General features: G+C 63.9%; 56 protein-coding genes (1 of these 56 running past the window's edge). 31 read left to right on the forward strand and 25 right to left on the reverse strand.

The genetic code is table 11. The annotated features are described in order from the left end of the window. The first annotated feature begins 34 nt into the window (after positions 1-34). The 11 genes from E3374_RS07670 to E3374_RS07720 all read left to right on the forward strand — a co-directional run bounded on the left by E3374_RS07670 (position 35) and on the right by E3374_RS07720 (position 10,004). Entirely contained in the window at positions 35-709 is a 675-nt protein-coding gene (locus E3374_RS07670; protein WP_136688489.1) for a glycosyltransferase family 2 protein, read from the forward strand. Between the two features lie 2 nt (positions 710-711). Further along, a complete protein-coding gene (locus E3374_RS07675; protein WP_136688490.1) occupies positions 712-1,068 on the forward strand; it encodes a DUF2304 domain-containing protein in 357 nt (118 codons plus the stop codon). After that, positions 1,061-1,966 (forward strand): polysaccharide deacetylase family protein, encoded by a 906-nt coding sequence (locus tag E3374_RS07680; protein ID WP_136688491.1) that lies wholly within the window; start codon positions 1,061-1,063, stop codon positions 1,964-1,966. Before E3374_RS07675 ends, E3374_RS07680 begins: the two co-directional genes overlap by 8 nt. 1 nt (position 1,967) lies before the next feature. Then, on the forward strand, positions 1,968-2,993 hold the full coding sequence (locus E3374_RS07685; protein ID WP_136688492.1) for a lysylphosphatidylglycerol synthase transmembrane domain-containing protein: 1,026 nt from the start codon (positions 1,968-1,970) through the stop codon (positions 2,991-2,993). 81 nt (positions 2,994-3,074) lie between these two features. Next, complete coding sequence (gene hisA / locus E3374_RS07690) at positions 3,075-3,797, forward strand: 1-(5-phosphoribosyl)-5-[(5-phosphoribosylamino)methylideneamino]imidazole-4-carboxamide isomerase (protein ID WP_136688493.1); 723 nt, start codon at positions 3,075-3,077, stop codon at positions 3,795-3,797. An 86-nt stretch (positions 3,798-3,883) separates the two neighbouring features. Next, the gene (locus E3374_RS07695; protein WP_248299415.1) at positions 3,884-5,053 is read left to right on the forward strand and encodes an MFS transporter; all 1,170 of its coding nucleotides are present in this window, start codon (positions 3,884-3,886) and stop codon (positions 5,051-5,053) included. A 60-nt stretch (positions 5,054-5,113) separates the two neighbouring features. Next, positions 5,114-7,732 carry a PAS domain S-box protein gene (locus E3374_RS07700; protein WP_136688495.1) on the forward strand — a complete coding sequence of 873 codons (2,619 nt, stop codon included), beginning with the start codon at positions 5,114-5,116 and terminating at the stop codon, positions 7,730-7,732. Between the two features lie 132 nt (positions 7,733-7,864). Further along, positions 7,865-8,452, forward strand: a complete 588-nt coding sequence (hisB, locus tag E3374_RS07705) for an imidazoleglycerol-phosphate dehydratase HisB (RefSeq protein WP_136688496.1) — start codon at positions 7,865-7,867, stop codon at positions 8,450-8,452. Beyond that, positions 8,449-8,970 (forward strand): amino acid-binding protein, encoded by a 522-nt coding sequence (locus E3374_RS07710; RefSeq protein ID WP_136688497.1) that lies wholly within the window; start codon positions 8,449-8,451, stop codon positions 8,968-8,970. Before hisB ends, E3374_RS07710 begins: the two co-directional genes overlap by 4 nt. A gap of 118 nt (positions 8,971-9,088) precedes the next feature. Beyond that, on the forward strand, positions 9,089-9,541 hold the full coding sequence (locus E3374_RS07715; RefSeq protein WP_136688498.1) for a DUF2085 domain-containing protein: 453 nt from the start codon (positions 9,089-9,091) through the stop codon (positions 9,539-9,541). Positions 9,542-9,572: 31 nt separating this feature from the next. Continuing rightward, positions 9,573-10,004 (forward strand): TM2 domain-containing protein, encoded by a 432-nt coding sequence (locus tag E3374_RS07720; protein ID WP_136688499.1) that lies wholly within the window; start codon positions 9,573-9,575, stop codon positions 10,002-10,004. Positions 10,005-10,034: 30 nt separating this feature from the next. On the opposite strand, the gene E3374_RS07725 is transcribed toward E3374_RS07720, so the two are convergent. After that, positions 10,035-10,862: an alpha/beta fold hydrolase gene (locus tag E3374_RS07725; RefSeq protein WP_136688500.1), complete on the reverse strand. Its 828-nt coding sequence runs from the start codon at positions 10,860-10,862 to the stop codon at positions 10,035-10,037. A gap of 107 nt (positions 10,863-10,969) precedes the next feature. Between E3374_RS07725 and E3374_RS07730 the strand changes: the two genes are divergently transcribed. Further along, positions 10,970-12,262: a glucose-6-phosphate isomerase gene (locus E3374_RS07730; protein ID WP_136688501.1), complete on the forward strand. Its 1,293-nt coding sequence runs from the start codon at positions 10,970-10,972 to the stop codon at positions 12,260-12,262. Positions 12,263-12,348: 86 nt separating this feature from the next. On the opposite strand, the gene E3374_RS07735 is transcribed toward E3374_RS07730, so the two are convergent. From E3374_RS07735 to E3374_RS07745, 3 genes are all read right to left on the reverse strand, one after another. Then, positions 12,349-12,879: an HXXEE domain-containing protein gene (locus tag E3374_RS07735; RefSeq protein ID WP_169051804.1), complete on the reverse strand. Its 531-nt coding sequence runs from the start codon at positions 12,877-12,879 to the stop codon at positions 12,349-12,351. A 110-nt stretch (positions 12,880-12,989) separates the two neighbouring features. Then, a complete protein-coding gene (locus E3374_RS07740; RefSeq protein WP_136688503.1) occupies positions 12,990-13,427 on the reverse strand; it encodes a type II toxin-antitoxin system VapC family toxin in 438 nt (145 codons plus the stop codon). Continuing rightward, positions 13,424-13,717 carry a hypothetical protein gene (locus tag E3374_RS07745; protein ID WP_136688504.1) on the reverse strand — a complete coding sequence of 98 codons (294 nt, stop codon included), beginning with the start codon at positions 13,715-13,717 and terminating at the stop codon, positions 13,424-13,426. Before E3374_RS07745 ends, E3374_RS07740 begins: the two co-directional genes overlap by 4 nt. A gap of 125 nt (positions 13,718-13,842) precedes the next feature. Here E3374_RS07745 and E3374_RS07750 point away from each other — a divergent pair, with 125 nt between their 5' ends. The 5 genes from E3374_RS07750 to E3374_RS07770 all read left to right on the forward strand — a co-directional run bounded on the left by E3374_RS07750 (position 13,843) and on the right by E3374_RS07770 (position 18,634). After that, on the forward strand, positions 13,843-14,754 hold the full coding sequence (locus tag E3374_RS07750) for a COG1361 family protein (RefSeq protein WP_136688505.1): 912 nt from the start codon (positions 13,843-13,845) through the stop codon (positions 14,752-14,754). 106 nt (positions 14,755-14,860) lie between these two features. Continuing rightward, complete coding sequence (proC, locus tag E3374_RS07755; protein ID WP_136688506.1) at positions 14,861-15,631, forward strand: pyrroline-5-carboxylate reductase; 771 nt, start codon at positions 14,861-14,863, stop codon at positions 15,629-15,631. Continuing rightward, entirely contained in the window at positions 15,624-16,463 is an 840-nt protein-coding gene (gene proB / locus E3374_RS07760; RefSeq protein WP_136688507.1) for a glutamate 5-kinase, read from the forward strand. Before proC ends, proB begins: the two co-directional genes overlap by 8 nt. Next, positions 16,456-17,787, forward strand: coding sequence for a glutamate-5-semialdehyde dehydrogenase (locus tag E3374_RS07765; protein WP_136688508.1), 1,332 nt, complete (start codon positions 16,456-16,458; stop codon positions 17,785-17,787). Before proB ends, E3374_RS07765 begins: the two co-directional genes overlap by 8 nt. Before the next feature lie 124 nt (positions 17,788-17,911). After that, a complete protein-coding gene (locus E3374_RS07770; RefSeq protein ID WP_345890586.1) occupies positions 17,912-18,634 on the forward strand; it encodes a hypothetical protein in 723 nt (240 codons plus the stop codon). 21 nt (positions 18,635-18,655) lie between these two features. On the opposite strand, the gene E3374_RS07775 is transcribed toward E3374_RS07770, so the two are convergent. The 3 genes from E3374_RS07775 to cofH all read right to left on the reverse strand — a co-directional run bounded on the left by E3374_RS07775 (position 18,656) and on the right by cofH (position 23,012). Further along, entirely contained in the window at positions 18,656-18,880 is a 225-nt protein-coding gene (locus E3374_RS07775) for a hypothetical protein (RefSeq protein WP_136688510.1), read from the reverse strand. An 86-nt stretch (positions 18,881-18,966) separates the two neighbouring features. After that, positions 18,967-21,414 carry a GH36-type glycosyl hydrolase domain-containing protein gene (locus E3374_RS07780; protein WP_136688511.1) on the reverse strand — a complete coding sequence of 816 codons (2,448 nt, stop codon included), beginning with the start codon at positions 21,412-21,414 and terminating at the stop codon, positions 18,967-18,969. A gap of 206 nt (positions 21,415-21,620) precedes the next feature. Beyond that, positions 21,621-23,012, reverse strand: a complete 1,392-nt coding sequence (cofH, locus tag E3374_RS07785) for a 7,8-didemethyl-8-hydroxy-5-deazariboflavin synthase subunit CofH (RefSeq protein ID WP_136688512.1) — start codon at positions 23,010-23,012, stop codon at positions 21,621-21,623. 124 nt (positions 23,013-23,136) lie between these two features. Here cofH and E3374_RS07790 point away from each other — a divergent pair, with 124 nt between their 5' ends. Continuing rightward, positions 23,137-24,726 carry an MATE family efflux transporter gene (locus tag E3374_RS07790; protein ID WP_394347453.1) on the forward strand — a complete coding sequence of 530 codons (1,590 nt, stop codon included), beginning with the start codon at positions 23,137-23,139 and terminating at the stop codon, positions 24,724-24,726. A gap of 26 nt (positions 24,727-24,752) precedes the next feature. Here E3374_RS07790 and E3374_RS07795 read toward each other — a convergent pair whose 3' ends face one another. From E3374_RS07795 to E3374_RS07810, 4 genes are all read right to left on the reverse strand, one after another. Then, positions 24,753-25,775 (reverse strand): sodium:calcium antiporter, encoded by a 1,023-nt coding sequence (locus E3374_RS07795; protein ID WP_136688514.1) that lies wholly within the window; start codon positions 25,773-25,775, stop codon positions 24,753-24,755. 87 nt (positions 25,776-25,862) lie between these two features. Beyond that, the gene (locus tag E3374_RS07800; RefSeq protein WP_136688601.1) at positions 25,863-27,704 is read right to left on the reverse strand and encodes an NAD-binding protein; all 1,842 of its coding nucleotides are present in this window, start codon (positions 27,702-27,704) and stop codon (positions 25,863-25,865) included. Positions 27,705-27,819: 115 nt separating this feature from the next. Next, positions 27,820-28,728, reverse strand: coding sequence for an MBL fold metallo-hydrolase (locus E3374_RS07805; protein WP_136688515.1), 909 nt, complete (start codon positions 28,726-28,728; stop codon positions 27,820-27,822). 79 nt (positions 28,729-28,807) lie between these two features. Beyond that, positions 28,808-28,957 (reverse strand): 50S ribosomal protein L40e, encoded by a 150-nt coding sequence (locus E3374_RS07810; protein WP_136688516.1) that lies wholly within the window; start codon positions 28,955-28,957, stop codon positions 28,808-28,810. A 198-nt stretch (positions 28,958-29,155) separates the two neighbouring features. Between E3374_RS07810 and E3374_RS07815 the strand changes: the two genes are divergently transcribed. Beyond that, positions 29,156-30,202: an enolase-like domain-containing protein gene (locus E3374_RS07815; protein ID WP_136688517.1), complete on the forward strand. Its 1,047-nt coding sequence runs from the start codon at positions 29,156-29,158 to the stop codon at positions 30,200-30,202. Between the two features lie 21 nt (positions 30,203-30,223). Here E3374_RS07815 and E3374_RS07820 read toward each other — a convergent pair whose 3' ends face one another. Then, on the reverse strand, positions 30,224-30,724 hold the full coding sequence (locus E3374_RS07820; protein ID WP_136688518.1) for a DUF367 family protein: 501 nt from the start codon (positions 30,722-30,724) through the stop codon (positions 30,224-30,226). 76 nt (positions 30,725-30,800) lie between these two features. Between E3374_RS07820 and E3374_RS07825 the strand changes: the two genes are divergently transcribed. Together E3374_RS07825 and E3374_RS07830 are read left to right on the forward strand one after the other, a co-directional pair. After that, positions 30,801-32,255, forward strand: coding sequence for a redoxin domain-containing protein (locus E3374_RS07825; protein WP_136688519.1), 1,455 nt, complete (start codon positions 30,801-30,803; stop codon positions 32,253-32,255). 81 nt (positions 32,256-32,336) lie between these two features. Then, a complete protein-coding gene (locus tag E3374_RS07830; protein WP_136688520.1) occupies positions 32,337-32,675 on the forward strand; it encodes a nuclear transport factor 2 family protein in 339 nt (112 codons plus the stop codon). Here the strand turns inward: E3374_RS07830 and E3374_RS07835 are convergent, their stop codons facing one another. The 6 genes from E3374_RS07835 to rpl18a form a co-directional block, all read right to left on the reverse strand. Continuing rightward, positions 32,676-32,951 (reverse strand): hypothetical protein, encoded by a 276-nt coding sequence (locus E3374_RS07835; RefSeq protein WP_136688521.1) that lies wholly within the window; start codon positions 32,949-32,951, stop codon positions 32,676-32,678. Between the two features lie 214 nt (positions 32,952-33,165). Then, complete coding sequence (locus E3374_RS07840; protein WP_136688522.1) at positions 33,166-34,641, reverse strand: Coenzyme F420 hydrogenase/dehydrogenase, beta subunit C-terminal domain; 1,476 nt, start codon at positions 34,639-34,641, stop codon at positions 33,166-33,168. Continuing rightward, a complete protein-coding gene (locus E3374_RS07845; protein ID WP_136688523.1) occupies positions 34,634-36,406 on the reverse strand; it encodes a nitrite/sulfite reductase in 1,773 nt (590 codons plus the stop codon). The genes E3374_RS07840 and E3374_RS07845 overlap by 8 nt, the downstream gene beginning before the upstream one ends. A 130-nt stretch (positions 36,407-36,536) precedes the next feature. Beyond that, complete coding sequence (gene ftsY / locus E3374_RS07850; protein ID WP_136688524.1) at positions 36,537-37,661, reverse strand: signal recognition particle-docking protein FtsY; 1,125 nt, start codon at positions 37,659-37,661, stop codon at positions 36,537-36,539. Positions 37,662-37,664: 3 nt separating this feature from the next. Next, positions 37,665-38,138, reverse strand: coding sequence for a prefoldin subunit alpha (gene pfdA / locus E3374_RS07855; protein ID WP_136688525.1), 474 nt, complete (start codon positions 38,136-38,138; stop codon positions 37,665-37,667). Then, positions 38,135-38,308 carry a 50S ribosomal protein L18Ae gene (rpl18a, locus tag E3374_RS07860; protein ID WP_136688526.1) on the reverse strand — a complete coding sequence of 58 codons (174 nt, stop codon included), beginning with the start codon at positions 38,306-38,308 and terminating at the stop codon, positions 38,135-38,137. The genes pfdA and rpl18a overlap by 4 nt, the downstream gene beginning before the upstream one ends. A 252-nt stretch (positions 38,309-38,560) precedes the next feature. On the opposite strand from rpl18a, the gene E3374_RS07865 reads away from it, so the two are divergent. The 8 genes from E3374_RS07865 to E3374_RS17850 all read left to right on the forward strand — a co-directional run bounded on the left by E3374_RS07865 (position 38,561) and on the right by E3374_RS17850 (position 44,928). Then, a complete protein-coding gene (locus tag E3374_RS07865) occupies positions 38,561-39,640 on the forward strand; it encodes a hypothetical protein (protein ID WP_136688527.1) in 1,080 nt (359 codons plus the stop codon). A 359-nt stretch (positions 39,641-39,999) separates the two neighbouring features. Further along, the gene (locus E3374_RS07870) at positions 40,000-40,284 is read left to right on the forward strand and encodes a HypC/HybG/HupF family hydrogenase formation chaperone (protein WP_136688528.1); all 285 of its coding nucleotides are present in this window, start codon (positions 40,000-40,002) and stop codon (positions 40,282-40,284) included. Further along, positions 40,285-41,406: a hydrogenase formation protein HypD gene (hypD, locus tag E3374_RS07875; RefSeq protein ID WP_136688529.1), complete on the forward strand. Its 1,122-nt coding sequence runs from the start codon at positions 40,285-40,287 to the stop codon at positions 41,404-41,406. 9 nt (positions 41,407-41,415) lie between these two features. After that, on the forward strand, positions 41,416-42,489 hold the full coding sequence (hypE, locus tag E3374_RS07880) for a hydrogenase expression/formation protein HypE (protein ID WP_136688530.1): 1,074 nt from the start codon (positions 41,416-41,418) through the stop codon (positions 42,487-42,489). Position 42,490: 1 nt separating this feature from the next. Then, positions 42,491-42,913 (forward strand): hydrogenase maturation nickel metallochaperone HypA/HybF, encoded by a 423-nt coding sequence (locus E3374_RS07885; RefSeq protein WP_136688531.1) that lies wholly within the window; start codon positions 42,491-42,493, stop codon positions 42,911-42,913. 6 nt (positions 42,914-42,919) lie between these two features. Continuing rightward, entirely contained in the window at positions 42,920-43,852 is a 933-nt protein-coding gene (gene hypB, locus E3374_RS07890; protein ID WP_248299416.1) for a hydrogenase nickel incorporation protein HypB, read from the forward strand. A gap of 126 nt (positions 43,853-43,978) precedes the next feature. Continuing rightward, the gene (locus E3374_RS07895) at positions 43,979-44,689 is read left to right on the forward strand and encodes a hypothetical protein (protein WP_136688532.1); all 711 of its coding nucleotides are present in this window, start codon (positions 43,979-43,981) and stop codon (positions 44,687-44,689) included. A 113-nt stretch (positions 44,690-44,802) separates the two neighbouring features. Continuing rightward, positions 44,803-44,928, forward strand: coding sequence for a hypothetical protein (locus E3374_RS17850; protein WP_282568449.1), 126 nt, complete (start codon positions 44,803-44,805; stop codon positions 44,926-44,928). Between the two features lie 71 nt (positions 44,929-44,999). On the opposite strand, the gene E3374_RS07900 is transcribed toward E3374_RS17850, so the two are convergent. The 5 genes from E3374_RS07900 to E3374_RS07920 all read right to left on the reverse strand — a co-directional run bounded on the left by E3374_RS07900 (position 45,000) and on the right by E3374_RS07920 (position 51,714). After that, positions 45,000-45,992, reverse strand: a complete 993-nt coding sequence (locus E3374_RS07900) for a ribonucleotide-diphosphate reductase subunit beta (protein WP_136688533.1) — start codon at positions 45,990-45,992, stop codon at positions 45,000-45,002. 38 nt (positions 45,993-46,030) lie between these two features. Then, on the reverse strand, positions 46,031-48,520 hold the full coding sequence (locus tag E3374_RS07905) for a ribonucleoside-diphosphate reductase subunit alpha (RefSeq protein ID WP_136688534.1): 2,490 nt from the start codon (positions 48,518-48,520) through the stop codon (positions 46,031-46,033). Further along, entirely contained in the window at positions 48,517-48,999 is a 483-nt protein-coding gene (nrdR, locus tag E3374_RS07910) for a transcriptional regulator NrdR (RefSeq protein ID WP_136688535.1), read from the reverse strand. Before nrdR ends, E3374_RS07905 begins: the two co-directional genes overlap by 4 nt. A gap of 204 nt (positions 49,000-49,203) precedes the next feature. Further along, positions 49,204-50,382, reverse strand: coding sequence for an MFS transporter (locus tag E3374_RS07915; RefSeq protein ID WP_136688536.1), 1,179 nt, complete (start codon positions 50,380-50,382; stop codon positions 49,204-49,206). Positions 50,383-50,541: 159 nt separating this feature from the next. Continuing rightward, the gene (locus E3374_RS07920; protein ID WP_248299417.1) at positions 50,542-51,714 is read right to left on the reverse strand and encodes an MFS transporter; all 1,173 of its coding nucleotides are present in this window, start codon (positions 51,712-51,714) and stop codon (positions 50,542-50,544) included. A 131-nt stretch (positions 51,715-51,845) separates the two neighbouring features. Here E3374_RS07920 and hypF point away from each other — a divergent pair, with 131 nt between their 5' ends. Then, entirely contained in the window at positions 51,846-54,143 is a 2,298-nt protein-coding gene (hypF, locus tag E3374_RS07925; RefSeq protein ID WP_136688537.1) for a carbamoyltransferase HypF, read from the forward strand. A gap of 9 nt (positions 54,144-54,152) precedes the next feature. Here hypF and E3374_RS07930 read toward each other — a convergent pair whose 3' ends face one another. Continuing rightward, on the reverse strand, positions 54,153-55,802 hold the full coding sequence (locus E3374_RS07930) for an NADH-quinone oxidoreductase subunit D (RefSeq protein ID WP_136688538.1): 1,650 nt from the start codon (positions 55,800-55,802) through the stop codon (positions 54,153-54,155). An 81-nt stretch (positions 55,803-55,883) separates the two neighbouring features. On the opposite strand from E3374_RS07930, the gene E3374_RS07935 reads away from it, so the two are divergent. Continuing rightward, positions 55,884-56,534 (forward strand): helix-turn-helix domain-containing protein, encoded by a 651-nt coding sequence (locus E3374_RS07935; RefSeq protein WP_136688539.1) that lies wholly within the window; start codon positions 55,884-55,886, stop codon positions 56,532-56,534. Here the strand turns inward: E3374_RS07935 and ilvD are convergent, their stop codons facing one another. Beyond that, positions 56,535-56,754, reverse strand: the 3' end of a protein-coding gene (gene ilvD, locus E3374_RS07940) for a dihydroxy-acid dehydratase (RefSeq protein ID WP_136688540.1). The gene runs 1,520 nt beyond the window's last position; only the last 220 of its 1,740 coding nucleotides appear in the window; the start codon falls outside the window, past its right edge; its stop codon occupies positions 56,535-56,537.

A 56,754-nucleotide genomic window follows, 5' to 3' on the forward strand; every position in this document is an offset into this window, starting at 1 on the left:
ACCTCTAAGTGACTTCCCGGCCGCCCAACGAGTAGTGCAAACCGTTGCCGTCCTGCCCGCGTACAACGAGGCCGACACGATCGGCCCGGTGATCGAGGGCACCCGTGAGCACGTCGAGGAAATCGTCGTCGTCGACGACGGCTCTAGCGACGGCACCGCCGACCTCGCACGCGAGCGCGGCGCGACGGTGATCGAACACGTCTTCAACACGGGCGTCGGCGGCGCGGTCCGGACCGGTTACCGATACGCGATCGAGAACGACTACGATTTCGTCCTCCAGATCGACGCCGACGGCCAGCACGACCCCGCGGAGATTCCCCGACTACTGGAAGCCGCTGTGGACGCCGACATGGTGATCGCCAGCCGCTACCGAAACGGCAGCCTCGCGGAGTACTCGTTCGTCCGACGGGCCGGGATCCGCTTCTTCACGGATGTCGTCAACGTACTCGGAAGTGTCGACGTGACGGACGTGACCAGCGGCTTTCGCGTCTACCGGGTCGAGGCCCTCGCCGACATCCTGCATCGTTCGGACGACCACTGGGCGGTCGAACAAACCCTGGAGGCCGCACGCCGCGACCAGCGTATCGTCGAGGTCTCGGTTGCGATGCCGACACGCGAGACCGGTGAGTCACAGTTCACGCTTGAGACGTTCGTCCGCTATCCCTTCCGGATGATGGACGTCGTCCTCCGGGTGCTGCTCTTTCGCTAACCATGGTCGAATACACGATAGTCAACCTCGTGGCCGCGCTCGTGGGCGTACTCTTTCTCGCCAATGGCTATTACCTGGTCCGGCGCGGCCGCGAGGCGATGGCGCTTTTCGTCACCTCGCTCGCGGTCGGGGCCGGTCTGCTCTTCGTCGCCGCCTTTCCCAACGTCTTCGAGGTCGTCGCGACCGTCCTCGGCCTCGAACTCAAGGCCCGGGCGATCCTGGTCATCTCGAACCTGACGCTGTTCGTGCTCGTCATCTACCTGCTGAACCGCATCGGAACGCTGTACGATCGCGTCTCGCGACTCAACGAACAGGTCAGCCTGCTGGAAACCGAACGCCGGGATCGCTCAGATGAGTGAGTACGCAGCCCTGACGATCGATGTCGAACTGTTCTCCCAGACGCCGGCCTACCGGGCCGCCTCCGGATCGACCGATCGCGCCGGGATCGGCCTGGACGGTCTGGCGTTCCTGAAGGATTCCCTCGAAGACGCGAACGCGACAACGACCTGTTTCGTCGTCTCGGAGATCGCCGAGACTCATCCCGAAACCGTCCGTTCGCTCTCCGTCGCCGGCCACGAGATCGGTTCACACACTTACACTCATCGACTGCTGACCGATCTGGAACCGGGCGAGCGCTACGAGGAATTAGTCCGTTCGAAGGAAACGCTCGAAGCGACGACCGGCACGACCGTCGAGGGGTTTCGTGCTCCCGCGTTCGACTTCGGTCCCGATCACTTCCACGCGCTGGCTGCCGCCGGCTACGGCTACGACGCCAGCGTCGTCGCCAGCCGGACGATTCCGGGTTTCTACGGCGGCGAGTATCGCCTGCAGCACCCGGCTCCCGCGACCCACATCGATCCGACTGCACCGGATTCGATCACGGCCATACCCACGAGCGTGATGCCCGGGTTCCGGCTCCCGCTGACTGGCTTCTGGCTTCGATTGTTCGGCGTTCGCTATACGATCCTCGGGATGAAACTACTCGCCCGCCGCGGGATCGCGCCCGTGCTGTATGTCCATCCCTGGGAGTTCGTCGATCTGCCGGACGTGGAGGGAGTTCCCCGGCGCGTGACGTTCCGGACGGGCGTCTGGATGCGTCGGGCGGTCGAGCGGATACTCGATCAGCCATTCGCGTTCAGGAGTCTTCGGCGGATCCTCGCGGACGCCGACATCCGGACCGGATCGATGACGCCGACGGACAGCGAGGAGACTGATCTCGACGATCGATCGACGATCCCGGACAGCGAGGCGCAGTAGCGTGGTTCGACGTTCGCCGAGAGCGATCGCGATCACGCTGGCGCAGTATGCCGTGGCCGTCGTGGCGCTGTACTGGTTGCTCACACAGGTCGAGCTGGCGGACGTGTGGTCGCTGCTGGTGCGTCTCGACCCTGGGACCGTCCTCGCACTGCTGGCCGTGACGGTCGTCGGACTGCTCGGCCGGTTTGACACCTACTACGTCTTGATCGGTCGTCTCGGGCCTGCCAGGTTCCGCGACGCCGCGGCCATCGACCTCGTCGTGAACTTCGTCAACCAGTTGCTCCCTTCGCGGCTCTCCGGGCGGGTCGCCGCGCCGTTCGTCATCCGGCACTACACGGGACTGTCCCTCCCGGACGCGACGGCCATCGCCGGACTCCACACCGCCATGTTCGCGCTCTGTTACGCCCTGGTCGCGGCGGTCGGTCTGGTCGTCGCACTCCCGGGGCTGTCCGTCGGACTCGCTCTCCTGCTCGCGGTCTCGATCGGATTGTATCTCGTTGCCGGCCTGACCGTCCTGCTCGGTGGAGCCAATCTCACGGTCCTCGACCGCCTGCTGGCTCCCCTTCGGCGGCTGTTTGCCCGCGTGCCGATCGTCGGGGACGCCGCGGCCGAGCGGCTGGACGGACTGGTCGGGTTCACGACGGAGTCGACAGCGACGTTCCGGGAACTCGTCGTCCTGCCCCGCGTCTGGGTACGGTATGCGGCCGGCTGGGCGGTCAAACACGTCCTCGCGTCGGGGGTCCGGGTATGGCTGCTGTTCGGTGCCTTCGGCGCGGGCGTCGAGCCGGCAATCGCCCTCCCGTTGTACCTCGTGGCGGCATACAGCGTCACGCTCCTGCCGGTGACGCCTGGCGGTATCGGGATCACGGAGGCGACAGCGACGGTCGTCTTCGTCGCGCTCGGGGTCCCCGGTGAGGTCGCCGCCTCGGCGATCCTCCTCGATCGGGTTCTCGGGGTCTATCTTCCCGCGCTGGCTGGCTGGTATCCTTCGCTGTCGCTGGGGCGACCCGGCTCGGCCACGTCGTAGTCGGTCGCCGTCGTCTCGCTCCCGGTTCGGACGCCCCTCCGATCGACATCCTTTATTGCGTGGCTGACCCGGATTCGACGTATGTTCCCGGAGTTCGAGGTGGTCCCGGCCGTCGATATGCAGGACGGACAGGTCGTCCAGTTGGTCGGCGGCGAGCGCGGGACGGGCAAGACCTACGGCGATCCCGTCGCGGCGGCCGAACGCTGGGTCCAAGCGGGAGCGGAGACGCTCCATCTGGTCGACCTCGACGGGGCTTTCGAGGGTGAACGCGCGAACGCTGACGCCATCGAGGCGATACTCGGGGCCGTCGACGTCGACATCCAGCTGGGCGGCGGTATCCGGACCCCCGAAGACGCCCGGCCGCTCCTGAACACGGGCGTCGATCGCGTCATCCTCGGCACTGCCGCTGTCGAGAACCCTGACGTCGTCGCCGAGATCAGCGAGACACATCCCGGGAGTGTGCTCGTCAGTCTCGACGCCAGCGACGGCGAGGTCGTCGTCTCGGGCTGGACTGAGGGGACTGGCCTCGATCCGGCCCAAGCAGCGGGCAGATACGCCGATCTCGGCGCCGCCGGCATTCTCTTCACCGACGTCGACGTCGAAGGACGGCTGGAGGGTGTCCGGACCGGGCCCCTCAAGCGCGTCGTCGACGCTGTCGAGATCCCGGTGATCGCCAGTGGGGGCGTCGCCTCGATCGACGACGTTCGCGCCGTCAGGGACGCAGGCGCGGCGGCCGTCGTCGTCGGCAGTGCGCTCTACGAAGGGACGGTTACGCTCGGCGAAGCCATGGACGCGGTGCGGTGAGCGGACACCCGTTCGGTGTCGAATCCACATCGGTGGACTGAACTCGCATCCTCACCAAGTGGGTGGTTGTGACGGACAACGGGACCATGCGGAATCGGCGGCTCTGGACGGCGACGATCCTGCTTGCGGTCGTGCTGTCGGGACTCGGATTGCAGATGCGGGGTGCAGTCATTCCCGAACTCGAAGTCGAATTCGTCGTCGAGAAGGGGCTGCTGGGTCTGGTCGGACCCGCGGGAACCCTGGGATACGTCGTCTCGATCGCGATCGTCGGCGCGATCGCCGGTCGTCTGGACGTGCTGCGCTGGTACACGATCGGGATCGCCCTCACCGCACTGACGTTCGTGGGGTTGGGACTCGCGCCGACGTTTCTGGTCTTTCTGGCCGTACTCGTCGTTCGCGGCCTGGGAGATGGGATCATCCGCGGGCTCGACCGCCCGATGCTCGGTCACCTCTTTCCGGACGCCAGGGGCCGGGCCTTCGGGATGTACGACCTGGCGTGGGCGGTCGGCTCGGCCGCCGGGCCGCTGGTGATGACCGCCGCGATCGCACTGGGTGACTGGCGGCTGGCCTACTTCGGGCTGGCCGCGGCCCTCGTTCCGGTGGTCGTCTTCGTCTGGCACCTCGAACTCCCCTTCGAGGAAGGACGGGAAGCGATCCTCGACCGCCGGGCGTTGGGGACGCTCCTTCGGACGAAGGAGATCGCCGCGATGGCCCTCGCGATGTTCTTCCATACCGGTCTGGAAGGGGGCCTGTTCCTCTGGTTGCCGACGTTCGGCATCGAGGCCGCAGGCCTCTCCCAGTCGAACGCGAACCTGCTTCTGTCGGCGTTCACGATCGCATATGTTCCCGGCCGGTTCGCCGCGACCGCCGTCGCCGAACGCTACGACTACAGCCTGCTGCTCGTCGGGATCGAACTCCTGCTGTTGCCCGTGTTCTTCGTCTCGTTTTTCGTCATCTCCGGACTGACGACGTTCCCGGCGGTGTTCGCCCTGGGGATGCTCGTCTCCGGCGTCTATCCGCTGCTGGTCGCGTTCGGGACCGACGCTGCGCCCGAATACAGCGCCCCGATCAACGCTATCGCCGCCGTGTCTTCGTCGATCAGTTTCGCGCTGGTCCCCATGGCGATGGGCTTCGTCGCGGAAGCCCAGGGCATCAGACCGGCGATGTGGATCCCGCTGGTCCTGGCACTGGGCGTGTTGCCGACGATCCTGGCCGCTCGACGGTCGATCTCGATCCGGGACGGTCGAGGGGAGTGAGCCGGCTTGAACTCTCCGAAGGATTAACTCTCGGACCCCACAAAGGGCGAGCGTGGTTGTATGAGCGAACACGGGGGACTCGAAGTACTGGTGGTGGCCGTGGACTCGACCTTCGGCGGCGCGGTCGTCGAAGCGGTCGAACGGACGGGGAAAGTGTCCACCGCGGATTACGTAGAGGGAGATGCTACCGGTTTCTCGCTGGACGAGACGGACGCAGTCGATGGTGCCGTCGTCGATGGCCGGATCGCGGAGCCAGCGACTGTCGTCGATCGGCTCACCGGCGAAGAGGGGCTCCCGGTCGTCGTCCTGATCGATCCGTCCGAGAACGCTGAAACGCTCACCCGTACGATCGAGGCAGGTGCGACAGACGTGTTCCCCAGGACGGCAACGGACGCACAGTGCGAACTGGTCGTCGAGCGGATCGCCAGCGACCACAGCGATCCGCCATCGGCGATCGATAGCCCCATTGACGATCGAGCCTACCGCGAGATATTCGAGCACGTCTCGGACGGGTTGGTGATCCACGACCCCGAGAGCGGCGAGATCCTCGACGTCAACGACCAGTACTGCGAGCTAACAGGGTACGAGCGTGAGGAATTACTCGACGAGACGGTTCGGTTGATCGTTCCCGAGGACCCGGAGTATACTTACGAGGATGCGATCACACGCATCGAGAGAGCCCGGGAGACGGGTCCACAATTGTTCGAATTCAAAAACCAGCGCAAGAACGGCGAGGAGTTCGTCGGCGAGGTTCACCTCAGCACAATCGAACTCGGTGGTTCCGAGCGGGTGCTCGCGAGCGTACGGGACGTGACCGAACGCAAGCGTCACGAACGTGAGTACGAACAGATATTCAACGGCGTCAACGACATCATCGCCGTTCGGGACCCTGAGACCGGTGATATCGTCGACGTCAATCGAGCCTACGCGGACTTGCTCGGCTACGAGCGCGAGGAGATGCGGGGCATGAGTATCGGTGATGTCGGCGTCCGCGAGGACGGATACGACACCGAACGGGGGATGGAACACATACAGACGGTGATGGACTCGGAGACGCCCGTCGAGTTCGAGTGGAAAGTCGAAGACGCCGATGGACGATCCCACCACATGAACGTTCGGGGGACGGAAGCGGTGATCAATGGCGAACGACGGTACCTGGCGATCGGCCGCGACGTGACCGAACGCAAGCGTCGCGAACGCGCGATCGAGACGCTCCAGCGGGTGACCGAACGACTCCAGACGGCCACGACTCCCGGAGCGGTCGCCTCGATCGTCGCCGAGACGACCAGCGATATGCTCGATCTCCCGCTTGCGATCTGTTGGTTTCACGACGACGATACCGACCGGCTGGAACCTGCCGCGGCGACCGATAGCGTTCACGACGCCGGTCTGCTGTCGGGAATCTCCGCCGATCGCTACGAGTACGACGTGTACGCTGAGGGACGCGTGGATACGTATCGCCCGAACGAACGGACGTCGGACAATCCGATCGAAACCGGCGTCCTGTTGCCGCTGGGAGACCACGGTCTCGTTGCTGCAGGGACACGCAGAGAGATCAATATCGATACGACTGTCCTCGACGTGGCGAAGGCACTGGCTGATCACGTCACAACGGCGTTAAATCGTGTCGAACAGGCACGGGCCGTCCGGGAGAGTGAACGCCGGTTCCGGTTGATCGCCGAGCGAATCGACGAAGTGATCTATCTCGCCGAACCGGACTTCTCGGACGTTTTGTACGTCAATCCCGCGTACGAGGATATCTGGGGACAGCCCGTAGAGGAGCTCTACGACGACGCCACAGCGTTCTTCGGGACGGTCGACGAGCGCGACCGGTCGTCGTTCAGGGCCGACTTCGAGGACATGCTCGCGGACATCGAAGCTGGGGAGGCCGACGACAGCTACGAGTTCGAGTACCGCCTACGCCGACCGGACGGTGAGGTGCGCTGGATCAATGCGACCGGTTACATCGTCGATCTGCCGGACGAACAGCGCCGGTACGTCGGCGTCGTCGACGACGTCACCGAGCGCAAGCGACGTGAACAGCGCCTGGAGGTGTTCAACAGGATCTTGCGCCACAATCTCCGCAATCAACTCGACGTGATCCGGAGCCACGCGGAGGCGATGGCCGAGTATACGTCGGGCAGTCACGCCGAGCAGCTCGTGAGTGCGGTCGACGAATTGGCCACGATCGGTGCTCGAACGCGGGAGATCGACCGAATCATGTCGACGGACGAGACGACGACCGAGATTTTCCTCTCGGAACTGCTCCGGGAGACTGTCGAGGCGATGGGGTCGGAGTACAACGACGTGAGGGTAACGACCGAGGGGCTATCGTCTGCCACCCTCCGGACGAACGAACGGGCGGTGACGATAGCGATCGAAAGTGCACTGGAAAACGCGTTCGAACACGCCGAATCGATGGTGACTGTCGCTATCGAGGAGAGTCCGGACGGCTACACCCTCACGATCGAAGACGACGGGCTCGGCATTCCCGAGGCGGAACTCACGCCGATCGAGGTCGGGATGGAGACGGACTTCCAGCACGGACGGGGGCTCGGACTGTGGCAACTCCGGTGGAGTGTCGATACACTCAACGGGGAACTATCGTTCGATACGACAGAGGGGACCACTGTCCGAATCACGATTCCCGACCGGAACGAGTCGAGTTGCGCAGATTGACCCCGGCAGCCCTCCTCACGGGGGTTCTCATTGAGTCGGATCCCGATGGAGTCCTCGGCGCAACTGCTCCTCTCTGTGGGAAACCCCTCGGAAGGCGCAATCACCAAATACGAGGGTGCGCTTGCCTGTCGTATGACCGACCGGACCGCCGCAGTCACCCGCGAGACCGGCGAGACGTCGATCGAGGTCACGCTCGACCTCGACGGCGACGGCGAGGCCACTGTCGAGACCGACGTTGGCTTCCTCGATCACATGCTCGATTCGTTCGCCACCCATGGCCTGTTCGACCTCACGGTACGATGTGACGGCGATCTGGAGGTCGACGAGCATCACACCGTCGAGGACGTCGCGATCGCTTTGGGGGAGGCCTTCGACGAGGCGCTGGGCGAGCGCCGCGGGATCGTCCGCTTTGCCGACCGTCGCGTCCCACTGGATGAGGCCGTCGCCGGGATCGTGCTGGACGTCAGCGGTCGTCCATTTTTCGCCTTCGAGGGCGAGTTCTCCCAGGCGGAGGTGGGCGAGTTGACGGCCGCGCTTGCCAGGCACTTCCTGCGATCGCTGGCGACGAACGCGGGGCTGACGCTGCACGCCGAGATCGAGGGAGTCAACGCCCACCACGAGATCGAGGCGCTGTTCAAGGGGCTCGCGCGAGCCTTAGACGACGCGACGCGGATCGACGATCGACGGGGAGCGACCCCCTCGACGAAGGGTCAACTATGACCGACGAGTCGGCCTCCTTCGAGGCGATCATGGGAAAGTTCGAGGACAGTCCCAGCCAACAGCGGGTCATCCGCCTCCTGCTGGAACGGGGCTTCTCGGTCAACGACGAGGGGCGGGTGGTCTCGGGCGGTATCGAGATCCCCAACACCGGGATCGCCCGAGAGATCGATGTCGACCGACGGGTCGTCGACGCGACGACGGATGCGATCCTGGCCGATCCCGAACTCCGGCGAATCTTTCAGAACATCTCGGCGATCCCCAGCCTGATGGACCTGGCGCCGGTGCTCGATCTGGCTGCGATGACGGTCGCCGTTCGTGAGGCCGAGGAGTCGGGGATCGTCGCCCGAGTCACGGGCATGATCGCCAACGAGGACATCTCGATCCGACAGGTCATCACCGAGGACCCGGAGTTCACCGACCAGCCGCGACTGTACGTCATCACCGACGAGCGACTGCCCGGCGAGTTACTCAACGAGATCCGGGACCTGCCGTTCGTCCACAAGATCGAGTTGCAGTGACGAGGGTGGGTGAAAGTTGCTATCGAGTCCCAAGCTATCTGAGCCGGGACCGGGATCGAGCCCCAAGTTACCTGAACCGGGGGCGGGATTGATGTCACGTCCAGGCCAACCTCCTGTAATGGGTCTAGACTGGGGAGAATTACGCCGGGGTCTCGCCAAGACCCGTCCGTACCTCCTCTCTCACCACCTCCCGGAGCGACGCCACCGGTGTTATCACCTCCGTCCGCTCGGCCACCGGATCGACGTCTGTGCGCGGTGTTCGGGCGTCTATCCCGGGATCGTGCTGGGCATTCTCGCGTTCTTTCTGGCCCCCGGTCCGTTCGCCAGTCTAGTGGTGATCGCGGTCCTCCCGCTCCCGGCACTGCTCGACTGGACCCTCACTTCCCTCGGGAACTACCGCGGGTACAATCCGGTTCGTACGGGAACTGGCGCGGCGCTGGGATACGGATACGGATTGGGACTCGGCCAGCTATTCCTCGTGGGAGACCTGGCTGTGCTCGTCGTCGGTGTCGTCTACGCCGCACTGGCGGGCGCCTTGCTCGTCCTGCAACGCCGCCGCTCGCTCGCGTAATTATTTATCCCTCCTGTGTGATATCTCCCGTATGAAATACTGTATCAACTGTGGTGAAGAGATCGCCGACCAGGCGGACATCTGCACCGAGTGCGGCGTCGATCAATCGACCAGGCTCGACGGGGCCCACGGTGACCGGGGCCGCGACGAACGGTACTGCGTTTCGTGTGGCGAACTGATATACAAACAGTCGGAGGTCTGTCCGGAGTGCGGCGTCGAGCAACCCTCAACCGGATCCACCGACAGCGAACAGGTCGCCGCGGGGATCCTCGCGATCCTGCTGGGTGGGCTGGGCGTTCACAAGTTCTACCAGGGGAACACGCGCAACGGCGTCCTGTATCTGTGTTTCTTCTGGACGACCATTCCGGCGATACTCGGTCTGGTCGAAGGGATCCTCATGCTCGTGGCTGAGGAGGACGAGTACGAGGAGAAGTACGCCGACGGCTCGATTCTCGGCCGCTAAGGCCAGGTGACGCTGTCTCGCGGTCGTCCGTTATATCGAGTCGAGGAACGCCCGCAGTTCTCGGGTCGCGACCTCTCGCTCGTCCCGGACGATGGTATGGCCAGCCCCGTCGACGTGGACGAGCCGGCCATCGGGAAGCTCTCCGGCGATCTCGCGGTCGCGTTCCCGTCCGTCTTCGTCGGTGTCCGCTTTGAGTACAAGCGTCGGGGCTTCGATTTTCGGATACGTCTCCTGAGGGTCAAGCCACCCCGCCTCGAAGACGGTCGTCATCGCGGGGTCGACGCGAAGTTGTGCCTCAGCCAGCCGTTCGGCCAGCCGTCGCTCACCCGTGTTGAGGAGCTCGATGATATCGGGATCGCGTTCGAGGAGCTCGCCTTTCGTGTGGGTGTGCCACTCGGAAATCGTCTCGCGAGCTTCGGCGGCCGGATCGCGACTGTCGTCGATGGGGAGAAGCATCGCGGCGGGGTCGATGAGGACAAGCGCCCGGACGCGATCGGCGTGGACCGCAGCCGTCGCGGCAACAGTGTCCCCGCCCATGGAGTGGCCAAGGAGCGTGACCGTGTCGATCCCCAGCGCGTCCAGCAATCCGACGAGGTCGGCGACCCGTTCGTCCATCTCATAGCCCGATTTCGGGGCCGACGAACGGCCGTGGCCGCGGGCGTCGTAGGCGAGTACGTCGTAGTCCTCGGCGAGTTCGTCGATCAACGGTTCCCGACAGAGCGCGTCGTCGTAGGCGCCGTGGGCGATCACCAGCGCCGGCCCGTCACCGCCCGTCCGGACGTAGTGGATGTCGATACCGTTGGCGCGAACGGTCTCGCTAGTCCACTCAGACGGCACGCCGAGCGTGTTCTCGATCATCGGGCGATCGTTCGCCGGACGCGAGAAAAAATTCCCGGACGTTCGGTTGTAGGGAGTTGTCGCTCGGGATCGATAAACGTAGGTGGGTGCGTTCGGATCGTTGGGACATGCGAGTAGACATCGGCAACGCACTCGAGGACGTCGCGACGCCGGGCATCCCCCGTGAAGCGCTCGATCGACTCGATGACCGTGTCGCCGTCGCTCACGAGCGCATCGAGGAGGGGCGAGCTAACAACGAACACGGGTATGAAGCGCTCAACCAGCCCGCAAACGTCGACGTGGACGCGATCCAGCGGGCCGTCGAGCCGTTCGACGATTGTGAAACACTCATCAACGTCGGCATCGGCGGCAGCGCGCTGGGCGCAGCGACGATCTCCGCCGCGCTGGATAGCGACGTGGAGGCCTACTACCTCGACAATGTCGACCCGAAGTGGGTCGCCGATCACATCGAGGCGATCGACCTCTCGAAGACGGCGCTGAACGTCGTCTCCAAATCCGGGACGACTGCCGAGACACTCTCGAACTTCCTCGTCGTCCGTGAAGCGATGGACGAGGCCGGTGTCGACTGGACCGAACGCACGTGGGTGACGACAGGACCCGAGGGCAACCTGCGAGAACTCGCCGAGAAACACGATCTGCCGGCCCTGGACGTCCCAGAGGGCGTCCCCGGCCGCTTCTCGGTGCTGTCGACGGTCGGACTCGCGGCGGCGGCCCTTCAGGGTCACGATGTCGAGGCGATCCTCCAGGGGGCACGTGATGCCGACGCCGACCTGGGATCCTCGCTGTTCGATTCGCCGGCCTACGCCTATGGTGCGGTCGCCTACGCCCTCGACCAGCGCGGGGCCGGCATCAACGTCCTGTTGCCCTACGCCGAATCCTTAGAGACCTACGCCGAGTGGTACTCCCAGCTGTGGGCCGAGAGCGTCGGCAAGGACGGCGTCGGTCAAACGCCCGTCCGTGCGCTTGGCGCGACCGACCAGCACTCCCAACTGCAACTCTACCGGGCCGGCCCCCACAACAAGATGGTGACGTTCATCCGACCGCAGGAACGGGCGGACACGGCGATCCCCGAGACCGATCTGGAAGGACTCTCTTATCTCGGCGGGTCGACGCTGGGCGAGTTGATCGATGCCGAGTTCGAGGCCACGGAGGCGAGCCTCGCCAACGCGGGGCTACCGAACGTCCGGGTCGAGATCGATCGCGTCGACGAGCGGGCGATCGGCGAGTTGCTCTACAGTATGGAGGCCGCGACGATCATGGGTGGCGAACTCTACAACGTCGACGCGTTCGTTCAGCCGGCCGTCGAGTGGGGCAAAAAGGCCACCCGCGGCTTGCTGGGCGGGGGCGACTTCGAAGAGGCAGAGGAAGTGCAGGCAAAGACCGAACTGACGATCGAATAAGTGGGTGGTAGCCGTCCGTTCTGTCGTGTCTCTTCCCGGGTAGTGAAACAATCCGTGAGATGACGACATCACGCCGGTACCACGTCCTATCCGGAAACAAATCGTCCCGAGACTCGATGAGCACCCACAGCGAGTGCTGGAAACAAAGCGATCCCGAGAAGTGCCGTCCAGAGTGCCGTTATCGGGGTGAAAAACGCTGCGGACAACAGTCGCCTGTACACGTAGGAAACACTTGGGAGGACAACGAAGACAGCAGTTACCACACCCGGCGAATATCCCTGGATCAGGAGGGACTGCAGGCAATGCGTTCCGACGTGCAACGCGTATCCACCGAGTGCGACTGCGAACACCAGTTTCGAAATCCCCTGGGGAGCGAGCGTCACTGCAGCCGTCACCCCGAAGAGAACGACACCGACGAGCGACACAGACGTGGCGAATTGTCTCGTTGTGTCTGGCGTCGACGCAAACGCCTGTTCGGCGATACGCGAGCGACTGGCCAGGCGCTGGAGTTCCGTTTCATGGGCTGCTCGCCAACGGGCCAACGTCGCCACTTCTTCGAGGTCGTGGACGACCCACGAAATCGGGACGAGCCAGAAGACTGCCAGTAGGTGATGCACCGGTACCAAGACTGCCTGGCGGAGTGGTTTTATCTATTTCGTTCGTTGACACTGGCCGGTTTGTTCCCGGCAGACAGTCCTCCTATGTTTGGCTTTTGAGATCAGGTCGGTTATTCTACGAGACGGGCCGGATCGAGGCGATCGACGATCCCGTCGAAGTCATCGTCGAACGCTAGTACGTGATCGATAGCACGGGTCTCGACGAGCGCGATCGTCGTCGCATCGGTGAAACTCAGATCGTGGTCGTCGTAGCGCTCGAACGTGTCGACGGCGCGTTCGAAGTCCGCTTGGTCGGTTACGAGGCAGTCGATGGCCGATGGAAACGCTCCACGCCCGAGAATTCTGTCCGCAACCGTTCGTGCTTCGTCGTAGGAGCCAGCTCGCGCTCGCACGAGTGTGACTGTCTCGTCGAAAACATAGTCACTTGTGAATAGTGGTCCGTATTCCGGGCCGAGGACCGTTTCGAAGGCAGCTTTCGCCATGTCGTGACGGCTCGCACACTCGTTCTGGAGTGCGTAGAACAGCCCGCTATCGAGAAACACGCTCATTCGTCCAGTGGCTCCTCCTCGTAGAGTATTCGGTCGATATCCTCTTCACTCGTTTCGACTCCCCAGTCACTCGTCCCCGAGAAGAACTGCTCGATCTCTTCCTCGGACAAACCCTCGAAGTCGTCCCGGAAGGAGTCAATCAACGCCGTTTTCGAGTCGAACTCGCGGCTGACGATCCGATCGAGCAGTTCCTGCTGTGTTACCTTTCGGCCCGTCTCGAGCTTGATCTCGGCCTGCAACTGCTCGAGCTTGTCCTTCGTGTTCGTCGCGATCTTCACAGACGTCGTCATGATTACTCGTAGTAGTTACCACTCTGTATACTTTTCTACTATTTCCTCTCCACAGTCCGCCGATGACTCAAATACCCGTTGTAGTCATCTCAAGGCCCTTTATCCGGTCTGTCAAAGTGTCGAGTATGCACCGACGCGAGCTTCTGGCACTCGGCGGACTCGGTCTCGCCGGCTGTCTGGACACCTCCGGGACCAGTGGCGACGATCCGACCGGAACGGAGCCATCGACACCGACAGACGTGGACACGACGACTCGGACTGAGACGGACATGTCGACCGAGACGGAAACGGAGACGCCGACCGAAACCACTACGATCGGCGGGGATGCCCAGCTGTCGGTTACTGTCGAGCGTCTCCAGCCGGCCGTCGTGGAGATGGGAACGCCGGATAGCCTCACAGTAACTGGCGGCGAGGGAACCCAGTACCTCTACCTCCGGATCGAGGTGACGGAAGGAAGTGCGCCGGCCCGGGGCGACCTGGAATTCCGGCTCGCGGGTGAGCGCCACGGGCTCCGGCCGGCAGAACAGACGTTCGGGCTCTGGCGGGCGTACAACCACGGTGACGAGCGCTACGACGCCGACCGCGGGTCAGGCTGGGTCCTCTTCGAACTCCCCGAGACTGACGACGCGAGCGACGCGGCCCTGGTCTGGCCCGGTGGTGAATGGCAGCCCGACGCGGAATTGCGGGACCGGCTCGCGTCGCCGGCCCCGTCGCTGTCGGTCGAATGGTCAGTCTCCGAGACGGTCACGCCGGGCGCGGAACCGACCATCGAGTTTACCGTCACGAACGAGGGCGCAATCGATGGTCTGTTCGTCGCTGCACTGAACCGGACTGGTGGAGGGAGCGCCTACATGCCGGTCGCGGGCATCCGGAAACCCATCCCGGCTGGCGAGACCGTCTCCTGGACGGTGACGGACACGTACGACGTTCGCGCACCGCCGGAGGAAGAACTCGGAGACGGCGAGCCGGACATGGAGTACAAACTCCGGCAGCTCGATGGTCGGGAGACCCGCGAGGTCGAAATCGTCATGAAGTGAGCGGAGGGCGCGAGTGTGTCCGGGGGATGGAGCGACCGGCGGATCGAGCTCACCGCTCCGAGACCGCAGTTGGTATATCCGTCAACCCCGGAGATGGACACAGAGAATGGTTCACGCGAGCGTCATCGGCTGTGGACACATGGGCGGGGCGATCGTCCGCGGACTCGCCGGCGGCGAGCACCGGGTGACGGCCTGCGACGTCGAGGCATCAGTGCTCGAAGATCTGGCAGACATCGCCGACGAGACGACGACCGATCCGGCGCGGGCTGGTGAGGCACCGATCGTCGTCCTGGCGGTCGGGCCGGACGTCGTCGGTGACGTTCTGGCCGATCTGGATCTCTCAGCCGATCAGACCGTGGTCTCGGTGGCGGCAGGTATCTCGATCGACTATCTCGATGCCCGGACTGAGGCCGCAGTCGTCCGGATGATGCCCAACCTGGCGGCCGAATACGGAGAGATGGCGGCGGCCGTCGTACCCGAGCCTGACGAGGCGGTCGCGGCACTGCTTTCGGACCTCGGGACGGTCGTCACGATCGAGGAGGAACACATGGACCTGGCGACGGCGATCAACGGTAGCGGCCCCGCGTTCGTCTTTTATTTGATCGGCGCAATGGCCGAGGCCGGCGTCGAGGGTGGACTCGAGCCCGAGGCCGCCGAGGCCCTCGCGGCCCAGACGTTCAAGGGGGCGGCCGAGACCGTCCTCCGGAGCGAGGAGAGCATCGAGGCGTTGATCGACGCCGTCGCCACGGAGGGCGGGACGACCATCGAGGGCATGGAAGTTCTGTGGGACAGCGATGTCGAAGCTGTCCTCGGCGAGACGGTGGCCGCCAGCGAGGCTCGCTCGGCCGAGATCACCGCGGAGGTCGGCGATGAGTGACAGCGAGGCGGTTCCCGACGAAGCACTAGTCCAGACTCGCGAACGCGCCGCCGGGGCCGAACGGGTCGTCGTCAAGGCCGGGACCAACTCCTTGACTGACGCGGAGTCGAATCTCGACGACGGGAAACTCGACAAACTCGTCGACGACGTGGCCGATCTGCTGGAGCGCGGCAAGGAAGTCATCCTCGTCTCCTCGGGGGCGATCGGTGCCGGGCAGGGCCGGGTCGACGCCGAGACGGGGACCGTCGAGGCCTCCCAGGCGCTGTCGACGGTCGGCCAGAGCCTGTTGATGCAGCGGTACACCGAGAGTTTCGAACGCTACGACCGGAAGATAGCCCAGATCCTGATCACGCAGACCGACCTGGACGATCCCGAACGGTTCACCAACTTCCGGAACACGGTCGAGACGCTGCTCGATTGGGGTGTCGTCCCGATCGTCAACGAGAACGACGCCGTCGCGATCGAGGAGATCCAGATCGGCGACAACGATATGCTCTCCTCGTCGATCGCGGTGGGTGTCGAGGCCGACCTGTTGGTGACGCTGACCGACGTCGACGGGGTCTACACCGGCAACCCGAAGGGCGATCCCGATGCCCGGAAGATCGAGGCCGTCGGTCGCAACTACGGCGCCGTCCAGAAGGCCGTCGAGGCGAGTTCGACCGATGGATTCGGCGGGATCGTCACCAAAGTGGAGGGTGCACGGACGGTCAACGAACACGGCGCACCGGCGGTGATCGCGGGTTCGGCAGAGCCGGACGTCCTCGAACGGATCGCCCGGGCGGAACCGGTGGGCACAATATTCTTGCCTGTCAATGGGGAGTACGATGACTGAGGACGCCACCGAACGTAAGGTCGAGGCCGCCGAACGGGCAGCCCTCGACCTCGCGAACGTCGACGACGCCGACCGGAGCGCCGCCCTCGAAGCGATCGCCGACGCTATCGACCAGCACCGGAACAGCGTCCTCGACGTCAACGACCAAGACGTCGAGGCCGCCGAGGAGTTGCTCGAAGCCGGTGAATACACCCAGGCGCTGGTCGACCGCCTCAAGCTCGACGACGCCAAGGTCGACTCCATCGTCGAGATGGTCGAGAGCCTCGCCGGGATGGACGATCCCCTCGGGAGGACCCTCCAGGCCCGCCACCTCGACGACGACCTGGACCTCTACAAGGTCGCCGTTCCGATCGGCGTGATCGGGACAGTCTTCGAATCACGGCCCGATGCCTTAGTCCAGATTGCCGCCCTCGCGCTGAAGTCGGGCAACGCCGTCATCCTCAAGGGCGGTAGCGAGGCCAGCCACTCCAACCGCGAACTGTTCGATATCATCCGCGAAGCGGCCCAGGAGATCGAGGCCATTCCCGAAGGGTGGGTCCAGTTGATCGAGGCCCGGGAGGCCGTCGACACCGTCCTGGGAATGGACGAACACATCGATCTGCTGATGCCCCGCGGGTCCTCGGCGTTCGTCAGCTACGTCCAGGACAACACCCAAATCCCCGTTCTGGGTCACACTGAGGGCGTTTGTCACGTCTTCGTCGATAGCGAGGCCGACTTAGAGGAGGCCCTGGAGGTCGCCTACGACGCGAAAGTCCAGTATCCCGCGGTCTGTAACGCCGTCGAGACGCTGCTGGTCGAGGAGAGCGTTGCCGAGGAGTTCCTGCCGGCGATGGCCGACCGCTACACCGAGGCCGGCGTCGAGATGCGCGCCGACGACCGGACGCGGGACATCCTCGCCGATTCAGCTGTCGACGTCCTCGAAGCCACCGAGGAAGACTGGCGAACGGAGTACAGCGACCTGATCCTCTCGATCAAGGTCGTCGACTCTCTGGAAGCGGCGATCGATCACGTCAACGAGAACGGCTCGAAACACACCGAATCGATCCTGACCGAGAGCGACGAGAGGGCCCGGAAATTCATGACCGGCGTGGACGCCGCCAGCGTCTTCCACAACGCCTCGACCCGTTTCGCCGACGGCTACCGCTACGGGCTGGGTGCGGAGGTCGGCATCTCGACGGGTAAGATCCACGCCCGCGGTCCCGTCGGGCTCGAAGGGTTGACGACCTACAAGTACTATCTGGAGGGCGACGGCCATCGTGTCGCGACGTATGCCGGCGAGGACGCCCTGCCGTTCACTCACGAGGCGTTCGACGGCGAGTGGTGAGCGACCACAGTCGTCGACTCCCTCGTGGAGAACCGGTCAGCACTGCAGGGACGCCTACCGTTAACAGCACGCCGTCGGATCGCCGTCCCGTATGGCAACGACGATCCGCGGGACGATCGCAGGGATGGCGCGCCAGGCGAACCCGGCTTTTGCGGTCGCGATCATCGTTCTTCCCTTCGCGGCGCTGGGTTACGCGCTGACCGTTGCATCGATCCAACAGCACACCTACGTCCACGTGATGGCTGGGGTCCTCTGGACGGGTATCGACGTGTTCATCGGTGCGGTCCTCGGGCCGGTGATCGGTGGCCTCGACGAGGAGGAGAGTGCGGCCGTGTTCCGGCGACTCACGCCCAAGACCTCGTTTCTCCTGCCGTCGCTGGCGACAGTGACGATCACCTCGGGGATCGCTCTCGCGCTGGAGTTGGGTTACCTGGCCGATGGCGAGGGCTGGCTGGCGCTGTTCACCGCGGCGAACCTGGTTCCGATCCTCCTGTTGCTCGGCTGGCGACTCGACGCCTGGCGGGACTGGCGCTGGCAAATTCCGTTCGCCCTCGCGACGATCGGCTCGCTGACCTGGGTCTCACTCACGATCGGCGACTTGCCCCCGATCGAACCGACGATCGCCGTCGCGCTGGCGATCGTCACGATCCTCTCGGTCCAGGGTTTTGGCTTTCTCATGCCGGGCGAGTTGCGGATTTACCGGGAGATGACCTCGGTCGACCCGGATAACAGCGTCATCGCCCGCATCGGGAAACAGAACGCCATGCTCGGCGGCCTCCAGGGGTTGTTCCAGCTGTTGCTCGTCCTCGATATGGTGTATCTCCGGTACGGTGGGTTCTCGATCTGAGTCGGCGAGAACAAACCCGGCTTACTCGTCCGTCGACTGGTCCGGGTCCCGGAACCCCTGACGCTCCGCCCGCTCCGCATCGAAGTGGCGGGCGGACTGCACTTGGGCGTCGACGATCGTGTTCACCTGTTCGCCCCAGTCCTCGTCCGGATGCGTTCGGACGTACTCGGCCCAGCGCTTGATCTGTTCGAGTCGCTGGGCGCGGTTGCGTTCATGTTTCACGTCAAGCTCGTTTGAGTCGGTCATAGGCGTCCCTGACGTCGAGGTCCTCGACGTATCGTTCAAGTTGCTCCGTGTGAAGGTTGCCCTCGGTCATCTCGATACTATTGTCCTCACCCCATCACGACACGTACGTCGTGGGTCGCGCCGTCCTCGAACGCGGGCACGACAGTGCCCTCGATTTTCTCGCCGTTGACCTCGACACTCACGACCCCACTTTCCACTCCATCGGGATTTTCGACGGTGATCTCGTAGGTCGCGCCCCGGAACTCCCGGTGCATCGAAAAGCCGTCCCACTCAGGTGGGATCGAGGGATCGATCACGAGGCCGTCGTGATCGGGGCGGACGCCGAGGATGTGCTGAGTGATCGCGACGTAGTTCCAGGCGGCCGTTCCGGTCAGCCAGGAGTTCTTCGCCTCGCCGGTGGTCGGCGCATCCGGACCGGCGATGGTCTGGGCGTAGACGTACGGTTCGGTGGTATGGACGTCGCTGATCTCCTCGCGGGCCGCCGGGCAGATGCGCTTGTAGTAATCGAAAGCGCGCTCGCCATTGCCCAGTTTGGCCTCGGTAATCATGATCCAGGGGTTGGTGTGACAGAAGACGCTCCCGTTCTCCTTGTAGCCCGGCGGGTAAGAGGTGATCTCGCCGTAGCGTTCGTCGTATTCGGTGAAGGCAGGCTGGTGGAGGACGATCCCGTGCTCGGTCGCCAGCCGCTCGCGTACTGAGTCCATTGCGTCCTGAACCTTCCCGTCCTCGCGACCGATTTCGGCCATCCCACACATGCCGTTGGATTCGACGAAGATCTGTCCCGCTTCGTTCTCGCTGGAGCCGATCGGATCGCTGAAGTGATCATAGGCTCGCCGGAACCACTCGCCGTCCCAGCCGGCCTCGGCGACGGCCGCGGCCATCTCCTCGGCGTCGGCCTGGTACTCGGTGGCGGACTCGGGCAACATATCGGTCTGGTCAGCCAGCTCCGCCAGTTCCTCTAGGGCGTAGACGAACTGGCCGGCGATGAACACCGACTCGGCGCGCTCCTCCTCGACATCCTGTTCGGCCGTCTGGAAGGACTCGTCGGGGTTCTCCGAGAAGCAGTTGAGGTTGAGACAGTCGTTCCAGTCGGCGTGGCCGATCAGCGGCAGGTCGTGGGGGCCCCGGCGTTCCCGAACGTACTCGACAGCGCGCTGGAGGTGCTCCGCGAGGGGCGCTTCAGTCCCGGGTTCGTTCCCATAGACGATCTCCTCCGCCAGAATGGAGGTGTCGCCGGTCTCCTTGACGTAGGCCGCAGTGGCCATCACCAGCCACATCGGATCGTCGTTGAACCCGCCGCCGATCTCGGCGTTGCCCTCGCCGGTCAGGGGCGTGTACTGGTGGTAGGCGCCGCCGTCCTTCAGCTGGATCTTCGCGAGGTCGAGGATCCGCTGGCGGACGCGATCCGGAAACTGGTGGATGACCGCCAGTTGATCCTGCAGGGAGTCACGGAACCCGATGCCCCGCGTCAGCCCGGTCTCGTACAGCGAGGCCGACCGCGCGAGGTTCATCGTGACTGTGTTCTGGTAAGCGTTCCAGACGTTGACCATCCGGTCAGTCTCCTCGTCCGGAGTCTCGACCTGCAACGTCGAGAGCTGGTCGGCCCAGAACTCGTTCAGTTCTTCGAAGGCCCCATCGAGGGCGTCGGGATCACAGTACTCCTCGATTGTGGGCTCGACGTATTCCTTGTTGAGGACGCCCGATTCCTCCCACTTCTCGTCTTCCGGATTCTCGTGGTAGCCCAGCAGGAAGACGATTTCCTCGCTTTCGCCAGGATCGAGTTCGAGGTCGACCTGGTGGGAGCCGATCGGTGCCCACCCGTGAGCGATCGAGTTCGTCGCTTCACCGTCTTCGAGTACCTGTGGCGTGTCGAAGCCTTCGTAGTTACCGAGGAAGGCGTCCCGCTGGGTGTCGAATCCGTCGATATCGGCCGAGCAGGCGAAGTACGCAAAGTGGTTGCGCCGCTCGCGGTACTCGGTCTTGTGGTAGATGGTCGATCCGTCGACCTCGACCTCGCCGGTGTTGTAGTTGCGCTGGTAGTTCGAGATGTCGTCAAAGGCGTCCCACAGACAGAACTCCACGAGGCTGAACAACTGGAGGCTGCGGACCTCGTCGCTTCCGTTCTCGACGGTGACGCGCCAGGCTTCGAAGTCCTCGCCGGGCGGGACGAAGTAAGTGACCTCGCCGGCGACGCCGCCTTTCTCGCCGCGGATCGTCGTGTACTCCAGCCCGTGGCGACACTCGTAGTCGTCGAGTTCGACGCGGGCGGGCTGCCATGTCGGCGAGAAGTACTCCCCGCTGTCGGCGTCTCGAAGGTACAGGCCACGACCACCGACGTTCCGGGGTGCGTTGTTGTAGCGATAGCGGACGAGTCGTCGATAGCGCGGATCTCGATAGAAACTGTATCCGCCACCCGTGTTGGAGATCATCCCGACGTAGTCCTGGCGTCCGATGTAGTTAATCCAGGGCCGTGGCGTCTTCGGATCGGTGATCACGTACTCGCGCGCGTCGTCGTTGAAGTACCCGTACTTCATATCTATCGGTCGTGATTCCGGAAGTGGCACAAAGAACCTTTCGACGGTTGACACGCGCCACGTTCGCCGGCCGTCAGGATACACCTGGTCGGTCCCCGCGGAACTCGCCGATAGCTGTCGTATTCCGATCGAAAACGATACTGATTCAGTGCTGTCCGAACGGTGGACCCCTCGTTCCCGACGTTTTCAGACGGTAGATTCTACTGTCATTGTTCGATCAGCGGAGTCCCGTCGGCGTTTGGCCCGAGACGCGGCCCGGGCGGATCACCGCGGATCGGCTCGCGCTGTCGGTAGTCCGTCGAGCGCTCGACCGGCGTCCGTCCGATCGAGCGGATCAACTCGTCGTAGTCCGCAAACGAACGGTACTGCCCGAAATCCCCGCCGGCACGGGCTGTGATCTCCTCAGAGAGGATCGTCCCCATGAAGTCGTCGGCGCCACACGAGAGCAGTTTCAACCCGAACTCGTCGCCGTACTTCACCCACGAGGACTGAATGTGCTCGATGTTGTCGAGAAACAGCCGCGAGACGGCGATCATCAGTTCGTCCTCGACCCGTGACGCCCCGCTGTCGACCATCCCGTTCTCGGCCAGGGGCGTGTCCGGGTGGATGAAAGACAGCGGAACGAACTCGGTGATCGCGCCTGTCCGGTCCTGGAGGTCCCGAACTCGTTTCAGGTGCAATGCCCGGTGGGCCTCGTTCTCGACGTGACCGTACATGATTGTCGAGGTGAGGTCCAGCCCAACGTCGGCGGCAGCCTCCATCGCCGCCAGCCACTCGCCGGTGTCGATCTTCGCGGGACAGATCACGTCCCGAACCTCGTCGACGAGGATCTCCGCCGCAGTGCCGGGGACGCTGTCGAGGCCGGCATCTTGCAGGCGACGATAGACCTCGCGGTAGCCCCACTCAGCTCCCCGGCGGGCGTGAGCGGCCTCTTCCGGTGTCATCGAGTGGACGTGGACGCCTCCTACGGACATCGCGTCGATCTGTTCGACGTAGGTGCCGGGATCGGTGCTGTAGTCGTCAGGCGGGCGGTAGTTCAGTGTCTCCCGATCCTCTGACTCTGTGGCTTTCAGTGTCTCCCGACCCCCTGACTCTATGGCTTCCAGCATCTCGCGGTGTTCGTCGTCCAGAGCGAAGGCCGGGTGTAGTCCCGAGACTGACGTCACCTCGTAGATCCCACGCTCGAGGGCGTCTGCGACGATTTCTCGTGACTCGGCGGGTGTCTTCGTGAATCCCGGGTGATCGTCGGGCCGATCGGCCCGGAACTGTTCGGCACTGTCCTTGAAGTTACAGAACAGACATCCGGTGTCGCAGGCGGTCGTGACGTTGTTGTTGAGGTTGGCGACGACGGTGACTTCCTCGCCGACGACCTCGGCCCGACGGCGGTCGGCGGCTTCGAGTACCGCCTCCTTCCGTTCGGGATCGATCTCCCGATCTTCGGTCCCGGTCGTCAGCAGTTCGATCGCGTCGGCGACGGTCAGGCGATCGCCGTCGCGGGCTTTCCGGAGTGCGTTCTCGAAGTGCTGATCGCTCTCCGGACGGCAATCGAAGTCGAACCTCCCTCGCGGAACGTTCACACCGGCCTTCTCGGCAGCCATCGATTAATCTCCCGTCGTCGTCGCCCTTAACGTCGGGGGTCACGTCGTCAAGCGCCGGTGTCGAGGACGGCGGTCCGGGACCGGTAACACAACGTTGATTTGGCGACCTCCCCTCGATCAGTCCGTGACTGACCCTCCAGCCGATGCCGATCCGTCGGTCCCCGAGGACCCCGACGGCGATCCGCCCCCGGACGATCCGAAACCGAGCGAAACTCCCGGTTCGGAGGACGATTCCGAGCGTGACGAACCCGCGGGCTCCATCACTGAGGGGAGTCTGGTTCGGCCGCTGATCGGACTGGCCTGGCCGATCGTCGTCATCCAGCTGTTACAGGTCACCTACAATATCGCCGATACGCTCTGGCTCGGCCGCCTCTCGGCGGACGCCGTCGGCGCGATCAGCCTTGCGTTCCCGTTGATCTTCCTGTTGATCGCCGTCGCCGGCGGCTTTACGACTGCCGGGGCGATCCTCGTCGCCCAGTACACCGGTGCGAAAGGCGATCGCTCGGCAGGCCTCGTTACCGGTCAGACAGTCAGCTTCGTCAGCCTGCTATCGGTCGTGATCGGGATTGTCGGGTATTTCTACACCCGTCCCGCGCTCGAACTCCTGCCGAGTGACCCCGAGACATCGACCTCGGTCATCCCTCTGGCTGCCGACTACATGGAAGTCATCTTCATGGGAATCCCGTTGATGTTCGGCTTCTTCGTCTTCTCGGCGCTCATGCGAGGACACGGCGACACGCGGACGCCAATGCTCGTCATGGCCGTCTCAGTCGCGCTCAACGTCTTCCTGGACCCCTTTTTCATCTTCGGCTTTGCCGGTAACCCCCTGTTCGGGTGGCTCGGTCTCGGCGGGCTAGAAGCGTCATTACACGCCACCACTGGGTTCACGGGTCTCGGGATCGGTGGTGCAGCGCTGGCGACGATTCTCTCCCGTGGCGTCGGGACGGCGATCGGTCTCTGGCTACTGTTCGAGACGGGAATCGGTCCTGCCGTCACGTTCGCCCATCTCCGGCCCGACCTCGACGTCATCGCGGACATCATCCGGCTGGGGACGCCAAGCATGGTCGAGCAATCGACCAGCGCGCTGGCGATGATTACGCTGACGGCGATGATCGTCACGTTCACACCCCCCGTTGTCGCCGCCTATGGGCTCGGCAACCGACTCATTTCCCTGGTCTTCTTGCCGGCGATGGGACTCGGCCGGGCGATCGACACCATGGTCGGACAGAACCTCGGCGCCGACCGGGCCGATCGGGCTTCGCGGGCGACCTGGCTGGCGGCCGGGACGGGCGCAGGCGTCATGGTGGTCGTCGCGGTGATCGCCGTCGTATTCACGGAGCCTATCGTCGCCGTGTTCATGGGTGATGTACCCGACGCGGCCGCGACGATCGCCAACGGCGTCGAGTACGTCCGAATCCGGTCCGTGGAGTTCGCGTTCATCGGTGTCACGCAGGTGATCCTCGGGGCGTTCCGTGGGGCGGGCAACACCCGGACGGCGATGGTAATCTCGATCCTGACGCTGTGGATCGGCCGGGTCGGGAGCGTCTACGTCCTCGTTTTCCTCCTCGAATGGGGTGCGACGGGTGTCTGGGTCGGCATGGCACTGGGCAACATCGTCGGCGCAGTCGTCGGCGTCGTATGGTTCCTCCGAGGAACCTGGAAGGAGCGGTATATCGACGAACCGGCGATCGGATCCGAGGAGACGTCGGCCTGACGCGGGGAGTGCGTCGCGGGGTCGTCTCAGGCGTTGGGCAACAGGTCGATGGCGATGTCGAGTGTTTCGAGAATTACCCAGCCGACGAACAGCGCGTAGATCCCAAGCAGACCGGCGGCCTCGCCGTCGGACAGCGAGAGGTCGGTCCGGAGCACGGTAAACAGGCCGACAGTCGCCGCGGTGAGCACGCCGAACATTGGCACGGCCATCGCGAAATCGATCGCTTCGTCGCCGACGATCATGATACCGACGGGAATCGCCACCAAGAGGTCGAAGGTATTCGACCCGAGGACGTTCGCGACGGACGCGACGCCACGATCCTGGCGTGCGGCGCGCACGCTGACGAGGGCATCCGGAAGGCTGGTTGCCCCGGCAATGATCGTCACGCCCAGCAGGAATTGATTGATGCCGAACTCGGTGCCCAACGCCGAGACAGATTCGACCAGGAAGTGAACAGCGACGATGATAGCGAGGAGACCGATACCGAGACGGACCCATTGCCGGCGCGGATCGACCCCGGTTCCCTCCTCGTCGGGCTGATGCTCCGCCGTGTCCTGATACTGGATGAAGATGTACAGCCCGTACAGCCCCAGCGGGATGAGCGCGAGCGGTCGAGTGATGGTCCCCTCCATCGGTGCCCCGGGGACTGGATAGTAGATGACGCCCAGTGCGAACGTGATCAACAGCACCGAGACGGCCAGCATGTAGAACTGGGCCTCCTTGTAGACGATAGTGCGACTGGATTCGATGTCGTCGTCGGTCACGATGCCGGCGAGAGCGGGGATCACGAGCACGTTGAAAATGGCCGACCCGACAATCCCACCGACCCCGAGCGCGAGCGAGCCGGTGAGCCCAGCGGCGACGACGGCAGCGAGTTCCGGCATGCTCGATCCGACCGCGGAGATGATCGCCCCCTGGACCACCTGCGGGAGGCCGTAGTACGCAGCCAGCCGATCGCTCGCCTCTTCGAGCCAGCCGCTGCCGAACCAGATTACGCCCGTCGTGACAACGATCACACCCACCTCAAGCAGCAGACCCACGCTACTCATGTGAGCGGACGGTCGTTTGCGGGCCTGTTAAGTGCTGGTGATACGTGGGGCCGAGCGACACGGCCACTGGATGCGGGCGGACAATCACTACTCCTGGCAGAATGCCATTCCCTCACGAACGGCTTCGTTTTCGCCGAGCAGCGTCACTTTGTCGCCCGCCTCGACGGTGTAATCGGCGCTGGGAACGAACGACTCGCCGTCCTTGCTGACCAGAGCGATCAGGCATGTGTCCGGTAGTTCCGGACCGATCTCCCGGACCGTCCGGCCGATCAGGTTGTCACTGGTCACCTCGACCTCCTGAACGTCGCCGACGCGATCGATGTCGGTCATCCAGTGTGCGATGGCCGGCCGCTCGATCTGGTTGTCGATCGCCCAGGCGACCGCCAGCGACGAGGAGATCGTCCGGACACCCAGATCTTCGAAGGCTTCGACGTTGTCTGGGTTGTTCGCCCGGGCGATCACGTCCTCGATCTCGAAGTTCGTGCTGGCCAACTGGGCGATCAGGAGGTTCGTATCGTCGTCGCCGGTCGCGGCGACGATCGTCTTCGCGTTGCCCGCGCCCGCGTCTCGCAACACGTCGGTGTCCGTTCCGTCGCCGATGATCGCGGTGAACCCGTCGTTGCGGATGGCTTCGACCTGTGTTTCGTCGTCCTCGATGATGACGACGTTCTCTCCACGTTCTTCGAGACGGTCGGCGAGCGCACGGCCGACGCGGCCGCCGCCCACGATGATGACTCGCATTGGTATCACATCTAAGTATTGTGCGACGTAGCGTGCCAGGCCACCCTCGACGACGGCCGTGGCCAGAATGACCAGGAAGACGGTCCCGATGAGAACGTTGGCCTCTGCGACCATGCCCTGTGACTGCAGTTCGATCGCGAACAGCGTCGCGACGGAAGCGGGAATGATCCCGCGTGGCCCGACGAAACTCATGAACGCCCGCTCGTTGACAGTGAACCGACCGCCCACGGTCGAGACGTATATCAGCAGCGGTCGGATCACCGCCGCGACGGCAACCGCCACGACCAGGCCGGGCAGCCAGACGTCGAACAGGACGTCCAGTTCGAGGATCGCCGCCAGGGTAATGAAGACGAACGAGAGCACGAGCAGCGTCACGTCTCCTTTGAAGGCAGTAATATCCTCCTCGTAGGGGATATCCAGATTACCCAGAACGATACCGGCCGTCGCAGCGGCGGCAACGCCAGCCTCGCCCGAGAGGTAGTTCGCACCGGCATACGAGACGATCGCGCCGGCCAGGACCAGCAGGCGGGCGTTCCGCGGGGCGTCCCCCGGCGAAAGGTCGACGTACCGCAACAGGTAGTAGACGACGGCAGCGACAATCCCGCCGACGATGACGCCCTGTCCGAGCCGCTCTGCGAACGCGCTGAGCAATTCGACGGGCGGATTGCCGCTGAGGATGATTACCTCGAAGACCACGACGGCCGTGATCGCCGCCGTCACGTCGTTGACGATGCCCTCGGTCTCTAAAGCCGCCGCGACGCGATCCCGGACCGGCACGACCTGCAGGATCGGTGCGATCACGGTCGGCCCAGTCGCCACGAGCAAGGCTCCGATCAGGAACGCCAGTCCCCAGGTGGTCGTCTCGAATGCGAGTTTGACGGCGACGGCCGTCCCGACCAGGGCGATCGCCGCCCCGAGGGTAACCAGTCTGAACGTCGCCGCCGGTGCCTCCCGCAACCGGTCGATGTGGAGATGAAAGGCCCCCTCGAAGACGATGATCGCCACGCTCAGCCCGACGATCGCCGAGAGGGGTGCCGCACCGAAGGTTTCCAACGAGAACAGCCGTTCCGGGAGCACCAGTCCCGACAACGGGCCGATCGCGAGGCCGGCGACGATATAGAAGATGATGCTGGGGAGCTGCCAGCGTGCGGCCAGCAGCTGGGCACCGACGCCTAGCGCGAAGATCATCGCGACCAGCAGGACGATCACGTCCGCGCCGCCGGCGCTCACGTAAGCCCCTCCATACTATCGACCACTTGCCCGATCGCAATAAAATGGGCGATCCCGGCGGGTTGTGGCTGTTTCAATCCGCTCGATCGAGATAAGTCAGCACACCCCGAACGTTCATGGCCGTCTCGCCGCGCCCCTTGTCTGGACCCCAGATTTCGCTCGCAGCCGTCTCACCGGCGAAATGCTCGATCACTGCCTCGTCGTCTCCGAACTCGTTCCGGGCTGCCGCGACGGCCTGAACCCAGTCACTCAGTCGTCGGCCGTACCCCTCGAGCTGGTGGGTCCGGCGCGTCGGGCCGAAGTGAGAGTACAGCAACGTCTCCCGCCCCAGAGACTGGATTGTCTCGATGTCTCTCAGCGCAGCTTCCAGATCGAAATCCGGCGGCGGTGACGTCGGCTCCGCCCGGTCGCGTTCCGGGACGTACAGCCCGGCCGCGTCGCCAGTGAAGACGGCGTCGTTGGCGGGATCCTCGTAGACGACCTGGTGGGGGGCGTGCCCAGGTGCATGGTGGGCGATCAGATCGTGATCGCCGAGGTCGATCCGATCACCGTCTGTGAGCTCTCGGATCCGGTCTCCCGGAACCGGCTCGGGCTCGACGTAGTGGACGATCTGGTCGCCGACGGCCCGCCTGGTCCCCTCCCAGAGCCGCCCGGGGTCGACCAGATGGGGAGCGCCGATCTCGTGGACGACGATCGTCGCGTTCGGGCACGCCTCGGCGAGGAAACCGGCACCACCGGCGTGATCGAGGTGGACGTGTGTCACGGCGATCACCTCGATATCCTCGGGCTCCAGCCCGGCGGCGTCGACGGCCTCCAGGACTCGCTCGTAGTTGGTGCCGATCCCGGTCTCGACGATCGTCGGTCGTTCGGCATCTACGACGTATACCGAGCCGTATTCAGGGACGTCGTACATCCCAGTGTCGACGTAGTAGAGGTCCGAACACGAGCCGATCGTCACCCGTGTCACGTCGCCGATAACCATGTCTAGTCGGGAGTGAGTGCGGGAGAAAAGCGTTCCCACTCGGGGACGTCGGCGGCACACAGGCGCCGGCAGCGACCGTTCAGGCCGAGCGGGGTTCTTTGGCCTTCGGACGGAGTTTGCCGTACCCGCACTTGCGACACTGGCTGGCGCGTTCGGGGTTCCGTGCGTTACAGCGCATGCAGATCTGCTTCTCGAGGAGTCGATCCTCTGCTTTCTCGAATCTGGCCATCGTGAGCGGTGCTTACCGGCCGGTGCGTTTAAGCGTTTCCGAGTCGGCTTGCCCCGAGACCGTGCACTGTCCCTCCGTGCCCCGTCCGTGGCGCGGATGCGCCTGACAGACAGCCCTGCCAGGTCAATAGACGACGGACCATTCCCAGGTCAATAGACGACGGACCATTCATACGTGATCCGTCCGTGAGTCGGGGACATGGACTACGGGGCCATCGCCGAACTGCCGGTAACCATCGAGTCACACGAGCTGACCCTCAACGAACGGGAGACTTCGAGCGGGTTCGAGCGGGTCACGACGACGGTCACGTTACGTGGCGAGGACGCGGTCGGTCGTGGCGAGGACGTTACCTACGATACAGAGGACCATCGGGCACTGGCGGCCAGCACGCCCCTCATGTTCGCCGGCGAGTACACGATCGACTCCTTCTCGGCGGCCGTCGGAGAGATGTCCCTCTTTCCAAGCGGTCCACAGCGTCCCCCGTCGCGACGCTACCGGCGCTGGGCCGTCGAGAGTGCCGCCCTCGATCTGGCGTTGAAACAGACCGGGAGATCCCTCGCCGAGGTCCTCGATCGATCGTTCGATCCCGTCAGCTACGTCGTCAGCACGCGTCTCGGCGAACCACCAACTACCGACCGACTTGATGCGATCCGAGAGGCCTACCCCGACGCGGCGTTCAAGCTGGATCCCACCGTCGAGTGGTCCCCGGCGTTGATCAAGTCAGTCGCCGAGCGTGACGTCGTCCGGATTCTCGACCTGAAGGGCCAGTACGCCCACGCCGATGTCCACCAGCCAGCCAACCGCTCGCTGTACGAACGGCTGTTCGCTGCCTTCCCGGATGCCATCATCGAGGATCCGGCCGTCACCGAGGAGACCAGACCCCTTCTGACGGACCAGGCCGACCGCCTCGCCTGGGACGTGCCCGTGACCGACGTCGAGTCGCTCGGAACGGTGCCGTTCGAACCGAACTGGATCAACGTCAAGCCCTCCCGGATCGGAACGATCGCTGACCTCTGTGCGGTCGTCTCCCACTGCGAGGAGCACGGGATCGGGATGTACGGCGGCGGCCAGTTCGAACTCGACGTGGGACGTCCACAGATCCAGGCGCTGGCGTCGCTTTGCTATCCCGACGCCCCCAACGACGTTGCGCCGAAGGGCTTCAACGACCCCGAAGTGGGTTCGGATCTACCAACGAGCCCGCTCGATCCGCCCGGAGACCAACCGGGATTCGGCCGTAGCGAGTGACCGGACGGTGCCACCGTCGCGTCAATCGGATTCCTCCGCGAGGTAGTCGTCCTGGACGTCGAGAACGGCCGTTGAGTCCGCACAGGCCGCGTAGCGTTCGAGGGGTTCGGCGTTGAGCTCCAGAAAGGTGTGTCCCCAGGTGAATTTCGAGAGGAGCCCCTCGGCCTGCTCGCGTTCGCCGAGGATGACGAGCGCGCCCGCGAAGGCTTCGACGGTCGACAACTGGAACGGCGTCCCGTAGTTGACGGGGTTGGCGGCGACCAGGAACGGCAGCGAGCGCCCGACGCCCGGAAGATCGAAGGCCTCCGCCTCGGCGGTCTCCCACGAGCAGTCCAGAGCGATCAGTCGACCGTGGTCGTCGTCGGCCGGCGAGAGCGCACGCTCGGCGAAGGGGTTGAGGACGATCCCGGGCGGCACCGACCGGGGCGAGCGGTGGAGCGTTGCCAGGTCGAAGCGGGCGAGCTTCCGGGCCGTGCACTTCTCGGGGTCGTCGTCGCCCTCGTAGCGGACGTGGAGTTCCACGGAGAGGCTTTTTCACGACGAGACAAAAGCGATACGGAGAGGCACGCTTAACACGGATGGCTCGAAACCGACAGGTATGCTTCAGGTGGGCGAAGACGCTCTCACGTTCGAACTGCCCGCCGTCGTCGAGAGTGAGATCCAACAGATCGATCTGGGGGAGTACCTCGGCGAAGAGATCGTCGTCCTGGTGTTCTATCCGGGGGACTTCAATCCGGCCTGTGGCGAGGACAGCGACCTCGAGGAGCTCGATCTCTTCACGATGCAGCCCGACGTGACCGTGATCGGCGTTGCTCCCGACACGCTCTACAGTCACCGTCGGTTCGCCGAGGCGTACGACCTCGCGATCCCGCTGGCTGCGGACACCCGCGGGGAGGTGGCCGCCGCCTACGAGGTCGACCACGAGGACGAACACGGCCAGTCGGTCCCCGAACGAGCGGTGTTCGTCGTCGATCTCGACGGGACGATCCAGTACGCCTGGTCGACACGGGATCCGCTACAATTGCCCGACAGCGAGGCGATCCAGCGCGCGGTTGGGGACATCGGCGGCGACGCGGCGGCCGTCTCGCGCTATCGGGTCGGCCACGCCCACTACGTCGAGGGGCGACGCGGATTCACCAGCGCGATGAGCGCCTTCCGGGAGCACGAGTGGATGGTCGCCCGGTCGGACTTCGAACGAGCCCGCGAGGAGTTCACTACTGCGGCCGAGCAGTTCGCCACAGCCGGCCGGTTCGTCGGCCACGCCGAACTGGCCGATCACTTCGAGCGCGCCCGCCTGAAGGCAAACGCCCTCTGGCAGGCCGCCGACTGGCTGGCCGACGCGGCCGACGCCTTCGCAAGCGGCGACGGCGAGGAGGGCAACGCTTACCGTTCGGACGCCGAAAATCCCCTGGAGACGGCGCGGGACCTGGCTGAACCGCTCGATCCCGACGACATCACCGTCGACGACAGGACGGTGTCGATCGACGCCGACGCGCTGGCCGAGGCGGACACCGTCTCCGCGATGGAAGCAATCCGGGCGGAGTTCGACGGCGAGGAGGCGGCCGGGGGCGTGGAACTGGAACTCGATGCAGTCTCCCTGGACGACGACGGGGAGGACCTCCCCGACCGGGACGGGCCCGATACCGACGCCGCGAAGCGGATCCGCGAGTACGCCGGCGTCGGGATGGACATCAGTGATCCCGAGGGGGCCGGGGACGACCAGATCGCCGACGCACTCGCCGCGGCTGACGAGGCAGACGACCCGGCCGACGGGACCGACGCCGCGCCGAGCGAGGCGGGGAGACCGGAGACGTCCCTCGACGACGTGCCCGAACAGTCCCACCCGGACGAGACGGCCGCGGGCGACCGGCCGGCCGAACAGGGCGAGGGAGCCGGTCGGGACAGTGCAGCGGCCGAGGACTCTGCGGCTGGCGACGACTCCGCGGCGAGCGAGGGCGACGCTGCCGACGCCGAAACGGACGTGACCGAGGAAGAGATCGAGGAGATCGCCGAGGAGTTGCAGTCCCAGAACGGCGAGGAGAGACAGTCCTGATCTGCCGCCGCTTCCCGAGTGGGTCTCGGACGGCCGGAACCGATTCGAGAAACCCTTCTGTCCGGTCGTCGTGGATCAACCATGCCCGCAGCCGATCACCCAGACCACGTGCGATCGTTCTACGACGCCCTCGACGACCACCGCTACGATCGCCTGGCCGACCTGCTGGCACCCGATTTCGTCCACGATCGGCCAGGGCTCACCCTCGAAGGCAGGGATCGGTTCGTCCAGTTCATGCGCGAGGAGCGGCCCGACCCCGACACCAGCCACCCGGTCGACGCGATCTATCGCGACGGCGGGGGCGAACTCGCGGCGCGTGGCCGCCTGCTGGACGACGACGGCGAGGAAATGGCTGCCTTCGTGGACGTCTTCGGATTCGGCGATGACGGGATCGAATCGGTGCGGACGTACACCCGCTGATCAATGAGTATCCGCACGCGGGTCGGTTTTGACGACCCTGTCGAGTCCCTCCCGAAGCCGTCGGCCCGTCGTGAGCAGTCCCCAGTGGAACGCGACCAGGTAACTGACCACGAGAATGGCGATCCGCGTGGGCAGGTACATCCACGACCAGCCCGGGACGAACACCCACCCGAAGGAAGCCGGAATGAGGAACACCGTCACGCCCAGGAACGTGAGCGCGCTTCTGAGAGACGGTTGCCGATCACGGACTTCCATCACGGCGAGGACGACTGCCACCAGAACGGCTCCCCCCACCCCAGCACCGAGAGCCAGACTCAAGGACGCTCAGACGACAAGGAGTTTGATGTACTCCGCCGTCTCGGTGACGAGGAGTCGGGCGATCGCGCCCGCCGTGATCGACTCGTTCGGGAGCGGTGGCACTACCACGTTGTTTTTGATTGAGACAAATAGGGGTTCGGGATACCGTCGGTCGACGTTCGGGTCCGCCGCCTCAATGTCCCTCGTCGTGAGGATTCAGCGTCGTTCCGTACTGGTCGACGTGCTCGGTGTACTCGATGAATCGCGGCGCGTCGGGGTCGAAGGGTCGTTCCAGCGCTTCGAAGGCCTTCTTCTTGTCCCAGGACTGCAGGCCACCGATGGCCGAGCGGTCCTCCAGGTCGTGATAGTCCAGGTCGTCCTTCGTCAGGTTCCAGGCGTCCAGTCCCGCCTCGGTACGGACGATCACGCTCGAATACTCGTCGCTCGATCCGACGGAGCCAACCGTCAGATCAGCACAGTAGCCGGTGAAGTCCGCGCACTCGTCACAGCCCTTCAGGGCGGCGTCATGGAAGTTCTCGACGTCCTCGTCGACGATCAACTCGCCGTCGTGATCGTAGACCATCAGCTTCCCGTCGAGGACGTCCATCTTGCCGACCTCCGCAAGCTCGATGTCCCGCTGCTCGACGAGTTGCTCGCCCATCAGGCGCTCGTAGTTGAAGTTCTTCGTACACATCAAGGCGATGGCGTAGTCGATCGCCCGGACGCCCTCCTCGTGGCTGCCGTACTCCCACTGGAAGTCCTGCAGCGCACGGATCCCCTCGATCTCGCAGGGCGTGCCCACGAGGGCAAGTGAGGCGTCCTCGATCGGCCCGTCGATCTTGTAATCCCACTGCTGCAGGTCGAGGTTGCCCAGCGCCATCGTCTGGGTGTAGATCGAGCCCGCGTTTGCGATACACTCCTCGGGGGTGGTGGCGAGAAAGGCCTCGGCCTTCCAGGGATCGTCCTCGCTCTCGGTAGCGATGAGCGCGCCGTCGATCTCGCCCGCTTCTAACAGATGGACCAGGACACTCGTGACGAGGCCGCCGTCCTGAGCGTTCTCCTGCCAGTCGTCCTCGACCTTGGCGCTGAACTCGGTGATCGGATCACCGGCCCCCGAGACGTTGTCGTCGCCGCCAGTAACCACCCACTGCCGTTCGTATCGCAGGCCGCCGCGGGGACAGAAGTCCCAGCACAGCGAGCAGCCGGTACACATCTTGACGAGTTCCGGCAGGCCATTTTCGTCGACGCCGATGGAGTCGCTGGGACACGAGGCGACGCAGGTCCCACACTGGATGCACCGGCCGTCATCGATGACGGCGTCGTCCAGTTCCATGAACCACGTCTTCTCCGCTGGCGTCTCGATGTCACTCATCCGCGAGCGGATCTCGTAGGACGGCGTGTCGAGTTCGAGGTGCTCCTCGCCCGGTCGCTGGACGCGCTGATCGGGTGGCGTCTCGTAGACATCCTGGCTCTCCTCGCGGGCGGGTTCGGTGAACTCCATGTCCCGGAGTTGTCCGTTCTCGTCGACGTTCGCGGGGCGCGATCCGCCATCCGGTGCGACCTCGGACTGGCAGCCACAGGACGACCCACAGCCACAGGCGTCGCCCTGGTCATTTTCGGACTCGTCCCGGTTTTCCCCGGGCACGCCCGGGAGAGGATCGTCAGTCATCACTCGACCCCCGTCCGCCCGTCTCCTGGGTGACTCCGGCCGCGACCGGGGCGTCGGCCCGCTGCATGATCGATCGCAGGCGGTCGTTCTCGACGCGGCGACACCACGCATAGAAGCGTTCGCCCTCCTCGCGCTCCTCGGCGTAGGCCGCGAACAGCTCCTCCAGGGCGGGAATCACGGCCCGCGCCGGCACCGCCGTTTCGACCCAGTCGAGGAACTCGTTGTCGGTCCCGAGCGCGCCGCCCAGGCCGAAGTCCATCCCCTCGACGATCGCGTCACCCTCGACGTTCGTCGAGTCTTCGGGTTCATCTAGCTTCACCGTCTCGCCACGGAACCCGATGTCTGCGATCTGGGGCTGGGCACAGGAGGCCGAACAGCCAGACATGTGCATCCGCACCACGTCTAAATCGTCAGGCGTGTCGATCCGCCGGTCGAGTGCCTTCGCCCACCGATAGACCCGATTTTTGGTCTCGATGATCCCGTAGTTGCAGAACTCCGAGCCCGTACAGCCGACCGCACCCCGCGAGAACGGGCCGGGATCGGGGCTGTACTTCCGCGCGAACGGCTCGGCCATGAGGTCGCCGACGTTCTCGGCCGGGATGTGGGTGATGAGAAAGTTCTGGTCGGTCGCCAGCCGGATCGAGGCCTCGTCAGTGCCGTACTTCCTGGCGGCGCGGGCGGCTTCGACGAACTCCTCGCCGCTCATCCGGCCGGCGATGACGTTGAAGCCGACGTACTTCAGCCCCTCTGTCTTCTGATCGTGGACGCCGACGTGATCGCCGGTGTAGCCCTCGGTGAGGTCGAGGCCGCTCTCGGGCAGGTCGACCGAACAGCGCCGCCGGACCGCGGCCTCGAACTCCTCAGTGCCGAGCTGTTCGACCAGGTACCGCATCCGGCAGACACCCCGATTCGACCGGTCGCCCAGTTCCTTGAACGTCTGGGCGATGGCGAGACAGAACTCCACAGCGTCCTCCGGCGGGATGAAGACGTCCATCTGAGTGGCCATTCGGGGTCCGTCCGAGAGGCCGCCCCCGACCTTGCAGTGAAAGCCGTAGATGTCCTCGCCACCGTCGGACGAGTCCGACGAGTCCCCAGCCTCGTCAGAGACGTCAACGGTCTTCCGCGCCGGCGTCAGTCCGACGTCGTTGATCTGGGACTGCCCACAATCGTGGGCACAGCCCGTGATGGTCATCTTGAACTTCCGGGGCAGGTTGGCGTACTCCCGGTTCTCGGTGAAAAACTCGTTGACGGCATCGATCACCGGTTGGGCGTCGAAACACTCGTGGTCGTCCAGTCCGGCGGCGGGACACCCCAAGACGTTTCGGGCGGAGTCGCCACATCCCTGGATCGTCGTCAGGCCGACCTCGTCGTAGGTCTCCCAGATGCCGGGGACGTCCTCGACCTCGATCCAGTGCATCTGGATGTCCTGGCGCGTCGTGATATCGAGATACGCATCGCCCCAGATTTCGTTCTGTGCTTCGCCCCCGTGTTCGTCGGGTGCGGTGGCGTACGCCGTCGCCACCTCGCCGATCACCTCGGCCTGCTCGGGCGTGAGGTACCCGCCGGGCACCTTCGTGCGCTTCATGAAGAAGTCGTCGTGCTCGCCGTGGGCGTACAGGCCGGCCCACTTCAGGCGCTCCCACTCGCCGTCGCCCGCCCGGTCCTCTATCTCGTCGAAGGAGAGTTCGCTCTCGGCGTACTCGCGGACGTCTTCGATCACGTCGAGGGGGTGTTTCTCCTGTTTCCAGTGCTCTACTGTATTCATATGAATGACACGCGCTTCCAGTCCCGGACGGATAATCGTGATTGACACGGCAGTACGTGACAATGCTCGTGGGTAGGGGCGAGGCGTGCCGACAGCTACGACGTGGGCACGAAACTATCCGAGTGGGGACTCACTCGCCGAGAGTCAGTTGATCGACGACTTCCTCGGGGTCGAAGCGTTCGAGGTGGTCGTAGCCCTGCCCGGTGCCCAGAAAGAGGATCGGCTTGCCCGTGACGTGGGCGATCGAGATCGCCGCACCACCCTGCGGGTCGGTGTCGGCTTTGGTAAGGATCGTCCCGTCGATCTCTGCAGCGTCGTCGAACTCCGTCGCGCGGGTGACGGCGTCCTGGCCGGCGACGGCCTCGTCGACGAACAGCGTCATGTCCGGGTCGACGACGCGGTCGATCTTCGAAAGTTGATCCATCAGTCCCTCGCTGGTGTGCAATCGCCCGGCCGTATCGCCCAGGACGACATCGACGTCGTTGGCCTCGGCGTACTCGACGGCGTCGTAGAGGACGGCCGCGGGATCGCCGCCCTGTTCGTGGGAGATGTAGGGGACTGAAAGCGCCTCGGCGTGTTCGCCGAGTTGCTCGTTGGCGCCGGCACGGTAGGTGTCGCCGTTAGCGAGTACCGACGAGTAGCCGCGCTCCTCGAAGTAGCGGGCGAGTTTCGCGATGGTGGTCGTCTTGCCGACGCCGTTGACGCCCGTGAAGACGATCACGACCGGTTTATCGGCCTCGGCGACTCGCGCCTCGAAGTCGAACTGTCCGACGCTAATAACCTCGTACAGTGCCTCCCGAAGCGCGTCCTGTGCCAGGTTCCCCGTGCTCTCGAGGCGACGACGGGTCTCGCCGACCAGGTTCGCCTCGACGTTCTCGAGGATCTCCCCGGCGACACTCATCTCGACGTCGCTACTCAACAGTGCGAGTTCGAGTTCGTCGAGGTGCTCGGTGAGGTCGTCCTCGTCGATGACTGTCTTCCCGGTGGCCAACAGCTTCGCCCGCTCGGCGATGCCACGGTCGTCCTCCCCGGACTGCTCGTCGGCTCGCTCTGTGGACGCCTCGTCCTCCTCGGAGTCCGTTTTCGGTTGTTCGCCAGCGGACGGCCCGTCATCGGTCTCTGGTTCGACAGGCGCATCGCCGGCCAGTTCCGAGTTATCGCTCTCTTCGTCCAGGTCCGTCTCGGGTTCGGCCTCGACGTCCTCTTCGACGTCGCTGCTGAACTTCCCGAGTTTCTCGCGCAGTCCGTCGAACATCGCCTATTCGTCGTCGCCGCCTTCCTGCTGTTGCATCTGCTGCATCTGCTGTTGCATCTGCTGCTGTTGCATCTGCTGGGCGCGCTGTTCTAAGTCTTCGCTCTCGGATTCGAGCTCCGCGATCTCCTCGTTGATCTCCTCGATGCGCTCGTCGATGGTCTCCTTCTTGGATTCGAGGGTGTCGACGGCGTCGTCCTGTTCGAGTTCGGCCGCGTAGTCGGCGCCGAACCCGACGATGATCTCGTCGATGTCTTGCACCTCGGCGCGGACGTACGCGTCACCGCCGAGTGGGACTTGGACGATCTCGCCGCTCTCGATGGCCCCGATCGCCTCGATGGCCTCGTCGATCTCGGTCTGTTCGTCACGGAGAGACTGAATCTCAGTTTCGAGAGCTGTCTTCTCCTCTTCGATGGCCTCGATCGCCTGGGCCAGTTCCTGAAGTTGCTGCTGGCCGCCGCCGCCACCACCGAGGCTCATGCGTCGACCCCCTCTACTTCGATCTGCGTACGCTTCAACCCGTGTCGGGAACCGAATTCCGAGAGGATGTGCTCCTCGGCAACGTTCTCGTTTTCGGCCTCGATCTGTTTCTCGAAGGACTGCCAGCCGTCGCGGGCCTGGAAACGCCCGGAGACTGTAAACTCACTCATATCCGGAAATGCGGTGGTCGACGGGGAAGTATCTTCCCATCCACCTTTTTCTTCGGGGCCTCGTGCGCGCCGACAACATGCACTTAACCTCTCGAAATTTGGATGAAAAGTACTTCGAGAGTGTGTGCTACGATTCGAGAGTGACAGTCTGATCGCAGAAGTGGCTCTAAAGGAGAACTCGAATCGAACTCACCGACGTCAAAGATTCGTCACGTGTCTTTTTGATAGTCGGCCAAGAACTGTCAGACGTTGATGCGAACGAAACAGGTTGCGGCCCTCCTCGCGGTTGCCGGTGCGGGCATGGTCAGTTTCGCCGTGGTCCACTTTCTCATTCACGAGATCAGTAGCGTCCCCACGGTCCACATTGTGAGCAACCTCGTCGTCGCCGGTGGCGCCGGCATCGGGTTGCTGTACGTCGGGTACTGGCTGTCCGGCTACTCGTTCCGATCGTCTCGCAACGTGCGGATCCTCGCGTGGACTGCTGTCGGTGCGGTGACGCTGCTGGCCGTCTTCGTCCTCATCCAGCCCCTCGCCCAGGAGACAGTCACGGCGGAAGAACTGCTACACATCGTCCAGGTTTCGGTCAGCGTCGGGACGCTACTGGGGGCAGCGATCGGATCCTTCGAGGTGCGTTCGCTCGCCCGGGCCGAGGAGGTGACCCGCGTCGAATCCCGCCTGGCAGCACTGGAGGACGAACGCGAGCGCTGGGGAGAACTCAACACCGTGCTCAGACACTACGTCAACAACTCCGTAACGGTGATCAACTTCTGTCTCGATGATCTGCGGGCGAGCGTGCGCGACGGGGAGGAACGCGAACACGTCGAGACGATCGAAACTGTCGCCGAACACGTCGAGACGATCGAAACTGTCGCCGAACACGTCGATCGACTCGGTCCCACGGCCGGCTTCGAGAACGTTGCCCCGATCGCCGACCTGGATCGCGTGATCCAGAGGGGGTGTCAGCTGTTCGAGGGAGATGCCGACGTCACGATCTCGATACCCGACGAGAGCGTAGAAGTGGAGGTGGGTGAGTCCGTCGAGCAGGACATCACCCTCCTCCTCGAGGCGCTCTCTAGTCTGATCGATGGGGCCGGGGAGATAGACTGCACGTACGAGACGGTCGAGGACGTCATCGTCGTCCGGTTCGCGGCCACGCCGGCCACCCTCCCGTCGGCGGTCGAGGCGGCGTTGTTCGAGCCGGTCACGCGACAGAGCGGGCTGAAGCTCTATCTCGCGGAGCGATCGATCGCCGCCTACGCCGATGTTCGACTGGCGACCAACGAGGAAGAGACAGTCGCGTTCGAAGTCCGCTTCGAGCCGTCGTCACACTGACGGGGTGAGAAGTATTGGGACCGACCGGCACTCGGTGTCGTACGGCAGGACGGCGATCGTCACAGCAAGCAGTCAACGATCGTCGGGACTGACGACGGGACGTGGGAAGTGTTCCACAGCGAGTCCTTGGACCGAGTCGAGTCGTTTATCGACGATAATCGACGTTATCACCGCGCGGGAAGAGGGCTCACAGTGAAGTGGTGTGATGCCCTCTGTTCCAGTATGAGATCCGGGCGTCCCGGCGCCGATCCAGACGGAGATCGACCCGAACGGAAGAGGGGCGTCGGGCGGCGGCCGGATCGGCCGGTTCCGACGGAACCAAGCCGCGAGGACGAAACCAACGAGTCAAGTGATAATACATGTGTCTAGGCATACCGGGAGAGATCGTCGAGATCGACGGCAACGAAGCGCGCGCCGAGTTCTGGGACGTCGAGAAGACCGTCCGGATCGACGTGGTCGACGAGGATGTCGAAGTGGGTGATCACATCCTCAACCACGCAGGCTTCGCCATTCGGAAGATCCCCGAAGAGGAGGTCGAGGAGACGATGGAGATCTACGAATCGTTCCTCGAAGGCGACGAGGACGAGGCCTTAGAGGAGATCGGGGCCAGCGAGGGCCAGCAACTCGGCATCGAGGGCCGATAGATGGCGACGAACGCAGACGCCGGCGAGGGGGAACTGAAGTTCCGCGACCCCGAGAAGGCCGAACGGCTGACCGACGAACTCGACGCCCTGATGGACGAGATCGGCGAACCGGTCAACGTGATGCACGTCTGTGGTTCTCACGAGCAGGCCATCGCGAAGTTCGGCCTGCGTTCGATCCTCCCCGACGACCTGACGGTCCGGATGGGGCCCGGCTGTCCGGTTTGCGTGACCAACATGCCCGAGGTCGACGAGGCAGTCGCGCTGGCAGAGGACGGGCACGTCGTCGCCACGTACGGTGACATGTTCCGCGTGCCGGGGACGAAAAAGAGTCTCGCAGACGCCAAAGACGAGGGTGCCGACGTCCGGGTCGTCTACAGCGCCAGTGAGGCCGCCGAGATCGCCGAGGACGAACCCGACCGCGAGGTGATCTTCTTCGCGACGGGCTTCGAGACGACCGCCGCGCCGACCGCCGCGGTCCTCACGTCCGATCCGCCCGAGAACTTCTCGGTGCTTTCGGCCCACAAGTACGTCCCGCCCGCCATGGAAGTCGTCGCGGAGATGCCCGACACCGACGTCGACGGCTTCCTCGCGGCGGGCCACGCCGCGACGATCACTGGATACGGTCTCTTCGAGGACTTCGTTTCCGAATACGATACCCCGGCCGTCGTCGGCGGGTTCGAGCCGATCGACATCCTCTACGGGCTCGCACGCCTGCTGGAGTTCATCCGCGACGGCGAGGCGGGCTTAGAGAACGCCTATCCGCGCTGCGTCAGCGAAGAAGGCAACGTTCCCGCCAAAGAGACGATGTGGGAGGTCTTCGAGACCACCAGCGGCGAGTGGCGTGGGATCGCCGAGATACCGCAGGCGAACCTCGTCCTCTCGACGGAGTACGCCGAGTACGACGCCCGCGAACGCTTCGATATCGAACCGGAGGAGGGGGCGATCGACCCGCTGACCGAGCAGTGCATCACCGGGGACATCATGGCCGGGAAGGCCGATCCCACCGAGTGCGAACTGTTCGGCGAGGAGTGTACCCCCCAGGACCCCGTCGGGGCGAGCATGGTATCCAGCGAGGGGACCTGCAAGATCTGGCTCGAATACGGCGGCCAGCCGGATCTGTGAGGTGATCGAATGAGCGACACAGACGAAGTCGGCGAGGAGGTCACGGCCGAGGACGGTTATACCGACGACGCGGTCATCACCCACGCCCACGGTGCGGGTGGCGGGCAGATGACCGAACTGATCGAGAGCCTGGCGGTCTCCCGTTTCGCCGAGAGCGAGGCGGACGTCGGGTTGGCAGCCTTAGACGACGGGAGCGTCCAGCCCATCGACGACGACCACTCGGTAGTCGTCACGACCGACAGCCACGTCGTCACGCCGCTTTTCTTCCGCGGGGGTGACATCGGCCGGCTCGCAGTCTCGGGGACAGTCAACGATCTGGCGATGATGGGTGCGACTGAACCGCTGGCGCTGACGAGTTCGCTGATCATCGAGGCCGGAACCCCACAGTCGACCGTCGAACGCGTTACCGAGTCGATGCGGGAGGCATGTGAGGAGGCCGGAACGACGGTCACGACCGGCGATACGAAGGTCATGGGAAGCGACGAGATCGACACGCTGGCAATCAACACGACCGGCGTCGGGATCGTCCCGAGAGGCGAGCACGTCCCCGACGCGGGCCTCTCTGTCGGCGACAAACTCATCGTCTCGGGGACGATCGGCGACCACGGCATCTCGCTACTCTCCGAGCGCGAAGGCTTCGACTTCGGGGGTGACCTCGAGAGCGACGTCCAGCCGGTCAACGATCTCGTTCGTGCGGCGATGGACGCAGGTGAGGTGACGGCGATGAAGGACCCGACCCGGGGCGGACTCGCCACCGTCCTCAACGAGATGGCGAGCAAAGCCGACGTGGGGATCGATGTCGAAGATGCATCCGTCCCGGTCTCCGGGGCCGTCTCTTCCGCCGGCGAGGTACTCGGCATCGAACCGTTCGACGTTGCCTGTGAGGGCGTCGTCGTAATGGGCGTCACGGGCGAGGACGCCGAGGATGTCCTCGACGCGCTCCGGGACAATTCCAAAGGAGAGGACGCGGCCATTGTCGGCGAGGTCGTCGAGGACCATACCGGCCAGGTCGTCCTCGATACCGGCTTCGGCCGGCGCTACCTCAGTCCACCCGAGGGCGAACAGCTGCCACGGATCTGTTGACATGCACGAGTTCTCCATCGCTACGCAGGTACTCGAAGCCGCCCGGGAGGCCGCGGCCGATCACGGGAAAGATACCTTCGAAGGAATTAGCGTCTCGGTCGGCGAGGCGAGCCACGTCAATCCCGACCAACTGGAGACGTGCCTCGACGCGGCGGCCGATTCGACGGTCGGCAAGGACGAACTCGACATCGAGATCGAGACCGAGCCCGCCTACGCCGAGTGTGACTGTGGCTGGAGCGGGGAACCCGAGACGATCGACCGGGCGTTGGCGTACGCGCCGAACCTGACCTGTCCCGAGTGTGACGAACGGCTGGAACTCCAGGCCGGCAACGAGTGTCGGCTGATGAGTGTCACTATCCCGGAGGCGGACGACGGGGACGATGGGAACGCCGCCGACTCGCCCGATGCCAACGCGATCGACTGACCCCGTATGCAAGTGAATACAATGTATCACATCCGACGACACCCACGCACGGACGTGACGCCGATCGACCGCCTGCTGGACCGCTTGCTGTCAAATTCCGACGTACCCGGACCGCTACAGACCCATCGGATGGGTCACGGCGACGGCGACCACGAGCACAGTGACGCGGAGGCGGACATCCTCGCACAGTTCGAAGAGCAGGCCGACGAGTTGCACGAGCGGGTCGTCCACGACCACGGCGTCTTCGTCGCCGAGTTCCTCGGGGCGACCGGCAGTGGCAAGACCCGACTGATCGAGCGTCTGATCGAGCGGGCGTCCGACGACGAGGAGATCGGCGTGATCGTCGGCGACGTGGCCGGCGAGGACGACGCCACCCGATTCCGAGAACTCGGGGTCTCCGTCGCCAACGTGAACACGGGCAAGGAGTGTCATCTCGATCCCTCGCTGGTCGAGGGCGCGCTGGAGGACCTCGATCTCGACGCGCTGGACACGCTGTACATCGAGAACGTCGGCAACATGGTCTGTCCGGCGGACTTCCCGCTCGGCGCGCAGGCCCGGGTGCTGGTCGTCTCCGCCACGGAGGGCGACGACGTGGTGCGCAAGCATCCGCTGCTCTTCCAGGCCTGCGATGGGGCGGTAATCAACAAGGTCGACATCGCCGAAGCGGTGAATGCTGATCTTGACCTGATGGAATCGGACGTGAGTGAGATAGCTCCCGAGATGCCGACCTTCCGGACCAGCGCCGAACACGGGGACGGCCTAGACGAGCTCGCTGCGTATCTCGACGAGCGTGGGCACGTCCATGCCAGCGATCACGAGGCCTACGTGTCCGAGACGGGCCACAGCCACACGCACGAGCATACCCACACCGACGGCCGGACGCACGAGCACGATCACGCACACGAAGACAGACGCGACCACGCTCACACGCACGACTGACCTTCGATGGCCTTGGACAAGCAGAACCGTACTTAGTCGCTGAACCCCTCTATCGAAGTTCCGAACTGATTTCTCACTCATTTCGATAAACCTATTTGTCAAGTGTAAGAATAGGATACGATACTGATGATTGATCTCCCTGATAGTGAGTACGAAGAACGCGTCGCGAGGGCGCGTCTGGCGCGAGAAGAGGCCCGGAAAACCGTCACGGAGCAGACCTCGACGCTCTCAGATATCGACGAGAAGGCGATTCAGATATTCCGGATCAATACAGTTATCGCCAGTATTCTCGTGACTGGTGTTTCGATAGCCGTCAGTAGCGATTCAGCGACGTACACCGATCTCATTACCGGGTATACGACCACTGGCGCGCTATTCTTGCTCACGTCTATCCTTCTCGCCGCGATAACGTATACAGCCACTGCCGAGCGGATCGGGATCAACGCCGAAACGATCGGGGAAAGCATTCTGAACCAGCAGTATGACTATGATTTAGTTGAGGAAGAAATCGCCCTGGAATACGGCAAGATGATCCAGAAGAACTACGAGAAGAACGCTTCGAACGTACTTCTTTTCACACTGACGCTGATTACAACCGTTGTGGCAGTGTGTTATCTTGCCATCGGCCTAGTTGACATCTATAGCGCTTCAGGGGTTTCACCGACAATCAATCTCGGGATCATCCTCTTTTTCGCCGTGTTCGGGAAACTCAGTGGACTGTACGGGACGACAGTCCGATGGTGGAAACTGACCGATCCCGACGAACGTCTCCAAGGGTGGATAGTCGACTGGATAGAGAAACTATCGATCGGAAGTGTGCCAAAGGTTCTTGAGTGATTCTCCCCAATGTATTCGTATGAGTGCCGCTGAGAACGAAGACGAAGACGAGCGCGAACGCCCCACCATCGAGTCACAGGTGGCCTTCAAGGGCGACTTCGACGAAGACGACGATGACGAATAACGAAACTGACGACGAATCCACCGAAGATGAGGGACGTGAGCGTCCCGATATCGAGACACAAGAAGCACTTGGAGCGGATGCTTCGACGGGAGAAGCCGATACCGAGTCGGGATAGTCAGAGTGGTCTTGACTCGGTTCGAGCGTGGGGGCGGAAATTAAGCTTACCGCAAGATAGCGTTCACGCCGTCACCACTCCAGCGACCCACCGCTCTGGTACTCGGTGACCTGTGTTTCGAAGAAGTTCTTCTCCTTGTTGAGGTCGACCTGCTCGGACATCCACGGGAACGGATTCTCGGTCCCGTACTGCTCGGGGAGGTCGAGTTGATCGAGGCGGCGGTCGGCGATGTATTCGACGTACTCGGCGAACTGCTCGGGACCCATGCCCAGGATCTCCTCGGGGCAGGCCTCGCGGGCGTAGATCTGCTCCAGTTCGACGGCCTCTTCGATCAGATCGATCACCTCGCTATCGAAGTCGTCGGTCCAGACGCCCGGGTGCTCGGTCCGGATCTGGTTGATCAGATCGACGCCGAAACCCACGTGCAAGGACTCGTCGCGCATGATGTACTCGAACTGCTGACCGATCCCGACCAACTTCGACTGGCGTTTCAGCCCGAGCATCATCGCGAAACCCGCATAGAAGAAGATTCCCTCCATGATGACATAGAAGCCCACAAGGTCACGCAGGAGGTCGCGCACGTCGTCGTCGCCGTCGATCGTGAAGTCGGGGTCGTCGATCGACCGCGTCAGGTCGACGACGAACTGATCTTTCTCCTCGATGGAGGGGACGCGATCGTACATCCCGTAGAGATACTCGGGCTCGAACCCGAGGGTGTCACAGCAGTAGATGAACGTGTCCGTGTGGATAGCCTCCTCGTAGGCCTGTCGCAGGAGGTACTGGCGACACTCCGGGGCAGTGACGTACTCGTAGAGGGCCAACACGAGGTTGTTGGCGGTGAGGGACTCCGCGGTCGAGAAGAAACCGAGGTTCCACTCGACGAGCTGGCGCTCGGCGTCGCTGAGTTCCTCGCCGTTCCACTGGGCGACGTCGTCCTGCATGGGAATCTCCTCGGGGACCCAGTTGTTGTTGACGCCCGCCTCGTAGTATTCACGGGCCCAGTCGTAGTCGATCGGCAAGATTTTGTTCGGGTCGTGCTCGGCGTCGGTGTCGATGAGTGGCATGGCTGTGGTTGTGGTTGAGAGGAATGGTTCGCTGGCGATCACTGACAGGCGTCACAGGTCGGGTCCTCAACGCTGGCGAGTTCCGAACTGCCGTTGCTGTCGGCGGCGTGGTCGTCGGCGCCACCGTCAGCAGGGTCGCCGTTCTCCCGGTGTTGTGTCTTGCCGTATTCGGAGAGATCGAGCGTGGACTTCTCGATCTGGGAGGCCCCCAGCGTTCGGAGGTAATAGGTCGTCTTCAGGCCGAGTTCCCAGGCTGTGGTGTAGATATCGTCCAGCAGCGTCCCGTCCGTCGAGGGGAAAAAGACGTTGTGCGAGACCGACTGGTCGATCCACGTCTGGCGGTGGGCCGTCAACCGCAGTTGATGCCGGGGGTCGATCTCGAAGGCACTGCGGTACAGTTCCCGCAGGTTCGCGGGAATCGTCTCGATGTCCTGGATCGAGCCGTCGTGGTACTTGATTCGGTCTAAGAGTTCGTCGTCCCAGAGATCACGCTCCCGGAGATCGGCGACCAGGTGGTCGTTGACGATCGTGAAGTCCCCGGACATGTTCGATTTGACGTAGAGGTTCGAGTACATCGGCTCGATGGAGGCCGTCGTTCCGTTGATCGTCGAGACCGTCGCGGTGGGCGCGATCGCCATCGTGTTGGAGTTGCGCATCCCGTGCTCGGCGATAGACTCACGGACGGCATCCCAATCGAGAGTCTCGGTCCGCTCGGTCGGAATCTCGCGGCCGCGTTCGTCCTCTAAGAGGTCGACGGTGTCCTGTGGCAGAATACCACGGTCCCACTTCGAACCCTCGAAGGAGGGATAGGCACCACGCTTGCCAGCCAGTTTCGAGGAGGTCCGGATCGCGTGATAAGCGACGAACTCCTGCCAGCGGTTGGCTTTCTCGACAGCCTCCTCGGAAGCCATCGGGACGCCGATCTCCATCAACGCCTCGTGAAAGCCCATCGTCCCGAGGCCAACGGGGCGATGGCGCATATTGGAGTCCTCGGCTTCCTCGGTCGGATAGAAACACAGATCGACGACGTTGTCGAGCATCCGCATCGCCGTCTCGACAGTTTCTTCGAGGTAGTCACGATCGAGCTTCGCGGGCGCAGACGCCCGCTCGGTCTCCGCGGAACTGCGTTCCGCGCTGTCGCTGTCCCGTACGTGTGTCGCGAAGTTGACGCTCCCCAGATTACAGACCGCATGTTCGTCCTGGCTGGTGTTGAGCGTGATCTCCGTACAGAGGTTCGACGAGCGGACCGTCCCCTCGTGATCCTGTGGGGAGCCGATGTTGCAGGGGTCCTTGAAAGTCACCCAGGGGTGGCCGGTCTCGAACAGCCGCGTCAGGAGCTGTCGCCACAGTTCCTCGGCCTCGACGGTCTCGAAGTTCTCGATCTCACCGTTCTCGGCGGCCCGTTCGTACTCGCGATACGTCTCGGCGAACTCCTCGCCGGTCGACTCGTGGAGGTCCCCCACCTCGTCAGGGCTGAACAGCGTCCAATCGCCACTGGACTGGACACGTTCCATGAACAGGTCGGGGATCCAGGCGGCGGTATTCATGTCCGGAGTGCGCCGACGTTCGTCGCCAGTGTTGCGTTTCAGGTCCAGAAAGGCCGGGAAGTCCAGGTGCCAGATGGCCAAGTAGGCACAGGCGGCTCCGCGACGCTTGCCCGAGCGGTTGATCGCCGCCGTCACGTCGTTCGAGATGCGCAGGAACGGCACTACCCCGGTCGACTCGACGCCCGTGGACTCGATCAGCGCGCCCTCCGCGCGTAGCGGTGTCCAATCGTTGCCGAGACCACCGGACCACTTCGAGAGTTGCGCGTGGTGCTTGTAGGCCTCGAAAATCCCCTCCAGGTCGTCAGGAACCGTCGTGAGGTAACACGAGGACAGTTGCGGGTGGGCCGTCCCGCTGTGGAACAGGGTGGGTGTCGAGGGGGTGAATTCGAGCTTCGAGAGGACGTCGTAGAACTCTTTGGCGCGGGCGTCGGGATCGTCCTCCTCGACGGCCAGGCCCATCGCGACGCGCATCCAGAACGCCTGGGGAAGTTCCAGATGCTCGCCGTCGTTCGTTCGAAGGAAATACCGCTGATACAGTGTCTCCATCGCCAGGTACTCGAAGTGATCGTCGCGTTCGGGCACGAGGTAGTCAGCGAGGGCGTCCAGATCGAAGTGATCGAGAAGTCTGTCATCCAGCAGGTCGGCCGCGACGCCACGTTCGATGTTTGCGACGAACGTCTCGCGGTAGGCGCGATCCAGATCGTCGCCGGTCAGGTCCTTGCCGATCACTTCGTGATAGTACCGCTGTCGAAAGACTCGGGCGGCGACGCGTTTGTACTCCGGTTTGCGTTCGATGCGGGCGGTCAGCGCTTGAAGAATCCCCTCGTACACTTCGGCCCGGTCGGCACCGGCGTAGAGATTCTCGTCGATCGCTCGCCGGAGGTCCCTCCGTTCGGCCTCGGTGACGGCCGGTTCGTCTTCGAGGGCGCGATCGAGTATCGATGCGATTCGGTCCGTGGAACTTGCTGTCTGATGGCTCATGTGTCTGATTCGTCGGGGGGGTCAGCCTCCGCGTCGAGGACGGCATCGAGTTCCCGGCGGAACTCCGCCGGGTCGGAGAAGGCCTCGTACACGGAGACGAACCGGAGATACGCGACTTTGTCGCGATCGCGCAGGTGCTCGGAGACGAGGTCGCCGATCTGTGTCGAGGCGACGATCCGTCCCTCGCGGTCGGCGAGGTCGTCGTGGATGGCCTCGACTATCGCAGTCACCGCTTCCCCGTCGACCGGTCGCTTCTCGACGGCCCGTTCGATGCCCGCCCTGAGTTTCTCGCGGTCGAACGGTTCGATGGCTCCGTCGCGTTTCCTCACCTGCAGGGACTCCCACTCGGGGCGTTCGTACGTGGTGAATCGGAACCCACACTCCCGACACTCTCGACGTCGACGGATCGAGGCTCCGTCGGCACTGGGCTCGGTGTCGAGGACGTGCGTGCGATCGTTCCCGCAGTCGGGACAGTCCATAGTTGTCACTGTCGAATCCCCGTTGAGACCCTATATCTTGGGGTTGTCTCGAACTAACTGCAAGATGTGCTGTGGGAGTGATCCCGATAAACCTTTGCCAACCGGATTGTTCTAGTACAAACTCATTTGTGTTATCGGGGGCGGATCGGCAGCGTCGTCGTGAGGGAGACCAGGTGGAAGACAGGGAGACACCCCGGTCGAAAATCAGGCTCGATCGGACGCGGATTGACCGGCCAGCGGGCCGAGTTTGAGCGAGACGGCGATCACAACCAGGGCGATCGCCAGGCCAATCTGGAGAGTCATCGCGGTTTCGATGTTCGTCGCCTCGGCGATCACGCCGACGGTGGCCGGCGCGAGGAAGAAGCCAGTCTGGGCGGCGACGTTGGCAACGACGTTGACGGGGCCGCTAAAGGAAGGCCGGGACTCGATGCCCATCGATATCAGCGTCGGGAACAGCCCGGAGATGAAAAAGCCGATCACGAAGATGAGTGCCAGCAGTGCTGGCCCAGAGGCGAGGACGAGCGCCGTGTACATCGCGACGACGAGGACGAAACCGACGCCGACGAGTAGGTCGGTAAACCGGTATCGTTCGGCAAGGTAACTGAACGCGAGTCGACCAGGGACGTACGCCGCCAGATAGATCGATAACGTGAGGTTGGCGACGGTTTCCGTGAACAGCTCTCCCGCGTAATACGGCAGCCAGTTGAAAAAGACACTCTCCATGCTGCCGACGAAGACCAGCGCGATCGCCATGCCGTATATCGCGGGTTCTCGGATCAGCACTTTCACGTCATCCAGTTCGAGCGACCGCTCGTTGTCGAGTGATTCGGGTCGGTCGAGTCGCCAGAGAGCCACCAGAATTGGGACCAGCGCGATCGCGAGGACGAGGTAGGTGACTCGCCAGGAATACTCCCACATCACGACGGTCACCAGCAACGGGCCGAGCGTCGCACCGACCGCCCAGGCCATCGTGTGCAGGCTCAACATCCGCGCTCGCGAGTCCGGATAGAGATGACTCAGCACCGACCGATCGAGCGACCGGAAGATGCCCGACGAGAAACTCCGGACGCCGATGAAGACGAGCAACAGAAGGTAGGTCGGCGAGAGGCCGAGAACGAGAACGCTGCCGATCGTCGCGGCGACACTGATCACGAGGAACCGCTTGATGTCGATCCGGCCGCTGGCCGCCCCGAACAGAACCATCGCGAGGACGAACCCGACTGTCCCTACCGGCGTCACCAGTCCGAGGTAACTCTCGCTCACCGTGAAGACATCCTCGAAGACCGGGACCAGCGCACCGCGAGTCTGGATAAGTGCGCCGTCTAGGGCGACGAACGCGAACAACACCACGATCCAACCTGTCCGGCGATCTCGTCTACTCATTGTCGAATCCTCCCGATGGCGCGTCGTCGAATCCTCCCGATGGCGCGTCGTCGAACGTATCGAAATACGTCTCCATCCGACTGAAATCTGCCGCTGTGATACGGTTTGACGGTAGCTTCTCCCCGAGTGAATTGTACGGTTCCATGCTGTGGGTGTCGATCATGTGACAGCCGAGGCAGTTCCCGTGGGTCCGAGTTCGAGGACGATCATGACGAGTGCAAGCAGACCCGCCAGTCCGATCTGTACGAGGATCGCGGTCTCGATCGACGTCGCATCGGCGAGGACACCAACGATCACCGGTGCGGTGGAAAACCCGACCTGGGCGGCGACGTTGGCGACGACGTTGACCGGTCCCGAGAATGACGGCATGGATTCGATCCCCATCGAGATCAACGTCGGGAACATCCCGGAGACCAGGAGGCCGACACCGAAGATCGAGCCGAGCAACAGGTACCCGTTCGCACCCATGAAGGCGATGTAGGTCAGTGCGGTCAGGAGGACACTCGTCGCGAGGAGGAGCCGCGTGAAGCTGTACCGGTCGCTGAGACGGCTGAACACCAGCCGACCGGGGACGTACGCCGCCAGGTAGATCGAGAGGACGATCCCGGTGATCCACCCGGAAAACGTCGCCTGGGCGTAGCTCGGCAGCCAGGTGAAGTAGATACTCTCGATACCGCCGACGAAGATCAGTGCCGCGATCATCCCGTAAACGGCCGGCTCTGACAACAGCGGACGGAGATCGCTGCGGTCAAACGATCGTTCGTTCGTGGTCCCCGTCGGTGTGTCCAGGCGCCACAGAAGGACGAACACCGGCACGGTCAGCGCCGCGAGAACCAGATAGGTCGCCCGCCAGGAGTACTGACTCAGAATCGCCGTCACCAGGATCGGCCCAGACGTCGCGCCGACCGCCCACGTCATCTCCTCGAGGTTGAAGATCCGAGCCCGGGACTCCGGATAGAGATGACTCAGCGTGGGGCGATCTAGCGCCCGAAAGATACCCGTCGAGAGGCTCCGTATCCCGACGAGACCGAGAAGCACGAGGAAGCTCGGAGCTGCCCCGAGCACTAAAAGCGACAGCCCAGTCAGCGCCACGCCGAGCAGGAGAAAACGCCGCACGTCCACCCGACCGCTCGCTGAACCAAGTGCCAGGATCGCCACCAGATAGCCGACAGTCCCGACCGGGGTAATCAACCCCAGCTGGCTCTTGTTGACCTCGAAGAACGTCTCGAAAGTCGGGACGAGCGCCCCACGGACCTGGATCATTGCACCGGTAAGGCCCACGAACAGGAAGATCGCTATCAGCCAATATTTGCGATTATCTTTTTCATCCACGTTATCTGACTTTATCCACTCGCGGAGTTAAACGTATTGAACTCCGTCCCCGGAAGCCACATCGCAGTTCACAGCGGAGGACGGAACGGACGTCGGCAGATTCAACATCGCGGGCGGCCGCGTTCGACGTGATGAGCGAACGGAATCGTGCGATCGTCTCGGTAACGGGCGTCGTCCAGGGGGTGGGATTTCGACCGTTCGTCTATCGGACGGCGACCGAGGAGGAGCTCGCCGGGCGAGTGAACAACACCGGCGACGGTCGGGTCGAGATCGTCCTGGAGGGCTCGGAGGCAGGGATCGAGTCGTTCCTCTCGACACTCCGGACGGACCCGCCACCGCTCGCTCGCGTCGAGAACGTAACGGTCACGGACAGTGACCCCGAGGGACTCTCGACTTTCGATATCGTCGCTTCGACCGATTCGACGGGCGGTTCGGGGACGATCCCGCCCGACACGGCAATGTGTGACGCCTGTCTCGAAGACTTGCGGGACCCCGACTCCCGGTTCTACGAGTACTGGGCGAGCGCCTGCGTCGACTGTGGCCCACGGTACACGGTCATTCGGGAGTTGCCCTACGATCGCCCCACCACGTCGATGGACGCCTTTCCGATGTGCGACGACTGCCTGGAGGACTACGAAAATCCAACCGATCGCCGGTATCACGCCCAGACGATCGCCTGTCCGGCGTGTGGCCCGACGCTCTCGCTGCTCGATGGCGACGGGAACGAACTCGCCGGTGGTGACGACGCGATCCGACGGGCGGGCGAACGACTCGCCGGTGGCGATCTCGTGGCGATCAAAGGGATCGGCGGGACACACCTCGCTTGCGACGCGACTGATCCGGAAGTTGTCGAGAGGCTCCGCGAGCGGACGGGTCGCCCGGAGAAACCGTTCGCGGTGATGGCCCCCGACCTGGAGACGGTCGAGTCGTTCGCCCAGGTTTCGGCCGACGAACGCGACGCACTCGAAGACACCCGTCGGCCGATCCTCTTGCTCGACGGCCGGAGCGACGACCGGCCGGAATGGCTCGCCGCCGTCTCACCGGGGTTGCATACCGTCGGTGTCATGCTACCGTACTCCGGATTGCATCACCTCTTCTTCGATCACGTCGACGGGCCACTGGTGATGACCAGCGCCAACATGCCCGGCGTGCCGATGGCGACCGACCGCGAGTCGATCCTCGTCGACCTCGACGGGGTGATCGACGCCACCCTCGTCCACGACCGGGAGATCGTGATGCGGTGTGACGACAGCGTCGCCCGCTTCTCCGGGGGACAGCGACGCTTCGTCCGTCGATCGCGGGGATGGGTGCCCGAGTCGCTGCCACTGCCCGTGGATACCGACCTCGACGTGCTTGCCCTCGGAGCTGAGTTCGATGCGACTGTGGCGCTTACACAAGCTGGCGAGATCGTTCCCTCCCAGTATATCGGCGACGTTGACGATCCCGAGACGATCGGGTATCTTCGGGAGACCGTTTCCCATCTCCGGGATCTGCTCGGCACCGATCCCGACGTGGTGGCCTGTGACGCCCACCCCGACTTCCTGACGACCAGTGAAGCCCGGAAGTACGCCAGCGAGGAAGGTATGGCAGGACCCATGCAGGTACAGCACCACCACGCCCACGCAGCCAGCTTGCTGGCCGAACACGGGCGCAAGCGAGCGATCGTGATCGCTGCCGACGGGACAGGGTACGGACCGGATGGGTCGATCTGGGGCGGAGAAGTGCTGGACACGACGCTCGCCGACTTCGAGCGCGTCGGCGGGCTCTCGACGTTTGCACTGCCAGGTGGGACAGCCGCGATCGAAACGCCCGCCCGAATCCTCGCGAGTCTGCTCGACGACACTGAGCGGATCGACGAGTTGCTGGTCGAAGGCGGTGCGGTCGAGACTGCGGACGAAGCAGCGACTGTCCGCCGACAGGTCAAGCAGAGCGTCAACACCCCCGTGACGACCAGCAGCGGTCGGTTGCTCGACGCTGTGAGTGCCCTGCTGGACGTATGCACCGAGCGCTCCTACGAGGGCGAACCGGCGATGAAACTCGAAAGTGTGGCGGTCGGTGGCGACGTTCTCGACTACGAGATCCCGTACGACAGCCGGAACGGGACGCGTGTGCTCGACTCCCGACAACTCGTCCGAGACCTCGATTCGCTTTCCGACGAACACTCGACCGCAGACGTGGCCGCGACCGCCCAGTGGACGCTGGCGCACGGACTGGCCGACGTGGCCGTCGAAGTCGCCGAGGACCGGGGGGTCGACACCGTGGGGTTCACTGGCGGCGTGGCGTACAACGACGCGATCATCCGGACGATCAGCGAACGGGTCGAGGTGGTGGGGCTGGATTTCCTGAGTCACGATCAGGTTCCACCGGGCGACGGTGGGATCGCCTATGGACAGGTCGCGGTGGCCACTGCCCGGGACAGTACCGATTGAGGCCGCAACTCACCGATCGACTTCACCCATGATCGTATCGAGACTGCCGAGCGTGGCGATGAAATCGGCGACGTACTCGCCGTTGGCCATCTCGGGAAGGGCCTGGAGGTTCGAGAACGATGGGCCGCGGATCTTGAACCGCGCCGGTTTGTCGGTGCCGTCACTGCGAATATAGATCCCGAGTTCGCCCTTGGCCGCCTCGACGGCCCGATACACCTCGGCGTCGGGTTCGGGCCGGAGGGTGCGCGGGACGTTCGACTGGATCTGGCGGTCGTCTTCGGGCCACTCGGCCAGCACATCGACGCACTGCTCGACGATCGCCGCCGACTGCTCGATCTCGCGCATCCGGACGAGTACTCGGGCGTAGTTGTCACAGCCGTCCTCGGTGATCACGTCCCAGTCGAGTTCGTCGTAGTAGCCATAGGGGTCGTCCCGCCGGAGGTCGTAGTCGATCCCGGATCCGCGGGCGACGGGGCCGGTCACGCCGTAGGACTTCGCGACCTCGGGGTCGAGGTGGCCAGTGTCGAGCGTCCGCAACTGGATGATCTCGTTGGCACTGAGCAGATCGTGGTACTCGGCCAGTCGATCGGGCAGGAAATCCAGAAACGCGCGGATCTCGTCGAGGAACTCCGCGCGGGGTTCGGGCAGGTCCCAGGCGACACCGCCGAGCCGGAAGTAGTTGAACATGAGCCGCTGGCCGGTCAGGTCTTCGAGCAGGCTCTGGACGCGTTCGCGATCCTGGATCGCATACATGAACGTCGCGGTGAAGTCCCCGACCACGTCCAGGGCATAGGCACCGACGGCGAGAAAGTGACTGAGTATCCGTGAGAGTTCGGCGCTCATCGTCCGGACGACCTGAGCGTACTCGGGCACGTCGATGTCCGCTAAGTCCTCGGCGGCACGGGCGTAGGCCCACTCGTTGAGCAGTCCGCCACCGCCCCAGTCCCAGCGATCGGGGTAGGGCATGATCTGGTGGCGGTAGGTGCCTTCCTGGCACAGCTGTTCCTCACACCGGTGGATGTAGCCGATGTCCGGTTCGGCGTCGACGACCTGCTCGCCGTCCAGGGTCAACTGGACGTGCAGGACGCCGTGGGTGGCGGGGTGGTGGGGTCCGATATTGAGCAGCATCGTGTCATTGGCCCGCTCGTGGTCGTCTTCGAGCGGATTGACGTTCTCCCGGTAGGTGACGATCTGTGGTTGGGACTGGTCGTACTCCGCCCGGAGCGGATGACCCTGCCAGGTTTCGGGAAGGAGAATCCGCCGCAGATCCGGGTGATCCTCGTACCCGATCCCCAGTAAGTCGTAGGCCTCCCGCTCGTGCCAGTCGGCCGTGTCGTACACCGACGCCGCGGACTGGCTGACCGGTTCGTCTCTGCTCGTCGGAACGACGACGCTCAGCTCCAGGGTCGGATCGTCGTAACTCCGGAGGTGGTAGATCGTCTCGAAGCGATCGGCGTACTCCTGGGCCGTGACGCAGGCGCAATGATCGAAACCGGCACGATCCCGAAGCGCTTCGAGGACGGCAGCCACGGCGTCGGCCCGGACCACGATCCCGGGCGCGTTCCCGTGGGTTTCACGATCGATGACCGCGTCCAGATCTTCGACAACTGTCTCCCAGTCACCCGATCGCTCGCGGCCAGTCTGCTGGACGGCGCCCATACTCCGAGGGAGGAACGACTGGGGAAAGCTGGTTTTGCCGAATTCACTAGTGCCTTGAAGTGCAGGTAGTAACGACCGGACGTGAAATCTCTCGCGGCGACCATGCGGGAACCGGCCGAGTGGCGGAACCCGATGCATACCTTCATCGCGGAGACAGCCGGCTTCGAGCGGGCGGAGTTGCTGATCTGGAACTTCTCTCGCGAGGCGCTGGACGTCCTGCTGTTCCGTGTCGTCGGGCCGATCGAGCCCTACCGGGAGGCGATCGAGGCCGCACAGTTCGTCACCGAGCACGATCTCACCCCGATCGACGACGACTCCTTTTACGCCTACGTCGAACACGAAACCCGCGAGATGGACCGTCAACTACGGGATTCCTTCGACGGCAAACACGTCGTGATCGTCCCACCGATCGTCTACCACGCCGACGGCACCACGCGACTCCGGATCGTGGGACGCCCGGAGGCCCTGGAATCGGTGGTTGCGGAGATTCCCGAGGCGATCGACGTCACCGTCGAGTCGATCGGCGAGTATCGCGGACCTTCCGGCGGGGCACTCGATCTCACGGATCGCCAGCGGGAGGTCTTGCGAACGGCTGTCGAGATGGGGTATTACGACGTTCCACGGGAAGCGTCGGTCAATGACGTCGCCGCGCGACTGGAGTGTGCGGCCAGTACCGTCTCGGACCACCTCCGGAAGGCCGAACGCGCCGTGATGGGCGGGCTGTTCGAGTGATCACTCCCGCTTGACGCCGGGATTGCTCACCGCGCCGTTGGCCGCCGAGTCGAAGTCTCGGTGGTACTTCGCCAGCACGCCCGACTCGTAGGTCGGTTCGGGATCGTCACGATCGTCGAGACGTTGTTCGATCTCGTCGTCGCTGAGGTCGACCTCCAGCGTCCGCTCGGGGATGTCGACAGTCACGGTGTCGCCGTCTTCGAGCGCGCCGATCGGCCCG

This window comes from Halorhabdus amylolytica (assembly GCF_004944975.1).
Taxonomy (GTDB): domain Archaea; phylum Halobacteriota; class Halobacteria; order Halobacteriales; family Haloarculaceae; genus Halorhabdus; species Halorhabdus amylolytica.

What these genes read in the sequence shown, in the direction of transcription:
- E3374_RS07675 (WP_136688490.1), top strand. Translation starts at nt 712, where the DNA reads ATGGTCGAATACACGATAGTCAACCTCGTGGCCGCGCTCGTGGGCGTA.
- E3374_RS07680 (WP_136688491.1), top strand. Translation starts at nt 1,061, where the DNA reads ATGAGTGAGTACGCAGCCCTGACGATCGATGTCGAACTGTTCTCCCAG.
- hisA (WP_136688493.1), top strand. Translation starts at nt 3,075, where the DNA reads ATGTTCCCGGAGTTCGAGGTGGTCCCGGCCGTCGATATGCAGGACGGA.
- E3374_RS07695 (WP_248299415.1), top strand. Translation starts at nt 3,884, where the DNA reads ATGCGGAATCGGCGGCTCTGGACGGCGACGATCCTGCTTGCGGTCGTG.
- E3374_RS07700 (WP_136688495.1), top strand. Translation starts at nt 5,114, where the DNA reads ATGAGCGAACACGGGGGACTCGAAGTACTGGTGGTGGCCGTGGACTCG.
- hisB (WP_136688496.1), top strand. Translation starts at nt 7,865, where the DNA reads ATGACCGACCGGACCGCCGCAGTCACCCGCGAGACCGGCGAGACGTCG.
- E3374_RS07710 (WP_136688497.1), top strand. Translation starts at nt 8,449, where the DNA reads ATGACCGACGAGTCGGCCTCCTTCGAGGCGATCATGGGAAAGTTCGAG.
- E3374_RS07715 (WP_136688498.1), top strand. Translation starts at nt 9,089, where the DNA reads ATGGGTCTAGACTGGGGAGAATTACGCCGGGGTCTCGCCAAGACCCGT.
- E3374_RS07720 (WP_136688499.1), top strand. Translation starts at nt 9,573, where the DNA reads ATGAAATACTGTATCAACTGTGGTGAAGAGATCGCCGACCAGGCGGAC.
- E3374_RS07725 (WP_136688500.1), bottom strand. Translation starts at nt 10,862, where the DNA reads ATGATCGAGAACACGCTCGGCGTGCCGTCTGAGTGGACTAGCGAGACC.
- E3374_RS07730 (WP_136688501.1), top strand. Translation starts at nt 10,970, where the DNA reads ATGCGAGTAGACATCGGCAACGCACTCGAGGACGTCGCGACGCCGGGC.
- E3374_RS07740 (WP_136688503.1), bottom strand. Translation starts at nt 13,427, where the DNA reads ATGAGCGTGTTTCTCGATAGCGGGCTGTTCTACGCACTCCAGAACGAG.
- E3374_RS07745 (WP_136688504.1), bottom strand. Translation starts at nt 13,717, where the DNA reads ATGACGACGTCTGTGAAGATCGCGACGAACACGAAGGACAAGCTCGAG.
- E3374_RS07750 (WP_136688505.1), top strand. Translation starts at nt 13,843, where the DNA reads ATGCACCGACGCGAGCTTCTGGCACTCGGCGGACTCGGTCTCGCCGGC.
- proC (WP_136688506.1), top strand. Translation starts at nt 14,861, where the DNA reads ATGGTTCACGCGAGCGTCATCGGCTGTGGACACATGGGCGGGGCGATC.
- proB (WP_136688507.1), top strand. Translation starts at nt 15,624, where the DNA reads ATGAGTGACAGCGAGGCGGTTCCCGACGAAGCACTAGTCCAGACTCGC.
- E3374_RS07765 (WP_136688508.1), top strand. Translation starts at nt 16,456, where the DNA reads ATGACTGAGGACGCCACCGAACGTAAGGTCGAGGCCGCCGAACGGGCA.
- E3374_RS07770 (WP_345890586.1), top strand. Translation starts at nt 17,912, where the DNA reads ATGGCGCGCCAGGCGAACCCGGCTTTTGCGGTCGCGATCATCGTTCTT.
- E3374_RS07775 (WP_136688510.1), bottom strand. Translation starts at nt 18,880, where the DNA reads ATGACCGACTCAAACGAGCTTGACGTGAAACATGAACGCAACCGCGCC.
- E3374_RS07780 (WP_136688511.1), bottom strand. Translation starts at nt 21,414, where the DNA reads ATGAAGTACGGGTACTTCAACGACGACGCGCGCGAGTACGTGATCACC.
- cofH (WP_136688512.1), bottom strand. Translation starts at nt 23,012, where the DNA reads ATGGCTGCCGAGAAGGCCGGTGTGAACGTTCCGCGAGGGAGGTTCGAC.
- E3374_RS07795 (WP_136688514.1), bottom strand. Translation starts at nt 25,775, where the DNA reads ATGAGTAGCGTGGGTCTGCTGCTTGAGGTGGGTGTGATCGTTGTCACG.
- E3374_RS07800 (WP_136688601.1), bottom strand. Translation starts at nt 27,704, where the DNA reads ATGATCTTCGCGCTAGGCGTCGGTGCCCAGCTGCTGGCCGCACGCTGG.
- E3374_RS07805 (WP_136688515.1), bottom strand. Translation starts at nt 28,728, where the DNA reads ATGGTTATCGGCGACGTGACACGGGTGACGATCGGCTCGTGTTCGGAC.
- E3374_RS07810 (WP_136688516.1), bottom strand. Translation starts at nt 28,957, where the DNA reads ATGGCCAGATTCGAGAAAGCAGAGGATCGACTCCTCGAGAAGCAGATC.
- E3374_RS07815 (WP_136688517.1), top strand. Translation starts at nt 29,156, where the DNA reads ATGGACTACGGGGCCATCGCCGAACTGCCGGTAACCATCGAGTCACAC.
- E3374_RS07825 (WP_136688519.1), top strand. Translation starts at nt 30,801, where the DNA reads ATGCTTCAGGTGGGCGAAGACGCTCTCACGTTCGAACTGCCCGCCGTC.
- E3374_RS07830 (WP_136688520.1), top strand. Translation starts at nt 32,337, where the DNA reads ATGCCCGCAGCCGATCACCCAGACCACGTGCGATCGTTCTACGACGCC.
- E3374_RS07840 (WP_136688522.1), bottom strand. Translation starts at nt 34,641, where the DNA reads ATGACTGACGATCCTCTCCCGGGCGTGCCCGGGGAAAACCGGGACGAG.
- E3374_RS07845 (WP_136688523.1), bottom strand. Translation starts at nt 36,406, where the DNA reads ATGAATACAGTAGAGCACTGGAAACAGGAGAAACACCCCCTCGACGTG.
- ftsY (WP_136688524.1), bottom strand. Translation starts at nt 37,661, where the DNA reads ATGTTCGACGGACTGCGCGAGAAACTCGGGAAGTTCAGCAGCGACGTC.
- pfdA (WP_136688525.1), bottom strand. Translation starts at nt 38,138, where the DNA reads ATGAGCCTCGGTGGTGGCGGCGGCGGCCAGCAGCAACTTCAGGAACTG.
- rpl18a (WP_136688526.1), bottom strand. Translation starts at nt 38,308, where the DNA reads ATGAGTGAGTTTACAGTCTCCGGGCGTTTCCAGGCCCGCGACGGCTGG.
- E3374_RS07865 (WP_136688527.1), top strand. Translation starts at nt 38,561, where the DNA reads ATGCGAACGAAACAGGTTGCGGCCCTCCTCGCGGTTGCCGGTGCGGGC.
- E3374_RS07870 (WP_136688528.1), top strand. Translation starts at nt 40,000, where the DNA reads ATGTGTCTAGGCATACCGGGAGAGATCGTCGAGATCGACGGCAACGAA.
- hypD (WP_136688529.1), top strand. Translation starts at nt 40,285, where the DNA reads ATGGCGACGAACGCAGACGCCGGCGAGGGGGAACTGAAGTTCCGCGAC.
- hypE (WP_136688530.1), top strand. Translation starts at nt 41,416, where the DNA reads ATGAGCGACACAGACGAAGTCGGCGAGGAGGTCACGGCCGAGGACGGT.
- E3374_RS07885 (WP_136688531.1), top strand. Translation starts at nt 42,491, where the DNA reads ATGCACGAGTTCTCCATCGCTACGCAGGTACTCGAAGCCGCCCGGGAG.
- hypB (WP_248299416.1), top strand. Translation starts at nt 42,920, where the DNA reads ATGCAAGTGAATACAATGTATCACATCCGACGACACCCACGCACGGAC.
- E3374_RS07895 (WP_136688532.1), top strand. Translation starts at nt 43,979, where the DNA reads ATGATTGATCTCCCTGATAGTGAGTACGAAGAACGCGTCGCGAGGGCG.
- E3374_RS17850 (WP_282568449.1), top strand. Translation starts at nt 44,803, where the DNA reads ATGACGAATAACGAAACTGACGACGAATCCACCGAAGATGAGGGACGT.
- E3374_RS07900 (WP_136688533.1), bottom strand. Translation starts at nt 45,992, where the DNA reads ATGCCACTCATCGACACCGACGCCGAGCACGACCCGAACAAAATCTTG.
- E3374_RS07905 (WP_136688534.1), bottom strand. Translation starts at nt 48,520, where the DNA reads ATGAGCCATCAGACAGCAAGTTCCACGGACCGAATCGCATCGATACTC.
- nrdR (WP_136688535.1), bottom strand. Translation starts at nt 48,999, where the DNA reads ATGGACTGTCCCGACTGCGGGAACGATCGCACGCACGTCCTCGACACC.
- E3374_RS07915 (WP_136688536.1), bottom strand. Translation starts at nt 50,382, where the DNA reads ATGAGTAGACGAGATCGCCGGACAGGTTGGATCGTGGTGTTGTTCGCG.
- hypF (WP_136688537.1), top strand. Translation starts at nt 51,846, where the DNA reads ATGAGCGAACGGAATCGTGCGATCGTCTCGGTAACGGGCGTCGTCCAG.
- E3374_RS07930 (WP_136688538.1), bottom strand. Translation starts at nt 55,802, where the DNA reads ATGGGCGCCGTCCAGCAGACTGGCCGCGAGCGATCGGGTGACTGGGAG.